The following is a 55826-nucleotide window of genomic DNA, read 5'->3' on the forward strand; positions in this document are numbered from 1 at the left end:
GAAATCCGACAACCAAACCGCCCGCATATCCCTTCAGAATATACTACAATGTCAAATAGCAAGAAGAAACAAAACAACCCGATCCGCGCCAATTCCTAGCGCCGAGCAAGCCACCAAGCTTCCAGATTTTCCACCCCGTTTCCAAGGCAGGAGACCTATCTAGTCAACGTGCGCGAGATCGTCAAGAGCAATCTTAACTTTTTTTCGCGACCCGGCTTCCAAGGCCACCGATCCGGCCCCGCCGTTTCGGTGAGGCGGTATCTAGGACCACAAAACGAAACCCGCAACAGCATTTGTCAGAAAAATGTCAGAAAAATCGTAGTTCTTTGATAATATGAGCAATTTTTATCCGCCAGATGCCGCTCAGCGGCCACTCTGTGCCCCGCGCCCTCGAATCGCGACGGTTCGATGACGGAATCGGGGGACGTGGATCACTTATGCCCAAGCGACGCGCACGGTCGGGTCGGGCTGTGGCTGCTGGCTGAACCGATGGGGGCAAACAGCGCTGTTCGGGGGCATGGCCCGACCGGGATGCAGGCGCCGGGACAGCATCGATAATCCCGGCGGTGTGGTTCGGGTTCGGATCAGGGCATTCCGTACCGCGCCGGCAGGGTTGTCCCACGCGGCAAAGATCGGAGCCGATGACCTACGCTTGGCGCCGGAAACGCGCCATCTTCACCCCCGGGCAACCGCTTTCACTGCTGCTCGACCGGGACGATCAGGACAGCAACTCGCGCTCGTTTTTCAGATGCCGCCCGGCAAGCGCCCGGCCCTCTCGGCCCGAAAGCATCCGGCGGGCGGGTTCGGCCCGCCGGTCGCGAATCGACGGGAAGATCGCCTCGAGCTCGCGTTGCGCCGCAGCATCGACCGATCGGAGCGCCATCGGCCCGGGATAAAAGGATTCCGCCGGCGCGCCCTCGGCATAAACGATCTCGTGTTGATCAAAGGCGAAATGCACATAGACCACTTCGTCCACGTCATCGGCGACCGCGATGCCGGGCAGAGCCAGCAGGTTCTTGGCGGCGACCAAAACCTCCTCGACGCAGAACATCCGCTGCGCGATGCGCGAATGCACCAACACACGATGTTGCGGCGATACCAGCATCTCGCGTTGCGGCAAACCGCGCCCCAGCGCACCGGCCGCGATGCGGATAGGCCGCAAATGCGGCGCTTCGGCCAGGGTTGCGGCATCCAGACGTCGCGAATCGAACCACTGCACGGGCTTCCTTCCGTGGTCCACCGTTTCAACGACGTCGCCGACACGCAGCGCGCCCGCCGGTCGCTCTCCGCCCGGGACGCGGATCGCCACATCCTCGGCAAAGCAGACGATGCTGGTGGTCGAGGGCAGCGATCGGTTGGCTCCGGTCCCGTAATACTGGCTATAAGCGTCAGTCGGGGTTCCATCAGCTTTCAATGGAAGCTTTCCCAGAGTAATCGAGGCAACCTTTTGCCCGGCGAGATAAGGCGCAGCCGTGTTCGAGAATATCGCGCCGTTCTCAAGCTGGACGAACGTCATGTTCTGCTGCGTGGTCGAGCCATCTTTCAGCGTGATGGTCACCGGCCAGATAAAGGTCGAATCTATTTTCGAGGTAATGTCGCCACCACCCAGATTGTAGGTGAAGCTGTCCGCAGCGATGGGGCCGCCCTGCGACGTGGGCCGGTTGGCGTAGTCGTTTTCTTCCAAACGATCGCTGACTCCCCCCCGCACCACATCGTTCTCGGTAACCTGAACGATACTCATATTGTTGTAGTCGAAGGTCGAGCCCTTATCCCAACCCGGCACTTTCGCGTTCTCGTTCTTCGTGTTGTTCAGGCTGCTGGCCGACGTCTCGACGGGATCGAGATCGGCGAACGTACCGAAGTAGAACTGCGTCACGTTATAGGTCGGCATCCGAACCCCCTCTTCGAAATGAATACAACCAAAAGCAGTGACTGATGAAATAAAAACAACTGTAGAACTACGCGATTCGACCCCACCCCGCAACGCAAAACGCGCCCCATGGGGGCGCGTCCGGGAACAGCGGCGCAGGTAAAAACCTGCGATGCCGGTTCAGCGTTTCGAGAACTGGAAGCTGCGGCGGGCCTTCGCCTTGCCGTATTTCTTGCGCTCGACCACGCGGCTGTCGCGGGTCAGGAAGCCGGCCGCTTTCAGCGCGGCGCGCAGGCTGGGCTCATAAAGCTGCAGCGCCTTCGAGATGCCGTGCTTGACCGCACCGGCCTGCCCCGACAGACCACCACCGGCGACGGTGGCATAGACGTCGAACTGGCCCTCGACCCCGGCCACCTGGAAAGGCTGGCGCAGGATCATCTGCAGAACCGGGCGGGCGAAATATTCGGCGATGTCCTTGCCATTCACCACGACCTTGCCCGAGCCGGGCTTCACCCAGACCCGCGCAACCGCATCCTTGCGCTTACCGGTCGCGTAAGAGCGGCCCAGATCGTCACGCTGCGCGACCCGCGGCGCTTCGTCGGAGGCCGGGACAGCGGCGGCGCCGGCGGCCGGATTGCCGGTAACGACGGACTTCAGATCGTCCAGAGTCTTGATTTCGTCAGCCATAATCATGCGCTCCGGGTGTTCTTGGCGTTCATGGATTTGACATCCAGAACTTCGGGTTGCTGTGCCTCATGCGGATGTTCGGCACCGGCATAGACGCGCAGATTGGTCATCTGCTGCTTGCCCAGCTTGTTGCGGCTGATCATGCGCTCGACGGCCTTGATCACCACACGCTCGGGGTGGGCGCCTTCCAGCACCTGACGCGCGGTGCGGAACTTGATCCCGCCCGGGTGGCCGGTGTGCCAGTAATAACGCTTGTCATCCCGCTTGGCGCCGGTCATCTGCACCTTGTCGGCGTTGATGACGATGACGTTGTCGCCCATGTCCATATGCGGGGTGAAGGTCGGTTTGTGCTTGCCGCGCAGGCGGCTGGCGACGATCGTTGCAAGACGGCCCAGAACGACGCCCTCGGCGTCGATCAGGATCCACTTCTTCTCGATCTCCGCCGGTTTTGCGGTATAGGTTTTCATCAGTCAGACCCTTCGGGTACGAATCCAAATTCGAGATGCCGGCTTATCCGCGATGGCAACGAGCCGGTCAAGACAGGAATGCGTCTAAATACTAATAGAAATCAATATATTACAATATTGGTAATATAATACCTTAGGATAGCCTCCGGTTTTGACGCCCTTTCACCGCCCGCTGGGCGGGATCGCATAGGTCATCGAGGCGCGGGCGACCGGCAGATCGCTGCCCTCGGACCGCACCAGCGCATCGCACACCGCAAGGCTGCGGCCCAGCTTCAGCAACCGCACGTCGGCCAGCAGATCGCGCGCGGACACTGGCCGGCGCATGAAGTCGATCGTCGCGTTCGTCGTGACCGCCAGCGCGACCGGCCCGATCCGCGACAGGATCATCAGATAGATCGCGACATCGACAAGGCTGAATATCGCCGGCCCCGCGACCGTCCCGCCGGGGCGCAGGTGCTTGTCCTTCACCATCAGCCGGACCGTGATCGCGTCCGTGCCAAGGCTTTCCACGGCGACCTCATCCGCCATCTGCGGAAACTCGTCCGCCATGAATGCGCCAAGTGCTTCACGGTCCATTTCAGGCGACATGCTTTCCCCCTGCCCTGTCAGTGGCTAAGGTTGGACGGTCAAGGCGTCGCTGGCAAGGGCGCGGGGATGGGCGGAGCTATCGGAGGAGCGTGAACATGTCCGACAATGAACTTATCCTGCGCAGCGATCACGACCATGTCGCGCGTCTGGTGCTGAACAGCCCGCAGAATTTCAACGCGCTGTCGCTTGAGATGATCGCCGCGCTGGCGACCGAGCTTGACCGTATCGCGCGGGACGATTCGATCCGGGCGGTCATTCTGGCGGCGACGGGTAAGGCTTTCAGCGCCGGCCACGATCTTCGCCAGATGCAGGCGGCGCGCGAAGATGTCGATGGCGGAAAGGCCGCGTTTCAGACCCTTTTCGACAATTGCGCCCTGATGATGCAGCAGATCGCCGCCCTGCCCCAGCCGGTTATCGCCGAGGTGCAGGGCATCGCGACCGCCGCCGGTTGCCAGCTTGTCGCCAGCTGCGATCTGGCGGTCGCGGCCGATGGCGTGCGCTTTGGCGTCAACGGCGTCAATATCGGATTGTTCTGCACGACGCCCATGGTCGCCCTGACCCGCGCCATCGCACCTCGCGCGGCATTCGAGTTGCTGGTGACGGGTGATTTCGTCGACGCGGCGCGGGCACGGGAACTGGGGCTGGTCAACCGGGTCGTTCCACCCGGCGATCTTGCGGAAACCACGATGGCGCTGGCCCGACAGATCGCCGCGAAACTGCCGCAGGCAGTGCGGCTGGGCAAACGCGCCTATCGCGACCAACTGGGCAAAAGCAGCGCCGACGCCTATGGAATCGCCGGCCCGACCATGTGCGAGAACCTGATGCTACCGGAAACCGCCGAGGGCATCGCCGCCTTTCTGGAAAAGCGGCCGCCCAACTGGTCCTAGCCGATGGTGGCCAGGAACGGGAACGCCTCGAGCAGCCAATAGGCCATGGCCGTGAACCCGCCGGTCAGCATCATCAGCCCGATGGTCCATAGCAAAAGCCCCATGATGCGTTCGATCTTGGCCATGTGGCGCTTCATGAAGCTCATCAGCCCCGACAGGCGCGGGAAGAACGCGGCAAGCAGAAGGAACGGCACCCCGAGCCCGATGGCGTAGACGCCCAAAAGTGCCGCGCCGCGCGAAAGCGAGGCATCACTGGCCGCCATGCTGAGGATCGCGGAAAGCTGCGGGCCCATGCAGGGCGTCCAGCCGAAGGCAAAGGCCAGTCCCAGAATATAGGCGCCGAAGGCCGAACCGCCCTTGTCGCCGGCATCGACGCGAATCTCTCGGTCCAGAAAGCCGATGCGGAATATGCCCAGAAAGTGCAGACCGAACACCATGACGGTGATCCCCGCAATGGTGATGAACCAGCCCTGATATTGCAGGATTGCGCGTCCGAAGGCCGAGGCCGCGATTCCCAAAAGCAGGAAGATCGTCGATAACCCGAGGACGAAGAAAATCGCGGGAAGCACCGGCAAACGCCGCCCCTCGCGCAACTCGCCCACGGTGATGCCGCCCATATAGGCCAGATAGGGCGGCACGATGGGCAGGACGCAGGGCGACAGGAATGACAAAAGCCCGGCCACCAGCGCAATCAGCGCGGCGGGCAGGAAAGCGACGGTGGCAAGATCAAATTCCAGCATGGTGGCGCCAACCTAACCGGTTATTCCGACAAGGAAAGCCATTCCCGGTCACGGTTTGGTGGGGTCGGCGGGGCAACCTTGCGCCCCGCCGCGAAATCACGGGCGCCTCAGCGGCCCAGCGACCACCAGCCGCGCCGTTTCGGCCGGGCTTCCGTCGCTGTTTGGTCAGCGGGCGATTCGTCGTCCGTCGCGGGGTCGGTCGCAGCGGCGGGATCGGTCCCGACCGACGCGTCTGCGGCGGCGCCATTCGCCAATGCGGCGTCATCCGCGGCCGGATCATCCTCGCCCTCGTCCGGGCCAGAGCCGGCCTGAACCCGATCCGAGGTGTCGGTGACGACATGATCCCGCAGATCGACCATTTCGGCCTCGGCCGACACGGTTTCCGGCTGAACGTCGCTTTCGGTGACCGCTTCGGGAACCGATGCGGAAATGACGATCGTCTCGGCCGCGCCCGCGCCGTCGATGACCTCGGGCTTCTTGCTGCGGCTGCGCGCGCGGGGCTTGCGCGGCTTCTTGACGGCCTCGTCCCCGGCGTCTGCGGCAGCCTCGGCCGCCACCGGCGCGCTGACAGAATCGTCGGCAACCTCCGGTGCGTCGGTTGCGACCGGCGCGTCATCATCATCGCCATCGGCCTGTGCGTCGCTGGCGCCATCGGCGGTCATGATCTCGTCCGAATGTTCGGCGCGATCATCGCCACCGCCACGCCGACGACGGCGACGGCGACGCTTTTTGCGACCGCCATTATCGCCATCCTCATCACGGTCTTCCCTGACCGCATCCCGGCCCCGCGCTTCCGCGCGTTCCGGCGCCGCAGCGGTTTCTTCCTCGTCCAGTTCCACGGTCTCTTCGACCGCGCCGTCCTCTTCATCAATCTGGGCCATCAGCCGGGCGTCAACCGATACCGGCACGCTGGCGATCTCGGGGACGTTCCGGGTCGCGGTCTTGAACTTTTCAAGCGCATAGTCGGGCGAGACCAGCGTCGGGTCGGCCTCGACCCGGACGGCCATGCCATAGCGCGCCTCGATCCCGGCGATATGCTCGCGCTTGACGTTCATCAGGAAATTCGCGACCGCGACCGGGGCCTTGACCAGAACCTCACGCGAACGCTTGCGAGTGCCCTCTTCCTCGACCCCGCGCAGGATCGTCAGCGCCAGGCTGTCGTCGCTGCGGATCAGGCCGGTGCCGTGGCAATGCGCGCAGGGCTGCGTGGTCGATTCCAGCATGCCGGGGCGCAGGCGCTGACGGCTCATCTCCATCAGACCGAAGCCCGAGATGCGACCGACCTGAATCCGCGCCCGGTCGGTTTTCAGCCGGTCCTTGAACCGCTTCTCGACCGCCGCGTTATTCTTGCGCTCTTCCATGTCGATGAAGTCGATCACGATCAGCCCGGCAAGGTCGCGCAGCCGCAACTGGCGGGCGATTTCATCCGCCGCCTCGCAGTTGGTCTTGAAGGCGGTGTCCTCGATCGAGCCTTCCTTGGTGGCGCGGCCCGAGTTCACGTCGATGGCGACCAAAGCCTCGGTCACGCCGATGACGATGTAACCGCCCGATTTCAGCTGCACGACCGGGTTGAACATGCCGCCGAGATAGCTTTCGACCTGATAGCGCGCAAAGATCGGCATCGGGTCGGTGTAATGTTTCACGTTCTTGGCGTGGGACGGCATGATCATCTTCATGAAGTCCTTGGCCGTGCGATAGCCCGCATCGCCCTCGACCAGAACCTCGTCGATGTCCTTGCTGTACAGATCGCGGATCGACCGCTTGATCAGGTCGCCTTCCTCATAGATCGGGGCCGGCGCGATGGATTTGAACGTCAGTTCGCGGATCTGTTCCCACAGCCGCATCAGATATTCATAGTCGCGCTTGATCTCGGTCCGGGTGCGCTGGCTGCCGGCGGTGCGGATGATCAGACCCGCGCCCTGCGGAACCTCCAGTTCCCCGGCGATGTCCTTCAGCTTCTTGCGGTCGGCGGCGTTGGTGATCTTGCGGCTGATCCCGCCACCGCGCGCGGTGTTCGGCATCAGGACGCAATAACGGCCCGCCAGCGACAGATAGGTGGTCAGCGCGGCGCCCTTGTTGCCACGCTCTTCCTTGACCACCTGCACCAGCATGATCTGGCGGACCTTGATCACTTCCTGGATCTTGTAGCGCCGGGCGCGCGGCTTGCGGGGCGCGCGGATTTCCTCTGAAACATCTTCTTCGGCGATCGATTCGATTTCGTCGTCCCGGTCGGAAGCGGATGCGACGGACTCATCCAGAACGGGTTCATCCAGATCGGTCGCGGCTTCGGATTCGATCTCGGCGTCGGCGGCAGCCACGTCGGTCACCACCCGGCCAGCCGAACCGCTGTCGTGTTCATGGTCGTGGTCGGGGCGAACGGCGTCGTCGTGGTCATTGGCCGGATCAATCACCGCCATGCCCGGAATATCGTCCGAGCCGGCCTCGGCCGCGATCACCACATCCTGCGCCCCTGCCGCCTCGGCTTTCGCGGACCCGCGACGCCGGTTGCCGCCGCTGCGGCGCGGACGGCCCGATTCCTCGGCCTGCTGCGCCTCGGCATAGGCAAGCTCTTCCTCCAGCAGGGCCTGACGGTCGGCTGCCGGAATCTGATAGTAATCGGGATGGATCTCGGCAAAGGCCAGAAACCCGTGGCGATTGCCGCCGTAATCCACGAATGCGGCCTGAAGCGAGGGTTCGACCCGCGTCACCTTGGCCAGATAGATATTGCCAGCAAGCTGGCGCTTGTTCAGGGTCTCGAAATCAAATTCTTCGACCTTGGTTCCGTCGGCCACGACCACCCGAGTTTCCTCGGCATGGGTGGCGTCGATCAGCATTTTCTTTGCCATTTATTGAACTTTCGCGCATCCGGTCAGGTCCGCACCATGGCGGACGCCTGATCGGGAAGCGGCATATGATTGACGCTGTAACGGCCGAAAACCAAGGACTCGCGGCGGCGAGGCTTGGCCCCGGCCCTTGCTGCGATCCGTGTTCCGATGCGCGTTTCATCGCGTCAGTTACCTATGTTGGTCCGCATCCTGCACTGCTGCAGAAGGTCGGACGGCGAATACCTTGCCCGATGCCCTTGCGGGATCAGACGTGGATTTTTCCGCGCGGTGTGCCGCCCGCCCCGTGGGGTTCTGGCTGGTAGCCGCGCTTGGAAACCTGCAAGGGGCGCAACTGTCAGTTGCAATTCCTGCCCCGTATTTCGGACCATAGCGGTGAAAGGCCTTCCGTTACAATCGCTTTTTCAACTGCTCCGTCGCCGGCCACAACCAAACGGCGGAGCGGCGCCGGACAAGGCGCAGCCCCGGCCCGGGTTGGCTACAGATAGTCACCGCGGCTCAGGCCATATTTGGCCATCTTCTCGTTCAGCGTCCGGCGCGGCAGACAAAGCTCCTCCATCACCGAACTGATCGAGCCCTTGTGCCGCCGCATCGTGTTGTCGATCAGCATCCGCTCGAAACTTTCGACATATTCCTTGAGCGGCTTGCCCTCGGTCGTCGTCGCCTCGGCCGTCTCCTCGCCATCGGCCATCAAAAGCGAGGTGATGCTGCCCGATCCGCGCCGGTTCTGCAGAACGGCGCGTTCCGCCACATTGATCAACTGCCGCACGTTGCCGGGCCATGGCGCCTGCAAAAGCTGGGCGGCTTCCTGGGCGGTCACCTGCGGCGGCTCACACCCGTATTCCTCGGAAAATTGCTCGGTCATGCGGGTGAACAGCGACAGAATATCCTCGCCCCGCTGGCGCAGCGGCGGAATGGTGATCTTGAGCGCCCCAAGCCGGAAGAACAGGTCCGGCCGCAGCGCATCCTCCAGCCGCCTGCCCTCGCCCCGCGCATTGGAAATCGCGATGATCCGGGTTTCCGCCGGGCTGCCCTGATCGGCGATGAAGGCAAGAAGCCGGGCCTGAAGCGGCTCGGACAGGGCTTCGATATCCTCAAGACATAACGTCCCGCCGCGAGCTTCCTCGACCGCCGGCAGGGCGCCACCGTCTTCGACCGGACCGAACAGGCGCGCCACGAGCGCGTCGGGCGCATAGGCCGCGCAACTGACCGGCACGAATTTACGCGAAGCGCGCGGCCCCACGGCATGCAGCGCATGCGCGACCAGCGTCTTGCCCGAGCCGGTTTCGCCGTCGATCAGCACATGGCCGTCGGCCTGCCCCAGATCAAGAATATCCTCGCGCAGGCGCTCCATCGCCGGGCTGGAGCCGACGAGTTTGGACATGACCTGCGCGCCTTCGGACAGATCCCGGCGCAGCGCGCGGTTGTCCAGTGTCATGCGGCGGGCGTTGGTCGCCTTCTTCGCCAATTCGGTCATCCGGTCGGGGTTGAACGGCTTTTCCATGAAATCCATGGCGCCCAGCCGCATCGCCTCGACCGCCATCGGCACGTCGCCGTGACCGGTGATCATGATGACCGGCAGCCCGCTGTCCTGCCCCATCAGGCGCTTCAGAAACGCCATCCCATCCATTCCCGGCATGCGGATGTCCGAAATGACCACACCCGGCCAATCCGGGCCGATGGTCTTCAACGCCTCTTCGGCGCTGGGAAACGTCTCGGTGTCGAAGCCGGACAGGGCCAGCCACTGGCTGATCGACTCGCGCATATCGGGTTCGTCGTCGACGATCGCCACTTTCAGCGTGCGGGTCATTGTTGTCCTCACTCTGCTGCCAGATCGGCTCGGGGGCGGCCGTCCGGCTGTTGATCGGTCAGAACAGGCGCGTAAAGCGGCAGTTGCATCTCAAACACCGCGCCTTTTCCTTCGGTATTATGGGCGGTCAGGCGACCCCCGAAATCAGAGACGATCCCGGAAGAGATCGCCAAACCAAGACCGGTGCCCTCGCCCGGTTTCTTCGTCGTCCAGAAAGGCTCAAACAGTTTTTCCATGTCGGTCAAACCCGGTCCGTTGTCGCGAACAGTCAACATCGCGTGAGAACCGGCCCGGACGGTCAGTTCGATCTCGGGGTCTTTCTGGTCCTTGGTCGCGTCAAAAGCGTTTCTTAGCAAGTTGATAATCACCTGCTCCAGCCGGATGCGATCGGCCATGACCATCACCGGCTCGCGCGGGACCATGCGGATGATGCGCACGGTGCGGGACTTGAGCTGCGGCTCCATCATTGTCAGCGCCCCGGACAAGGCGGCACGCAGATCGACCGGCTCGAACGCCTCGCCGCCCTTGCGGGCATAGGATTTCAACTGGCGGGTGATGGCGCCCATACGCTCGATCAGATCATCGACGCGCTGAAAGCTGGACAGGGCCTCTTCGTACCGGTCGCGTTGCAGCAAAAGCCGCGCGCCGGCCAGATAGGTCTTCATCGCGGCCAGCGGCTGGTTCAGTTCGTGGCTGACGCTTGCCGACATTTCGCCCAGGGCCGCCAGTTTCGAGCTTTGCTCGACCGTCTGTTCGGCCACGCGCAGTTCTTTCTGCATCCGCTCCCGCTCGGCGATTTCGCGCGACAGCCGCCGGTTCAGCGCCCGCAATTCATCGGATTCACGCTTGAAGGCGACCGACTGGACGCGCGCGCGCCGCGACAGGATATAGAAACTCAGCGCCAGAAGAATGGCGAAGCCCATGATCTCCATCGCAAGCGCGGCGTTAACCTTTTCCCGCACTGATTCGTAGGTGGTGAATGAGACCATGCGCCAGCCACGGAACGGCACCCGTGCCTCGGATTGCATGACGGCGCGGCCCTGAATCCATGCGTCGGGCTGCCGCGCGGTCAGATCCGTGGTGACCTGAAAGGCGCGCTGAATGGCGGTCGGCGCGGTGCGAAGCGCCAGCGCCTCTTGCAGGGTATGGCCGCGCCAGCGGGGTTCGGTCGTCAGAATGATCTTGCCGCTGCTGTCCAGCACCACCACGGCGTCCGAAATTCCGGCCCAGCTTCGTTCAAGCCGTTGCAACTCGGCCTCGACGACGATCACCCCCAAGGCACGGCCGTTCTGGACCACGGCCCGGGAATAGACGAATTCGTTCGCGCCGATTTCGTTGGTGTTGACGGTGAAAACGGTGTCGCGGCCCCGCATCGCCTCGACGAAGAACGGCTCGCGGACATAGTTCGTACCGATCAGGCGCCGTTCCGTCGCAGCCACCGTCCAGCCGGAAGCGTCGATCAGCCGGATCGAGGCCGCGCCGATTTCCTTCTGCGCGGCCATCAACCGCGCCGAGGTGGTCGAAAAATCGCTGCCGTTCAGCGCCCCCATCAACCCCGGATCGCGCGCCAGCAACAGTGGCACGACGGCGGTCCGCTGCAATTCGGACAGGATGTTGCCGGTATAAAGGGCCAGCCGCAGTTCCGCCCGGACCTTGGTCGTTTCGGAAAACCGCTCGGTCAGCCAGGCGTTGGTCATCCACATCAGACCGACGAAGGCAAGCAGCAGAAGCCCGGCGACAATGCGCATCCACCACGGCCGCATGAAACGCAAATCCGCGCTGCTTGCGGCGTCAGGCTGTTGCGACAGCGCGTCAGAGGTGCCTGTCTGGCTCATGCGAATGACGAATTAACCATGTCGGCCAAAATAGGCGCGAAACCGCCGCCTAACAAGCGCCGTCCCACCGGCGCCCGATAATGCGGCCTCAGGCGGCCGCGACCAGCCCCTGCACCAGTCCGGCGAACATGCGCGCGCCATGGTCATTGCCCAGCCGCTTTTCGACCGCGCGCTCGGGGTGCGGCATCATGCCCAGAACCCGCCGGTTCTCGCTCAGCACGCCGGCGATATCATCGACCGAGCCGTTCACCCCCCCGACATAGCGGAACGCGATGCGGTCCTGATCCTTAAGGCGCGTCAGGCCTTCGGCATCAATCTGATAATTGCCATCATGGTGCGCGACGGGCAGGATCAGCTCTTCCCCACGCTGCCAGCCATCGGTGAAAGCGCTGTCGGTGCTTTCAACCCGCAGCGCCGCATCCTTGCAGACAAAGCTGAGCCCGCCGTTGCGCATCAACGCCCCCGGCAACAGCCCGAGTTCGGTCAGAACCTGAAAGCCGTTGCAAATCCCCAGCACGTAACCACCCCGGGCGGCATGGGCGCTGACCGCCCGCGCGATCGGTGATTGCGCCGCAATAGCCCCGCAGCGCAGATAGTCGCCGAACGAAAACCCGCCCGGGACCGCGACAAGATCGGTGCCGGAGGGCAGGTGATCATCCTTGTGCCAGACCCGGCTGACCTGGGCGCCCGCGGCGGCAAGCGCCACCGCCAGATCACGGTCGCAGTTCGAGCCCGGAAAAGTAATGACGGCCGCCTTCATGTCACTCAAGCCTTTCTTCCTTGTCTAAATATCCCGGGGGCACGGGGGCAGCGCCCCCGTTCTCGAATTTCCCCTCTGTCCGCTATTCGATCTCGATCCGGTATTTCTCAATCACCGTATTCGCGAGCAGCTTTTCGCACATCCGGCGCACCTCATCCTCCGGCTGATCGACGCCGTCCAGGTCAAGCTCGATCACCTTGCCCTGGCGGACGCCGTTGACCCCGGCAAAGCCCAAGCCACTCAGCGCGTGACGCACCGCCTCGCCCTGCGGGTCAAGAACGCCGTCTTTCAGCATGATGGTGACGATCGCCTTCATTCGCGCGCCTTTCAGTTGATCAGGGTCGGTTTGGTCATCGGCGTGGCGTTCGAGGGCATCAGCCCCAGCCGGCGCGCGACTTCGGTATAAGCGTCGGTCAGGTTGCCGAGATCGCGGCGGAACACATCCTTGTCCAGATGCTCGCCGGTCTTGACGTCCCACAACCGGCAGGAATCGGGGCTGATTTCGTCGGCCACGATCAGTCGCATGAAATCCCCGTCCCAGATCCGGCCCACTTCGATCTTGAAATCGACCAGCTTGATTCCGACGCCGAAGAACACGCCCGACAGAAAATCGTTCACCCGCAATGCCAGCGAGACGATATCGTCAAGATCCTGCTGACTGGCCCAGCCGAAGGCGATGATATATTCCTCGCTGACCATCGGATCGCCCAGCTCGTCGTTCTTGAAGCTGTATTCGACGATCGGACGTGGCAAAGGGGTGCCCTCTTCCAGACCCAGACGCTTGCTGATCGAACCGGCCGCGAAATTCCGCACGATGACTTCCAGCGGAATGATCTCGACCTGCCGAATCAGCTGCTCGCGCATATTGATGCGGCGGATGAAATGGTTCGGAACGCCGATATTGGTCAGGCCGGCCATGAAAAACTCGGACAGGCGGTTGTTCAGAACCCCCTTGCCCTCGATCGTGGCCTTTTTCTGCGCGTTGAACGCCGTGGCATCATCCTTGAAATACTGGATCAAGGTTCCGGGTTCGGTGCCTTCGTAAAGGATCTTGGCTTTGCCTTCGTAGATTTTCTTGCGGCGGGGTGCCATCGCAGAGGTCCTTCCCATCATGCGGGTTCCTCCGCGCTATAGGCCACGGACCGGATTCGGGCAAGGCAAGGGTTGCGATATGTCCCGCCCGTGGGCATATGGACTGCACACCAACAGCCGGAGGCCGTAATGACCACCTTTGACGACCGTGAACGCTCCTACGAAGCCAAATTCGCCCATGACGCCGATCTGCGCTTCAAGGCCGAGGCTCGACGGAACCGCCTGTTGGGCGAATGGGCGGCACAAATGCTGGGGAAAGAGGGCGAAGAAGCCCGTACCTATGCGATGACCGTGGTCACGTCGGATTTCGAGGAACCGGGCGAGGGCGACGTTCTGCGCAAGGTCGTGTCCGATCTGGACGGCAAGTCGGATGAAACGGCCATTCGCGCGAAAATGGCCGAGTTGCTGGTCGAAGCCCGCCGTCAGATACTGGAAGAAAACTGACCTGCCTGATCCGGTCACCCGTCCGGCCCGAATCATCGGGTCGGATGGGTGGGCCGGTCGAGATTTTCGGACCGGCGGATTGTCGCAACATCTGTTTTCGCGCGACAAAAGGATAGAAGATGTCTGATCCCCTGTCCCGGTTGCTATCCCAGACCGGCTGGCTTCTGGCCGATGGCGCGACGGGGACGAACCTGTTCAACATGGGATTGGCGCCCGGAGAGGTTCCCGAGCTTTGGAACATCAGCCGCCCCGATGACGTCCGCCGGCTTTATCAGGATGCGGTTGATGCCGGTTCGGATCTGTTCCTGACCAACAGCTTCGGTGCGAACGCAAGCCGGCTTCGGCTGCATGATGCACAGGCAAAGGTCGTGGAGCTGAACCGCACCGCCGCGGCACTCGCACGCGAGGTGGCCGAAAGTGCCGGACGAACGGTCGTCGTCGCGGGCTCGATCGGCCCGACCGGCGAAATCATGTCGCCGATGGGCAATCTGAGCCGCGCCCGCGCCGTCGAGATTTTCTATGAGCAGGCCGAGGGTTTGCGTCAAGGCGGCGTCGATGTCCTGTGGGTCGAAACCTTCAGTTCACCCGACGAATATGCCGCCGCGGCCGAAGCCGCCCGGTTGGTTGACCTGCCATGGTGCGGTTCGATGAGCTTCGATACCGCTGGCCGAACCATGATGGGCATGACCGCCGCGCAAATGGCCGCGATGGTCGAGCGGCTTCCCCATCCTCCGCTCGCGTTCGGCGCTAACTGTGGGCTCGGCGCCGCGGATCTTCTTAGGACGGTGTCGGGCTTTGTCACTGCGGGCAGCGAACGGCCGATCATCGCCAAGGGCAATGCCGGCATCCCTCGCTATCACGACGGGCATATCCATTACGACGGCACACCGGAACTCATGGCTGAATATGCGGTTCTGGCGCGTGATCTTGGCGCGCGCATCATCGGGGGATGTTGTGGGACCATGCCGGAACATCTGGTCGCGATGCGCAAGGCATTGGAGGAACGGCCTGTCGGCCCCCGTCCAACGGTCGAGGATATAGCCGCAAAGCTCGGCGGCTTTACCGCGCCATGGGATAACGCAGCCGGAAGCCCGATTTTATCCGATCGCGGACGATCGCAGCAGCGGTAAAATCGGCAAACCGAAACTAGAACAGCGAAAGCTGATCCCCTGCCCTGGGCGGCGGCGCGAATTTGCTGCAATCCAGATTCTGCGAATCTGTCTTAAAACCAAGCCGCTTCAGGGCAAGCCGGAAACGCTGACGAAGCAGTTGGGCATGCACCCCCTCGCCACGCATGCGGCTTCCAAAACGTGGATCATTATCACGGCCGCCGCGCATCGCCTGAATCTGGTTCATGATGTGCTTGGCCTGCCCCGGAACATGACGTTCGAGCCAATCCCGAAACAGGGGCGCGACCTCCAAAGGCAATCTGATCGGCATCATGCTCGCCCTGGTCGCCCCGGCATCGCGGGTCGCCTGCAAAAGGGCTTCGAGATCGGCGTCGGTCAGAACGGGTATCACCGGCGCAATCATCGCACGAACCGGAATGCCCGCATTCGCCAGCTCCCGGATCATTCGCAATCTCACCACTGGCGGCGGTGCTCTGGGCTCAAGCTTTCGCGCGAGAGCGGCGTCAAGCGTCGTCACACTGACACCAACCGCCGTCTGACGCCGTTCCGCCATTGTCGAAAGTATATCCAAATCGCGAAGAATGGTGTGGCCGCGCGTCACGATACTGACCGGGTGGTTCCAGTCCCGCAGCACCTGCAAGATGGATCGCATGATCCGCATCTTTGCTTCAATTGGCTGATATGGATCAGTGTTCGTGCCGATCGCCAAGGGCCTGCAGGCATAGCTGCGACGCGATAGCTCTTTCACAAGAACATCAGCGGCATTGGGTTTGGCGATAATCTTCGACTCGAAATCCAAGCCCGGCGACAGGCCAAGATAGGCATGGCTTGGTCGCGCGAAGCAGTAAACACAGCCGTGCTCACATCCTCGGTAAGGATTGATCGAACGATCAAACGAAATGTCGGGCGACGTATTTCTGGCGATGACCGACCGAGGCGTTTCGCAAGTCACCTCGGTTTTAAGAACGAAGTCTTCATCCGGGATATCCCAGCCGTCGGCCTCTGAACTTCGTGTCAGACTGTCATAGCGGACCGCCGGCCGCGTTGCCGTCCCCCGCGCCTTGAGAATCTCATTGGGTTTTTGATTGCCCACCATGAGACAGAAATAGAACAAAGCAAGAACATTTACCAGTTCAAATTTAGGCTGCCTTCAGCCCTGCCGAGGCAGCTGCCCGATCTCGCAAACGGCTAACAACAACCCGGAACTACGGTGAATGACGCCTGTCAGCGCAGCGTGTGGTCCATCGAGATCGCCGGATCCCGACAACCGGCATCGCCCACGATCCTCGCCGGAACGCCCGCGACCGTCTTGCAGCTTGGCACATCCTCAAGAACGACCGAGCCTGCTGCGATCCGGCTGTTGTTGCCGACATGGATATTGCCTAGCACCTTTGCGCCGGCGCCGATCAAAACGCCGTTGCCGATTTTTGGGTGCCTGTCACCGTCTTCCTTACCGGTCCCGCCCAAGGTTACCGAATGCAGCATCGAGACATCGTCGCCGACAACTGCCGTTTCGCCAATTACGATGGAATGCGCATGGTCGATCATGATACCCCGACCAATGCGCGCCGCCGGGTGAATATCAACGCCAAAAACCTCAGAACAGCGCATCTGGACGAAGCGCGCCATGTTGTGACGTTCCACACGCCATAGCCAATGCGCAATCCGATAAGCTTGCAACGCCTGAAAGCCTTTGAAGAACAGCATCGGTTGCATCAGATAATGCGTGGCCGGATCGCGCTCATGCACCGCCCATAAATCGGCACGCGCCGCGTCGGTCAGGTCCGGATCAGCGGCATGGGCCTGATCGGCAAGTTCCCTCAAAATCTGCTCGCTCATTTCGTTGGAGGCGAGCTTCAGCGAAAAACGATAGGACAGCGCCGCCGCAAGCGTTGGATGGTGCAAAAGTCCCGCGTGAATCAGCGCGCCGAGCAGCGGTTCTTCCCGAACCGCATCCTGCGCTTCCGCCCGAATGCGTTCCCAAAGCAAATCCGGGCCCGTCTCCGCGCCGGCATTCACCGGCGATAGCTTCAGCGTGCTGTTCATCAGGATGCTCCCGGCTGGCTCGGCACATTCTGTTTACGCCGATCCGCCTATGATGAAAACCCGCCGCAAACGCAGATCAGCTTGGCAATGCAAGCTCAAGCCAGTGAATGGCCATCGCCACCTTCCCGGCGGCAAAGTCGCCGCCGGTTGCCGTCATGATCAATGGTGCGGCGTTCCAATACGTCATCGGTTGCGACAGCATGCCACGCGCCCACGACCCCGCCGCCAGACCAAGCCCCGATCCAAAGCGATTTACCCCGTCTGACGTACCCAATTGCCAGTTTGTCAGCGTGCCGGTAATGGCCACTTTGACCTTCGCTGTGGCGCCGATAACCATCGCACCCTGCGGAATGATCAGATCGGTCGTCACCTTGCCCCCGGCGGTGACGGTTACCAGCCCCTCCAATATGCCGACACGCATCCCGGCACCCAACGGGCCCGAGCTCAGCACCCCCGCGGACCAGCCGTTACCAAGGAATATGGCTTCCAGCCCTTCGTCCAGAATGGTCGCACGCATACCTTGGGAAGGAGCGGTAAATATCCATCCTCCATTCAAAGCAGTTGCGATCTTTCCAACCGCATTCATCCACGCATCGGTCGCCCCTGCGGGCACCGCCCAGCAGGCACCTTCCGGCGCGTTCTGCGGTGGAATGATGACACTCCGACTCTGCAGCGTCAGATTGGTCAGCGCGTCCAGCCGCTGCAACGCATCATTGACCGTAACATGCTTTTGAGCCTGCGCGGGCTGCAACAGCGGCAGGGCGTATCTTGCAGAAATTGTGTCAGTCATTGAAGATTCTCCGTGCAAAGGGACCTGGCCCGAATTCGTCAGACAATTGCGCCACTTCCAAAGTCACCGGCCCCGAAGAAACCTGCGCCCAATCCGACGCAGAGAGGGTCCATTCCGCAGATGGCAACTCGGCGTCGCGGATCAGCGTTGAGCCAGCGAGCAGCCGTGCGCGGTACCGTTCCCTGGCCTCGCCCAGTGGGACATCAGCGCCGTCCCAGCCGTCCCCATTGATGCGCGTCCTCCGGATCCAGGTAAACTTTACCGTGTTCGACAGCCTGAGCATGCCAAGATGGCAGGGCGACAGCGGACGCAAGCCGATCCCGAACAATGTTGTCGCCACCGAGCGATAACTGGGATCATCGGGCGAACGCAAAGCCGGCCCGATTCGCCAATACCTGACCTGTCCCCGCAGCGACGGGGGCAAATCAATCTGCTTAGGCGCGCCATCTATCAACACAACAAGGCTGCCCGCAGGCCAGATCGCCGGCATGATCGCATCCGTCCCGGCCTGACCACGCAGTCGTCGCCGTATTTCCCATTCGTTCTGGCCGACCAACTTCGCTTGCGAGAATTGAAACAATTCCCAGCCGTTGGGACTACCATTCCCGATCGCCATCACGTTGGCGCCGCCCAGAACGGCGGCGTCGCTCGCCGGGCGCAACTGACCACCTTTAAACTTTACCCGCAGCGCCGGCCCCATATCCCAGCATCCTGCGCGATTGCTGGGCAACGGCGTGATGGTGCGGCCGACTATCGCGCGGCGCGTGATAGTCTGGGTCAGCGCGTAGCCACCTTCTTCCTCGGCCGACGACAATACGGCGACCGAACCGGCCCATGGCGTCGACGTCACCGCCAGATGCGGCATATAAGGCAGTTCGTTCCCCCGCATGAGCGGCAGATCCAGAAATATCGGCATCGTCGGCACCGGCGCCGCATAGGCCCTCGGACGCCCGCCTTCCTGCAAGCTACCGTCCGAAGGCGTATAGACACTGCGCACGATCCGCGAGGCCTCGATCGTGATCGCACCGGCGCGTTCAACCCGATCAATGCGCCATTGCGCGGGTTTGGCCGCCCCGGCGATTTCGATCACATCCCCCGGCCCCAGCTCGCGCCACGACGGCGGCAATGCCAGCCGCAAGCGATCTTGCGCCGCCTCAGCCTCGACCAGCCAGCGTTCGGCGACGGCGTGACCCTCCGGTCGGGTCAGACAAAGCGAAAATTCGCTGTCCGACACTGCCGTATTATAATCGGCAGCCGTCGCCGCCTCGGCAGTCCGGATTTCATAATCGCTCCCGGCTTCGATGTGGCTCACGCGGACCTTACCGGACAGTTCGGCCTGGGGTGCCCGCGTTATTTCCACGTTTTCCAGATCATCCGCGATGGCAAGATCATCGGGGGTCAGCACGGCAGCCACGGGCCGATCTCGCATGACAAAACGCAACACCCCGGCATCTTCGACCGCATCGAATCCATATGCCAGCATCAGCGGCTGCAAAGCAGCGCGTCCGGTCTCGTCGCCTTCCAGCCGATATCCCCTGACAATACCGGAAAGGTTGGACGTATCGAATGATCTGACGCCGGTCTCGCGGCAGATTTGCGCGACAAGATCCTCCAATGGAACGGCACTGGCGCGACCATTCAGCCAATGGCCACGCTCCCACGCGGGTCCGTCGGACCATAGATCGGTGCGTTGAGGAAAAACCGGAAATGGCCGCGCGTCCCAGCACCAGACGTGCATGCGCGAGACATCCACCATCGAACCGCCATAGATCGTCGATGTCGGATTATTCGCCGCATCGCCCCAATAGCTGGCCATAGCACGCAAATAGGCGGCCTGGATCACATCGTCGCGGCGCCCATTCGAAAAATAGGGCAGCACCGATTCCGAACTCATTGCGTCCAGAAATTTGTTCGGCTGGTTGGTCGCCTTGTCCAGCGCGGCGCAGCCAAGCTCTGTAAACCATATCGGCTTCGAACGTGGCTTCCATGCCGTGGCTGAGGCAGAACGCACGCCCGACTGCGAGCGTTCGTGATGTGCCTGTCCCCACCAGTTTGCCAGATCCTTGCAGCGCCAAACCCACGGCTCGTTATATACGCCATCGGTAATAGGGGTACGGCTTTGGTTCTCACGGTCGAGATCGCTGGCGTAGAACCAGTCATACCCCTCTCCGCCCGTGACATTCGACTTGAGATAGGCGATGTTGTCGATCCGCTCCCACGCTGAATCCAGATGATCATATCCGTCGCGCCAGTCGGACAGCGGCATATAGTTATCAATACCGATAAAATCGATATTCTTATCCGCCCAGAGCGGATCCAGATGAAAACGCAACTCGCCGCCGCCGGGGTGATGGCCAAAATACTCGGACCAGTCGGCGGCATAGCTCAGTTTGACGTCCGGTCCCAGAATCGCACGTACGTCCGCCGCCAGCGCACGTAACGCCTGCACCGCAGGATAACCCCGGCCTGCCCCCCGCATCTGGGTCAAGCCAATCATTTCCGAACCGATCAGAAATGAATCCACGCCCCCCGCCGCGGCACAAAGCTGCGCATAGTGCAGAATGAACCGCCTGAATGACCATTCATCCGGCCCGTTATAGGAAATCGTATCGCCATCGACCGAAAAATCGCCGGCAGCGGCCGAGCCGAAAAACGCGGCGACCTCAAGGTCGACCGTCGCCGTGCAGTCCGTCGTCCCCTGACGACCCGCCGCAACTGCCGTCGTGATACGCCCCCGCCACGGCATGACCGGCTGATGGGCGGCCCCGCTCCAAGGATCGGTCTTACCGTTTCCGGAAAGTTGCTCCATCAGAATGAAAGGGTAAAAGACGGCTTTCCGCCCCGCAGCGTTGATTGACCGCAACGCCTGAATGACTGACCGGTCGGCGGGCGTTCCTCCGTAGATCGGTCGACCGTTAACCTTGGAAACCTCTTCGGCGCCGCTACGGTCGATCCCGCCCGATCGCCAGACCATGTTATCGCCTTCGCGCGATTTATCTTCGACCTTGGGCTTCAGTTTGCACGAGCCTGCCCGCAGGTCGTCGCCAAACCATGAAACCACCAGCGACACCGATTCAACCGAGGGCAACTCCCGGCACATCTGGCCCAGTGAGACCATGAAATCCGTTGCGCCCTGCGGCGTGCTGACGTTGCAAACGGCCGTTTCCCCGAGGTCCAGATCAAACCCGACCTGCTCGGTAGCCAGTGAATACTTGCCGGTCCCGGGTATCATCGCTACGGCGGTGACATCTTTCCATGGTCCCCGTCCGCCGCGTGCCGGGCGGATTACCTCAAAACTCAGTTGCGGAACCCGGTTCTGCCAGCGACCAAGGCCCAGATCTTCGATCACCACATAGGCAATGCCGCGATAGGCAGGCGCGTCATCGCCTTCATGCGCTGCGATACATGGGTCGGGCAGTTGATCCTCGCTGCCGTTATAAACCTTCATGTTCAGCTCTTGGGCCGAGATTTCCTCGCCATCCGCCCAGATGCGACCGACACCCAGAATTGCGCCAGTGCACAGCGCCAGCGCAAAGCTGCCGCGATAGCTGTATTCCTTGACACTCGGACCGGAACCCTTCCCTCCGCCATGGCTTTCCTGAACCTCGACCAAAGGCGCAGCCCAGATGACATGCCCCGGAACCCGGATCTGTCCCCAGACCTGCGCGATGGGCCGACCCTCGCCAGCAGACTGCAGCCGCAGCCGGTCGATGCGCCCGGTCTCAACCGCCCGCGAGCCGCCGCCAAGAAGCCGCCGATCAATCACCCGCCCCACGGTGGCGCCAACCGCACGACCGATGACGGCGCCGGAAAGCCCGAGAAGAGTTCCCCCAAACCCTCCGCCAACCGCTGCACCGGCCGCCGAAAGCAGAATAGTCGCCATGTCAGTTTCCTTCCAAAATTCGGGCCAAACGACGGGCTAAACACACGGAAAACGAAACCGCCCGACGATCCCGGCGATCCATGGTGCTGACAGGGGACTTTCAACCACGCCGTGCCGGTCATAGGCGTGCACGAAACTTGCATTCGGGACGGCCACGATACCCAGATGCTTGGCAATTGCCCCGCTTCGCATGCGAAACAGCAGCACTTCCCCCGGTTGCATCGGGACTTCCCGCGGCAACTCTCTTAGGTGCCGAAGCGCCCCGGCAAGCAGCAATTCGTGCCCCGAGATCTCGCCCCAATCAGGTGTGTAGGGCGGTGGCGTTTCGGGCTCGTCACCGAACAGTTCACGCCAGATGCCCCGAATCAGACCCAAACAATCGGCGCCGCTTCCACGGACCGAGGCCTGATGCACATAGGGTGTTCCGATCCAGCTCCGGGCCAGCGCGACGACCCGGGCGCTCATCGTTCAACCCTCGGCGCGACCAACCATTCCTCCGAGGGTAAATGCGGAAAGCCGCGAAAGTTCAGGTAGTTATCGAACTTGAGCCGACAGGTCGGTCCACGTTTATCACAACCCGCGATAAGCCGGACCGCATCACCTGTCTCCGGCATGGCGCCAAGCGGCAACCAAAGTTCGATCCTGCGCGCGCCCGAGGCGTCCAGCCGATCATTCTTTATCGTTCCGCTCAGCCCCTTCGCCGTGCCGCCTTCGACGCGAAGCACTCCGCGCTCAAACCAACGGTCGTCGAACGTATTCAGTGCCTTCCACGTGAAAACCCGACCTTCCTCGGCGATTTCCACTTTGGCATTCAGCCCAAAGCGGGGATCGTCCAGATCAATCCGGCATTGGGCATCCCCAAGCTGTGCGGAGCAGCGCGGATGATAAACCCGGCCCTGCGCCTTACCCAACGGCTCGGACAATCCCCGCAGATCGGCCTTGAACTGCGACCCTACGCGAGTGATCTCACCAAGCGAGCCCCGGAAGATAAGCCGCGCGCCTGCGCTCGGCTGTTGCCAGTTCAACTCCCACAGCATGACCTCGGCGCCATCCCATCGGCCTGCGATCAGATCGGGCTCGCTGATCGCGTCATGACTAAGAATACCCGCAGCCTCGGAGTTATCGACAGAAAGCCCCGCCCCTTGCACGATGGCGCGCGCGGACATTCCGCTGTCGGGCCTGAAGTCGATGCCATTGAAATGAAGCGGTTGATCGTGATCGGTCAGTCCGACGACCATGCCGTCAGCCCGGGTGACTGACCAGGCCCGCGCGATGGTTGTCGAGGTCATATCCGCACCTCGACGACCGGCACTTGCGGCAGATCACCCGCCTGAAAATTCGCCACGGACACGGCGATCCGGTCGGTGTCGAAACGCGCGGGCACGTCGAATTCGAAACCCGCCGTCACCGCTGCCCCCTGTCCGGGCGCATTCGAGAACGTGACGATGCCAGTCCGAAGATCGACCTCGTAATGCACGCCCTCCTGCATTGCGTCGCCGCCAATCCCGATCCGGACGCTTCCCCCGACCGGCTTCATGATTGGGCGTATATATTTCGCCGGCCCGGACTGATATGCTTTCACAAGCTGGAAATGCGTCGTTTCACCATCGCCCTCGCCCAGCACCTGATCTTCGAAGCCGGGGGCGCCGCTTGGCGCGCAGCTTTTATAGTCCGACCAGTCTTTCCACCGAAACCCGTGCAATTGCCCGGCGCGTGCCTCGAAAAAATCGATAAGCGCCGCGACATCATCAAGCGAACGCAACCCCATGCCCGCATCATAGCGTCGCCGCGAATGTGCCCAGGGCGTATTGCGCTCCTCATATCCGTTGGTCAGCGATACGATTTCGGTACGCCGCTCCGGTCCGCCAACCGACCCAAAGCTCAGGTTGGCGGGAAATCTGATCTCGTGAAACGCCATGTCTTTTCCTTAGTTGTTGCGGTCGCCGCGCGACAGCGCGCGCGCCATCTGTGCGGCGATCTGACCTTGGCTGCGCTGGAACCCCGCCACATCGGGCGAGGTCACATTGACGGTGATGTTGACCGGGCGCCCACCGCCCGCGGCGGCAACACCCAAACGCCCATCGGCCCCGCGGCGCAGGGGCATGATCGCCTCGGGGCCGGCCTCACCCATCAACCCGGTGCCGCTGCGCATCGGGAAGGTGACAGGCTGACTTACCACGCCACCTTTCGCGAAGGCCGTAACCCTGCCACCCTGAAACACCCCGCCCTGCGCGAAAGGCATCGCCCCCGAAAGCGCGCCGTTGACGCCGTTGGCTAGCGCGCCGGCCACCGCCTGCTGGATGGGCCGCAACGCGATGGCAAAAACGGTATCGGCCATGCTTTTCGCAATGCCTTTCAGCGCGTCGGACAGCTTCAGCCCGTCAAAAACCACGCCCTCAAAGGCGCGACGCAGCCCGCCGCCGATCCCGTTCGACAGTGTCGAAACTTCGCGCCCGGCCAGAACCATCGACTGCCGCAACCGCGAAAGCTCATCCTCAAACGCCGCGGTGACCTGACTGTTGCGACCGGCGTCGCTGGCGCCTGTTTCAAATCCGTTCTTGTCCATCCGGTGATCCCGCTTTCATCTCGTCGACATTTGCTGTTTCGTCACTTGCAGGGCCGCGCGCCGGCCGGTCGGGGAACCGCGCCGCCATTTCGGCCAGCCGGTCACGGGTCATCGCGCCTTGCCCCGGCTCTATCCCCAGCATCAGCGCCAACTCGCCCGGCGTTAGTGACCAGAAGTCCCGGGGATGCAGGCTCAGCCCCCGCATCCCCGCCCGCATCAGGCCCGGCCAGTCCATCACGCGGCCGAAGTCGGATTAGGCACGTGAAAGGCGCGGGCAAGCAATTCTGCCGCCACACGCGCCGCCTCAACCGGACCGCCACGGATCTCCGAGGTCAGCATGTCGGCCTCGTCCCCTTCCCAGCCGCCACCGCGCAAGCCCGCGATCACGACCGACAGAACGTCTCGCGTCGAGAAATCGCCGCTCTCGAACCGCTCGACCAGACCGATCATGGAATTGGCCCCAAGCCGGGCCTCCAATTCGGCCAACACACCCAAAGTCAGCTTGGCGCGCCAGCGGGTGTCATCGACCCAGATCGCGACTTCACCTGTCCACGGATTGGCCATTACAGCGCCACAAAGATCAGCGCGCCGGCCGAGGCGAGCGTAAGTTCATAGGTCGCCTCGCCGTTATGGCTGCCGGCATATTCCAGATTGGTCAGCTGAAAGGGGCCCTCGACGATGCCGAAATCCGGGATGATCACCTGGCACTGCGGCACTTCGCCGTCGAAAAACACCTGCCGCGCCCGGCCATCGGTATCAGCATCGCGGAACACGCCCGAGCCCGAGATCGAGGCACTGCGCACGCCCGCGCCGCCCAGCAACTCGCGCCAGCCGCCCTGACTTTCAAGGCTGGTCACGTCCACCGTCTCGGCGTTGAAGGCGATGCGCGTCGCCCGCAGACCGGCGATCGTCTCAAACTGGCCGTCGCCGGTCATGTCCATCTTGATAAGCAGGTCCCGGCCATTCTGAATCGTCATCTTTCTTTCTCCTGTTGATCAGCCAAGGTCGACAAGCGCGCGAAAGGTCAGATCGACGCGCCGCCCCGCACCGCCTTCGGCGCGCCGCGCCTTGGCGCGTAAAAACCACAAACCCGCCAAGATACCCTTCGCCAAAGGCATCGGCAGCGGCGCTTCTTCCAGCGCCTCGGTCACCGCCACCGCGGCCTCTTTCACGGCTTGAAAACCTTCACCCGCGTCGGCGCCGGACAACACGGAAACCACGAAATCATGCTGCGCCCCGCGCCCCGTCTGGTCCGAGGCATCGCGCGCCTCTTCCGGGCCAAGCGCCACATAGGTGCCGGTCGGCGGCTCGACCGGCATGGCGTCGAATACCGCGTCGCCAATCAGGTCGGCCAAGGCCTCATGATCCCGCAGACGCGCGTAAACCGCCGTTTGCAAGGCTGCCGCCGCGCGATAGCTCATGTCGCGGTCTCCTCTTTGGAAAAACAGGTCAGGTAAAATCCCGAAGGATCGGTTTCGGCGACTGCGGCGATGCGAAACACCCGATCCCCAAGGCGAAAACGTTGCTCGGGACACGGGCGGCGCGGATCTCCGGGCGGTGCGGCGCGGGTGATAATGCGCCATGCGACCACGCCGCGCGCACCGGCTTCGGCTTCCTGCTGGTTGCCGGTTCCGGCCTTCATTTCTGCCCAGACCGTGCCTAAGGTGCGCCAGTCGCGTCGAAACCCTCCCATGCCATCGGCGACCCGGGTCGGGTTTTCCAGAAGCAGCGGCGTCGACAATCGCGGCGCGTTCATGTCCGGCCACCCCGACCGGCCAGGGTCCGCACCGCGCGCCATTTCTCGATCAGCGTGCTGACCCCGAACGGCAGGCCCGCACGGCTGCCTGCATCGGCCTGACCACGATCCTCGTAAAAGCGCGCCGCAAGCATGACCGCCGCCTGCGCCAGATCGGGGGGCACCCCGGCCCAAGTCTGGCCAAAGCCGGCCCGGAACGTGATGACGACAAAGCCCAGCCGCGGCACAGAGGGAAGGATCGTCCCGCTCGGGATCAGCCACGGTCGCTGACTGTCGGGACGCAAGGCGTATTGATCTGCGGCGATCAGCCTGCGGTTTCCGGCACCGTCGTCGATCTCCAGCGCCTCGATGGCGGTGACCGGGGACAGCGGCAGCGGCTGACCCAACCGGTCGCGCCAGTCGTCCAGCTCCCAACGGAACCTGCGCGACAGAAGAACCTTGCCCGTCCGCGCCTCGATCGTGCTGATCGCGGCCCGCAGATATCCGACCAGCGCCGCCGTTTCGGCCGGATTTTCGGCCAGATCGAACCCCGACCCCAGCCGCAAATGTGCCCGCAGCTCTGCAATCGGCAGCGCCGATGCCTCAGGCGCCGTTTCTTCGACAATCCTCATGTTACTCTCCGTACGGGTCCGACAAGGCGGTGATGCGAAAATGGGGGCCGCTTCCGCCCGCCTGCCAAGCGCGCGCGGACAGTTGCGAAACTGGATGGCAAACGCCGTGCGCGGCCCCCGATCCCGGCGGGACTCAGGTCGCCGAGAATTTCAGCAGGCGGATGGCCCGTGCATCGGTCACACCGCCGCCCACACGCTTGCTGGCATAGAACAGCACATGCGGTTTGGCCGAGAAGGGATCACGCAGAATACGCAGGTCGGGACGCTCGACGATCGTGTAACCCGAGGTGAAGTCGCCAAAGGCGATCGAATAGGAACCCGCGGCGATATCAGGCATGTCCTCGGCGATCAGCACCGGATAGCCCATCAGGCGCGACGGCTCACCTTTCTGCATGCTGTCGGTCCACAGGAAACGGCCATCCGCGTCCTTCATCTTGCGCACCGCGCCCGCGGTTTTCGAGTTCATGACGAAGCTGGCGACCTGACGGTAATTCGCGGCCAGCGAATAGACCAGATCGACCAGCGCGTCCGCCGGGGCGCCGGCCTTGAAATCGCCGTCGGTGCCGGTCGGGATATAGCCGATCTTGGTGGTCCCGGCCGTGGCCACGGTGCCGATGGGATGCTTCAGGAAACCGCGCGGCTTGTCGACACCGTCGCCCTGAACAAAGGCATTCGCCTCGGCGCGGGCGAAACGGTCGGCGATCTTCGCGGCAAGCCATTCTTCGACGTCGAACGCCGCATCATCCAGCAGCCGCTGGCTGGCCTTGGGCATGGCGGACAGCTCGTACAGGTCGATCGTCACCTTGTCGACACGCGGCGTCGCCGCATCGGCCGGCGCCGTGCTTTCCCCGGCCCAGGCCGAACCGATCTCGCCCGTTTCAACCAGCAGCTCCAGCCGCGAGGCTTCGATCGCAACGACATTGGCCACCTGGCGCAGCGAGGCGCCAATGGCCAGCGCGCCCTGAATGCGGTCGGTCAGTTGCGGGTTCAGCAGGAAACCACCGTCCGACGCGACGGTCATGCCCTTGATCTCGGTGCCCAGCCCGCGCAGCCCGTTGTCATCGCCCGAGCGGATATAGGCCCCGATGGCCTTCTGATGCGGCGCCTCGACGGCGGCATCGGTCGAAAGGGGTGCGCGACCCCGAAGTGCGGTTTTGCGGTCCAGCATGGTCATGCGTTCTTCCTGCGATTGAAGTTGTTTCTGAATATTCGCGCGAAAATCCTTGAGTTCATTTACAAAACCAAGAATCGCGCCCTTTACGTCCTGTGGCTGACCGCCACCGGCCGGCGTTGCGTCGTCCATCACTTTCTCCTTTCAAAGAAAAGCGGCGCCGATCATCGCTGATCGGCGCCGGCTACACTCGGCTTCGCCCCGACGATCAGTTCGCCCGCAGCGCTCTGGTGGCAGCGGCGAAAACCGCCGCAAGCTCATGGTCATCGGCGGATTTTGCGCCGACCTTCGCGTCGGGCAGCATCGGAAAGGTCACCAGCGACACCTCCCACAGCTCGACTTCGGTCAGCAGCCGCCGGCCCTTGGCGTCACGCTCGGCCGAAACGGTGCGATAACCGATCGAAAGCCCGTCGATGGCGCCCGCCGCGATCAGCGCCGCGGCTTCGCGCGCTTGGGCCACATCGGGCAGCAGACGCCCCTTGACCCACAGTCCCCGGTCATCCTCGCGGATCTCGTCCCAGATGCCGATCGGCCGCGCGGGGTCGTGCTGCCACAGCATCCTGACCTTGCCACCTTTCTCGGCCAGTCGTTTCAGGCTGGCCCCGTAGGCGCCCGGCATCACCACATCGCCACCCTGATCGGTGATCCCGAAGACCGAGGCATAGCCCGCGACCTCGGTCTGGTCCGACAGGGTCACCGGTGCCCCTCCGGCGTATTTCAGTTCCAGTCCATAGCCGTTACTGCTCACTCTCAGCCCCCTTTCGGTGCATATTGGATAATCGACTGAACGGCCTGGGTCAGAATGACCGCCACCACCCCGTAGACCGTCATCCACAGCCGTTTCTCCAGCCCGATGACCGCCGCCTCGATCCGCTCCAGCCGGCGGTCCACCTGCCCGAATTGAAGCGACATGATGCGTTCCTGGGTTTCAAAGCGGTGATCGTTGACCTCGAACGGCTCCTTCAGATAGCGCGATCCGCCATCCATGGCCTCAACCCTCGGCCAGCGGCGGCAGGCCCAGCATGGCCCGCTTTTCCGCGTCGGTCAGAAAGGCCGCCTCGCTGACCCGGCGCCAATGCTGGTCGCGTTCCTCGGCCAGCGCCGGGATCTGATCCAGATCGGGTTTCAGGTCGATCTCCGCGCCCAGATGTTCGGACAGCCACCACGCGACCGCCGCCGACACGCGGCTGACCAGCGGCAGGACGGTCAGCCGGTAAAACGCCCGGTGTGCTTCCTGGTAATTGGCATAGGTCGCGTCGCCCGGAATACCCATCAGCATGGGCGGCACGCCAAAGGCGATGCTGATCTCGCGCGCGGCAGCCTGCTTGGTCTCGCGGAACTCCATATCGGCCGGCGAAAACCCCATCGGTTTCCAGTCGAGCCCGCCCTCAAGCAGCATCGGACGCCCGGCGTTGCGGGCGCCCTGATGATGGGTCTCCATCTCATCGACCAGACGTTCGTATTGCTCGGGCGACAGTAGGCCCTGCCCGTCCGCGCCCTTATAGACGATGGCGCCGCTGGGCCGGGCGGCGTTGTCCAACAGCCCCTTCGACCACTGGCTGGCCGCGTTATGCACATCGACCGCCACACCGGCCGCCTGAAGCGGCGACAGCCCGTAATGGTCGTCCATCGGATGAAAGCTGCGGATGTGACAGATCGGGTCCGGGCTGCCGGTCATGTCGAACCGGTGCTTGCGGCCGCCGACGCTGTATTCATAGGCGACCGGCCAGCCGTCATCCCCCGGCACGATCACCATACGGTCCGAGCGCAGCACGTGCAACTCACCCGGAAGCCCCTTCTGACCCTGCCCCACGGCCTCAAGATAGCCGTCGCCGGTCAGTAGGATCTGGCCATAAAGGGCCTCGAACAACTCGGCCTTGCCGACCATCACGTTCGGACGCCGCAGCAGCTCGATCACCGGATGGGTGTCAAAGCGCCGCGCGTGATCCTGACAGATGACCGGCACCGCCGCCGCCGCTTCGGCGATCAGCCGGACGGCGCGGAACCCGACCGGGTTGGCGATGAAACCGGCCCGTGTCAGGCTCGATACGTCGCGCGGCGACCACACCGCCCGGCCACTGCCATAGGCCAGCGCCGCCACGCGTCCGGCGGCGCTGGCCTTTTGTTCCGCGGGGGCCGGCACGGTTTGGCCCCGGCGCCCGAAAATCCTCAAACCCATCCGGCAACTCCTTGATGCAAGTAAAGAAAAGGGCCGGAGCGTTGTTTCGCCCGGCCCCGTTCTTGTTTTCGTTCAGTCCAGTCCGCTAAAGGCTGCGGACCTGCGGTCGGCGCCAGCCCGCGCCGGGCTCGATCATCAACTCATGTATCGCCCAGACCAGCGCGTCCAGCCGGTCGGGGCTGCCCTGCCCCTCATAACCCCGCACGGTCATGCGGCACATCTGGTCCTCCAGCCGGCCCAGCCCGCGCAGATGCCGGACCCGGCCCTGTTCATACAGCGCCGCGACCGGCTCGGCCCGCAGCCCCTTGCCGCGCCCGGCCCGCAATGCGCGGAACGGAACGATCGGATCGACCTGCCGGATCACGCTTTCGACCAGATCGCCGCCCTGGTTGACCTCGGCCACCAGACGTTCGGCGCCATGTCTTTCCATCGCGGCGATCGCGGCCCGCGCCCACTCGACGGGTGAGCCCTTGATGCTGGCATCCTCCAGCACATAAGCCCGCCAGTCCGAGGGCGGCCCCTCGCTGACCACGCCGGCGACGACGATGCCGCATTCGTCCGACGCCCGGCCGGACGATACCGCGGGGTCGACCGCCACGACCACGCGCGACAGTTCGGGCGGATGCTCGACCCGCGCGCCCTCCAGCATCGCCGTGCTCCAAAGCGCGCCCTCGACATCGTCCAGAAGCACGCCCTCAAGCTCCTGCCGGCCCAGCTGCGTACCTGCGTAACGGGTCTGGACTTCGGTCAGGAAACTTTCTGCAAGATATGCCCGGTTGGCGTCGGTCGGGGCGTGGGTGGTCACCGTCGACGGGTTGCCAAGCACCGCCTTCAGCACCGCCACATTGCGCGGCGTGGTGGTGACCACCTGCTGCGGGTTCCGGCCCAGCCGCAGCGCGAACTGCAGCATGTCCCAGGTTTCTTCGGCCTTTTTCCACTTGGCCAACTCGTCGACCCAGGCCGCGTCGAATTGCGGCCCGCGCAGCGCCTCGGGATCATTGGCCGAGAACACCTGCGCCGTCGCCCCGTTCGGCCAGACCAGCCGCCGCCGCGTCGCTTCCCAGACGGGGCGGCGATCGGGGGGCGAACAGGCTAGAATGCCGCTGTCGCCAAAGATCATGACCTCGCGGGCCTGATCATAGGTTTCCGCGACCAGCGCCAACCGGCTCGCCCGACCCGGTGCGGGTGCGGTCGCCCCCTCAACCATCGACCGCACCCATTCGGACCCGGCGCGCGTTTTGCCCGCGCCGCGTCCACCCATGATGACCCATGTCTTCCAGTCGCCGTCCGGCGGCAACTGATGCGGCAGGGCCCAGAACTCGAACAACCACGGTAAACTGACCAAAGCGTTGTCGGACAGCCCGCCCAGAAAGGCGTCAAGCTGTTCCGGCTCGGCGGAGGCAAGCCAGGCGGCGCCCGATCTCGTCTCGTGCCGCGTCAAGGTCGAGTGCGCCTGCACCGATTTCTCCGGCGACATTCTTGCGAAGTTTGTCAACCTTGTTCCTTTCCTCAAGCACAAGCTGGGTCGCGGCCCGAAGGTCGCGGACCAGCTGTCTTGATTCTTTCAACTCGTCGGTTTCTCCGGCCTGAATCCGCAGCCGCAGGCGTTCCAGATCCTCGGCGTAGGATTTCAGCAATCCGCCGGCGATATCCAGAATATCGCCGGAAGTCTGTCCCTCGGTCGCGCCATGCGGACCGGCCTGGGTCAAATCCCCCAGGGTCACGTTTATGCTCATATGTCGGTAAACCTGTCTCGTGTGCCTGTCCGCACGAGCCAGAAACGGAAAAAGCGGCAGGGTGCTACCCGACCGCCTCGCCCACTTCTCCCAGCATGGGTGTTTTCTACCTTAGGGCGTTCGGTGAGTCAATCGTGAAACCCCAGGTTGCCACCCATACCGAAAATTAACCCTGCTTATTCAGAGCCTTACGAAATGCAACAGGGGCAGCGCGCATAACGCAACACTGCCCCGGATCGGTGATTAAGCTCAACCTTAACGGGTGTGAGAGCCCCGATTCTGTCGCCGTCAGGCTTTTTTCGAGTCGGCCTTTGCCCGCGCCTCGGCGGCCGCGGCAACGGCCTTGCTGGCCTCTTCCTGCGCCTGCTGGGCATAGGCCACCATATTGGCGGCATAGGCTTCGGACCAGTCGGCCACGTCTTCTTCGTGCATGTCCTTGGCGGCGACGCGCATTTCTTCGGCCTTGGCCTTGATGCGGTCAACGTCCTTGTCCCAGTCGGCCTTGGACTTTGCCCACTGCGCCTTCACCTGCTCGCTGGCATCGTCGAAATAGCCTTTGATCTGCTGATCCAGATCCTTCTGCCGCTGCTCGGCCGATTCGCGCCATTGCTTGGCGCTGGCCATCAACTCATCGCTGCGGTCGCTCAGATCTTCCTGCCATTGCGCGACCTTCTTTTCAAAGCTCTGCGCGTTGCGGGCCAGGCTTGCGAACATATCGGACAACTTCATCGACATTCCCCCAGTAAAGACACCAACTTCAAAGACACCAGCTTCCGGTCGGCGGCTGACGTTGATTAACATTCGATCACCGGAATGGGTTCCAGTAAACCCAATGATTTCACATCAATGGCCGGTTGAAGCCGGTGCCGCGACCCTCAGCCGCCGGTCTGGACGCCCTGAACCCCGTTCCGTTGATTGTTCTGCCGCTCGGTCTCGCGCCAGCGGGCGACATTGGCGTTATGCTCCTCCAGCGTGGTGGCGAAAGCATGGCCGCCCGAGCCGTCGGCGACGAAGAACAGATATTCGGTGGTGTCGGGATGCATGGTCGCGTCGATCGCTTCGCGGCCGGGGTTAGCGATCGGGGTCGGCGGCAGACCCTCGATGACATAGGTGTTGTAGGGCGTGCGGGTGCGCAGTTCCGACGCCCGCAACCCACGGTCCAGAACCCCCTGCCCCTTGGTCACGCCGTAAATCACCGTCGGGTCGGTTTGCAGCTTCATCCCCTGCTCCAGCCGGTTCACGAAAACGCTGGCCACCCGGCGGCGTTCGTCGGGGATGCCGGTTTCCTTCTCGACGATCGAGGCCATGATCAGCGCCTCTTGGGGCGAAGCATAGGGCAGCCCCTCGGCGCGGCCTTCCCACGCGGCGTTCAGGATATCGGTCTGGCGGCTGGCCATGGTGCCAAGGATCGCGCTGCGTTCCTGATCCCGCGTCAGGTCATAGGTGTCGGGCGCAAGCGCGCCTTCCGGCGGCAATTTGCCCGGATCGCCTTTCAGGAACGGAATGTTGCGCAGCACCTGCGCGACCTGCCACACCGTCGTACCCTCGGCCACGGTCAGTCGCAGCCGCGTGTCCGGCCCTTCCAGCGCGGCCTGAATCCGCTCGGGCTGGGCCTCGGTCTGCGGGTTATAGCGGGCGACATCCTCGTAATGCGCGTTGTCCGGGTTGATCTCGCGCAGGGCGACCGCGTTTTCACGCACGCCGACGCGATAAACCACCTCGGTCCCGCAGGTCGAGTTGCCGCCCTTGGTGATCGCGGCGACGATATCGGACATGCTGGCCTGCGGCGGAACCAGGAACGAGCCGTATTTCAACTGCCCGGATTTGCCCTCGTAATCGGCGCCGGCCCGGAAGATATAGGGCGAGCTGATCACCCCCTGTTCGCCCAACTGCTTCGACACATCGCTCAGCCGTCCGTTTTGCGGCACCCGTACGCATTCGGCCCGAGTGCTGGGTCCGGGCGCCACATATTGGTGCCGCGCCCAGGCGATCGTGCCCGCCACGACGATCAGGATCACGATCAGCAGGGTCAGAAAATTCGATGCGATATGGCGCCAGATCATGCGCGCACCTTACCCAGAACCAGCGAGGCGTTGGTGCCGCCAAAACCGAAGCTGTTCGACAGCGCGACGTCGATCTTGCGCCTCACGGCGGCATTCGCGGCCAGATCGACCGGCGTTTTCACCGCCGGGTTGTCAAGATTGATGGTTGGCGGCGCGATCTGGTCGCGGATGGCCAGGATCGAGAAGATCGCCTCGATCGCCCCGGCCGCGCCCAAAAGATGCCCCGTGGCCGATTTGGTCGAGGACATGGTCACATTCTTCGCATCCGCGCCCAGCAGACGTTCGACCGCACCCAGTTCGATGGTGTCGGCCATGGTGCTGGTGCCATGGGCGTTGATGTAATCGACGTCCCCCGGTTGCAGCCCCGCCCGGTTCAGCGCGTTGCACATGGCCCGGAAGCCGCCGTCGCCGTCCTCGCTTGGCGCGGTGATGTGATAGGCGTCGCCCGACATGCCATAGCCCAGCACCTCGGCATAGATCTTTGCGCCCCGCGCCTTGGCGTGTTCATATTCCTCCAGCACGACGACGCCGGCGCCCTCGCCCATGACAAAACCGTCGCGATCCTCGTCCCATGGCCGGCTGGCGGCGGTCGGATCATCCTCGCGCTTGGTCGACAGCGCCTTGCAGGCGTTGAAGCCGGCGATGCCGATTTCGCTGATCGGCGCCTCGGCGCCGCCGGCAACCATCACATCGGCGTCGCCCAGCGCGATCATCCGCGCGGCGTCTCCGATCGCATGGGCTCCGGTCGAACATGCCGTGACGACCGCATGGTTCGGCCCCTTGAAACCAAAGCGGATGCTGACCTGACCCGAGATCAGGTTGATCAGCGCGCCGGGGATGAAGAAGGGCGACACCCGGCGCGGGCCGCGTTCCTTGATCAGCACGGCGGTGTCGGCGATGCTGGTCAGCCCGCCGATGCCGGATCCGATCATGACCCCGGTCCGCTCGTGATCCTCTTCGGTTTTCGGCTCCCAGCCGCTGTCCCGCACCGCCTGCACGGCGGCCGCCATACCATAAAGGATGAAATCATCGACCTTGCGCCGGTCCTTTGGTTCCATCCAGTCGTCAGGGTTAAAGGTGCCGTCGCTGCCGTCGCCGAAAGGGATCTCGCAGGCGTATTTCGTCACCACGTTTTCCGGGTCGAAGCGGGTGATCCGCCCGGCGCCGGATTTGCCTTCAAGCAGGCGCGACCAGGTTTCCTCGACCCCGCAAGCCAGCGGCGTGACCATTCCCAGCCCGGTAACTACTACTCTGCGCATCGCGGCCCTTTCCCATTACATAGGCCGATCTGATACACGCGCCCAGCGCCCCGTGCAACGCCACGCCGCCCGGGGGGCGCGCCGCGCTGACGGCCGGATGCGGGGGGTATCAAGGCGATGTCACGTTCCCGCGACAGCCGGGCCCGGGTTTCAGCATTTCCGCCAACCCCTGATCCAGCGCCACGCCGGGCTTGAAGCCCAGAAGGGCCTGCATCTTTGCCGGGTCGCCGGCCGAATAATGGATATCGCCCTTGCGCGCCGGCTGGAAATCCAGCGGTTGCGGCACCGCGCCGATCACCCGGTCGACCGCCGCCGCAAGCTCGATCAGCGAGGTCGGAATGCCGGTGCAGACGTTGCAAAAGCCGCCCAGCCACGCTTCGGGCGTCTGGCGGCCCTGCATGCGCTCCATCCCTGTGATCATGGCAGTGACGATATCGTCGACATGCACAAAATCGCGCGATTGCTGACCGTCGCCGAAAACCGTGTGGGGCCGTCCGGCGCGGGCGTTGTCGACAAAGCGCGGGATGACGCCCGCATAGGCCGAATCCGGCCGCTGCCCGCTGCCATAGACGTTGAAGAACCGCAGCCCCAGCGTCGGCAAGCCGTGAATCAGCCCGAATGCATGGGCATGATGCTCGACCGCCAGCTTGTCGGCGCCATAGGGCGAGATCGGCCGCTCCTGCATGGTCTCGGTCGAGGCGTGCGGCCCGGTATCGCCATAGACCGCCGCCGATGAGGCGTAGACGACCGGCAGCCGCCCCGCCGCGACCGCGGCCTGCAGGACATTCAGCGACCCGATCACGTTATCGGCATGCCCCGCCATCAGATTGGCGATGCAATCCTGGACCGAGACCCGCGCCGCCAGATGATAGATGCCGGCCGCATCGGCGACCAGTTCGGCAAGGATCGCGGGGTCGCCGATACTGCCCCGCACCAGCCGATGCGGGATGCCGTTCAGGTTTTCCGCGCGGCCTTGGGCAAGATTGTCCAGCACCACGACATCGTGCCCCAGCGCCGCCAGCCGCCGGGCAAGATGGCTGCCGATAAACCCCGCGCCGCCGGTGATAAGCCAATGCGCCATCGGCGCCCCTTGTATTGCCGGGCCCTTGTTCCGAGCCCCCGTTTTCGGCCTTGTAACACGCCGTTCCGGGATTTCCAGCGCCGAGACCGGCCCGGCGCCCCCCATCCGGTTGCATCCGGTTGCACGGGCCCCGTCAAACCGGCCGCTTTTCCCGCGCCGGCGCCGGCGGCGGTTGCCCGCTCAGGCCTTTTTCTCCCAGCGCCCGTCCGCCTCGGACCAGTATTCCGCCGCCACGCCCGCCCCGGTCAGCGCCCGCCACTGGCCGCGCGCGTGTTCGACCGCCGAGGGATCGTTGCCGTCGAAAAGAATGCAGATCCGCTCCAACCCCGATGCCTCGGACGGCGTGACACCCGCACCGTCCAGCGTGATCAGGCATTGCGGCTGATTGGCGGCGGTGGTTACCCGCTCAGGGCTTTTTCTGCCAGCGCCCGTCCGCCTCGGACCAGTATTCCGCCGCCACGCCCGCCCCGGTCAGCGCCCGCCACTGGCCGCGCGCATGCTCGACCGCGGCGGGATCGTTGCCGTCGAAAAGAATGCAGATCCGCTCCAACCCCGCTGCCTCGGACGGGGCGATGCCCGCGCCGTCCAGCGTGATCAGGCATTGCGGCTGATTGGCGGCAGCAGCGCCTGCCCCGTCATCGGCGCCGGTCCCCGCCGTCGTCAGCAGGACCGGCTGCATCGCGTCATGCGGGCCGCCCGACAGCCCGTGCGGCAGGAACTCGGCCGCGGTCCAAAGGCGCTGGTCAAGCGTCTCGGCACGCGGCCGGTCGGGGCTGCGCAATTCCACCCGCCAACCCGCGTCGCGCGATTTCCCGATAAGCTGCAACAGCAATTGTTCGGGGGCCGAGCGGGTCAGGTGATAAAAAAGCGCCGCGCCCATGTCAGCCTTTCTCGAACCGGTCGCGGATCAGCCGGTCAAGCGTCATCACCCCCCAGCCGCTCGCGCCTCTGGGCGCCAGCGTGGTTTCACCGGGCGGCAGCGCCACGCCGGCGATGTCGATATGCACCCACGGCTGATCCTTGCGGATGAAACGTTGCAGGAACTGCGCCGCGGTGATCGAGCCCGCGGGCCTGCCGCCGGTGTTCTTCACATCGGCAAGGCGGCAGTTGATCAACTCGTCATAGGCCGGGCCCAGCGGCAGCCGCCACGCGCCTTCGCCTTCGGCCTCGGCCGCTTTCAGCAGCCCGTTCGCCAAGGCGTCGTCGTTCGAAAACACCCCCGCATTCTCGTGGCCGAGCGCAATGATCACCGCGCCGGTCAGGGTCGCAAGGTCGATGATCGCCGTCGGATCATAGGTCTGTTGCGCGTACCAAAGCACATCGGCCAGCACCAGCCGCCCCTCGGCGTCGGTGTTGACCACCTCAATCGTGTCGCCCTTCATCGAGCGCACGATGTCGCCCGGGCGTTGGGCACGGCCGTCGGGCATGTTCTCAACCAGCCCGACCAGCCCCACTACATTGGCCGGCGCACGGCGCAGCGCCAGCGTGCGCATGACCCCCGCAACAACGCCCGCGCCGCCCATGTCCATGGTCATTTCCTCCATGCCGGCGGCCGGCTTGATCGAAATCCCGCCGGTGTCGAACACCACGCCCTTGCCGACCAACGCAAGCGGCCGGCCGCCCTTTTCGCCGCCGTTCCAGCGCATCACCACCACTTTCGAGGGGCTTTCGCTGCCCTGTCCGACGCCCAGAAGCGCCAGCATTCCCAGTTTGGCAAGCGCGTCCTCTTCCAGAACCTCGACCTCCAGCCCCAGCGTCTCCATCGCCTTCAGCCGGTCGGCGAAATCGCTGGTGGTCAGGACGTTCGCCGGCTCGTTGACCAGATCGCGGGTGAAAAAGACGCCTTCGGCAAGGGCGGCATTGCTGGCGACGGATTTCGCGAGCTTCTCGGGGTCGTCGACCATAAGCGTCAGGCGCGCGCGCCCCGCCGCGGCCTTTTCCGCATCCACATCGGTATCCGCCACATCGGTATCCGCCGCGTCGGGTTCCGGCGCCGAGGTCGCGGCGCCATCGCTCAGCCGGGCATCGGCCCCGGCGCCGGTGCGGGACACGCCGCGCGGCGCGCGGGCCGCAACCGCGTCACCCGCCGCATCGCCCGCCGCCGCGCCATCCTGATCGGTCCCGGCCTCGCCTTTGGATTTGGTCTTGTAGGCGTCGAAGGCATAGGCGCGCAGCGCGATGCCCAGCGCCATCTCATCGGCGCGGGCATGGCTTCCCGCCAGCACCAGCGTATCGACCCCGCCCAGCCGGGCGCCTATCGCGGCGCCGGCCTTGCGCGCCTCGGCCACCGTCGCGCGCCGGGGCAGCGCGACCAGCAGCAGCGAATCCGCCGCGATTCCGCCCGGGAATGCGATCTCGATCACGCCGCCCGGCTTGATGGATTTCCACTTGTCCGAGGCCCGCGCCCGCGCAACGATCTGCCGCACCCCGCGCCCCAACCCCTTGACCGGCAACGCCCCGCCGCCACCCGGCGGCATCACGATCGCGATCCTGCCCTTGCGGGTCGAAAGCCCCTCGGTCCGGGTCTGGGCAAGGTGGATTTGCGGGATTTCGGTCATCGGCATGTCCTTGAGGCTGATTGTTCTGTTGCCAAAATCTATCCCCCATCCCGGGCAAGCACCACTCCCCCCTTTCTTCCCTTTCTTCGGGGGTCCGGTCGGGCTAATCATGCACCACTCGGAACAAGGAATGCACCCGACCGTGCTGCGCATAGACCGATACATCTTGTCGCTGCTGATGAACCTGTTCGGGTTTTTCGCGCTGGTGCTGGTCGCGGTCTATTGGATCAATCAGGCCGTGCGCCTGTTCGAACAGCTTTTGTCGGACGGCCAGACCGCGCTGGTGGTGCTGGAATTCACCCTGCTTACCCTGCCCTATGTGATCGCCATCGTGCTGCCGGTGGCGGCTTTCGCGGCCTCGGCCTATGGCACCAACCGGCTGTCCGGCGAATCCGAGCTGACGGCGATGCAGGCGGCGGGGCTGTCGCCGTGGCGGCTGGCGCGGCCGGTGCTGGTGTTCGGGCTGATCGTCTCGGTCATGGTGGCGGTTCTGCTGAACGGGCTGGTGCCGATGGCGCGGGCGCGCCTTGCCGACCGTCAGGCCGAGGTTGCCGAAAACGTGACCGCCCGCTTCCTCCGCGGCGGCGTGTTCCAATATCCCGCGCCGGGCGTCACGCTGTTCATCCGCCAGATCGCCGATACGGGTGAATTGAACGACGTCTTTCTGGAAGAAGCCCGCGACCCCGGCGTCGAGATCACCTATACCGCCCGGCGCGCGCTGATCGTCCGGGCCGATGCCGGGCCGAAGCTGATCATGATCGACGGCATGCGCCAAGAGATGGTCACCGATGCGAACGGGCCGCGCCTGTCGGTGACCCGGTTCGAGGATCTGACCTATGACATCGCCTCGATGATCGGCTCAAGCGGGCGCAAGGGGCGCGATCTGCGCGAATACGGCACGCCTGCGCTGCTGCGGGGCGATCCGCAGATGCTGGAGGCCACCGGCGCCACCGCCCCGCAGGCCATGGCCGAGGCGCATGCGCGTCTGTCCCAGCCGCTGCTGGCGCCGGTCGGGGCGATGCTGGGCTTTGCGATGCTGTTGATCGGCGGCTACAGCCGGTTCGGCGTCTGGCGTCAGGTGGCGGCGGCGATCGTGGCGCTGATCGCGGTGCAACTGATGTCGAACGCCGCCGCCCAACAGGTCGCCGCCGCGCCGGGGCGCTGGCCGCTTTTGTATATCGCGCCGCTTTCGGGGGCGGTGATCGCGGCGCTGGCGCTGTGGTGGGCGGCACGCGGCCCGGGGCGCAGGAAGAAGGACAGACAGGCGCCGTCCGGCCCTGACCGGCAGGGGGCGACGGCATGATCCTGTCGCGTTACGTCGCACGCCGCTTTCTGCGCATGTTCCTGCTGATCGCGGGGGTGTTTCTGGCGATCCTTTTCCTGATCGACATGGTCGAGGAGATCCGCCGCTTCGGCGGCCGCGGCGTCGGTCTTGGCGGCGCCGCGCGGCTGGCCGCCCTGACCATCGCCGGCAGTTTTTACGAGATTCTGCCGCTGGTCACGCTTCTGTCGGGGGTGGCGCTGTTTCTGGCGCTGGCGCGCAGTTCCGAACTGGTCGCGATCCGCGCCTCGGGCCGCTCGGCGCTGCGGGCGCTGGCGGCGCCGGCGGTCACCGCCTTTCTGCTGGGCGTGATCGCGGTCGCGGTGCTGAACCCCTTTGTCGCCGCGACCATCCGCCATCGCGACGCGGTGGTGACCGCGATCAGCCAGGGCGGGACGCAAACCGTCTCGGTCGGCGACGAGGCGGTCTGGCTGCGCCAAAGCCTCGCCCAGCCGGTAACGGTCCCGGCCGGCGGATCCAGCACCGCCAGCGCTGCGGCTGCGGCGACCGCCGCCGCGCAGACCGCGGCGCAGGCGACCAGCGGCGAAACCGGGCAGGTGGTGATCCGCGCCGGCCGCGCCAGCACCGACGCGACCACGCTTTACGACGCCAGCTTCACGATCTTTTCACCCGGCGTCGGCCCCACCCGCCGGATCGAGGCCGCCGAAGCCCGGCTGACGCCCAACGCCTGGCAACTGACCGATACGAAGGAATGGCGTCTGGACGCCGCCAACCCCGAGGCGACCGCAACGACGCGGGGCGAGCTGTCCCTGCCGACCGACCTGACCGCCGAGCGGATCCGCGACGGGTTCGGTCAGCCCGATTCGGTCCAGATCTGGCAATTGCCCGCCTTTATCCGGGGGCTGGAAAGCGCCGGTTTCTCGGCCCAGCGTCATCGGGTCTGGTTCCAGATGGAACTGGCGCGCCCGCTTCTGATGGCGGCCATGGTGGTGATCGCCGCCGCCTTCACCATGCGCCATTCACGCGGCCGCCGGACCGGGCTTCTGGTGCTGGGCGCGCTTGCCGCCGGCGTGGCGCTTTTCTTTTTGCGCAATCTCGCGCAGGTTCTGGGCAACAACGCCCAGGTCCCCGCCCTATTGGCCGCCTGGGCGCCGCCTTTGGCCGCATTGCTGTTCGCGTTGGGGGCGATCCTGACGCTGGAGGATGGATGAACCGGACGCCTTTTTCCATAAGCCTCGCGGCTTTGCTTATGGCGCTGTCGACGGGCGCGGTCGCCACGATGCCCGGGGCCGCGGCGGCGCAGAACGCCGCCGACGGCCCGGCGCTGGCGCCGACGGAATCCCCCGATGACACCAGCACGCCGGTTTCCGACGGAACCAGCACCATATCGGTGCCCAGCATCACCCGCAGCGCGCCCCCGGTCCGGCGCGCGCCGCAGCCCCCCGTCGACACCACCCAGGCCGCCACCCTGCTGGCCGATAACGTCGAGGTCTATGGCGACAACCAGCTTCGCGCATCGGGCGGGGTCGTGGTCTGGCATCAGGGCGTGCGGCTGGTCGCCTCGGCCATCACCTATGACGGCACGACCGACCGGCTGACCATCGAGGGGCCGATCCATCTGACCCAGCCGGCCCGCGCCGGCACCCCCGAGGAAACCATCCTGATCGCCGACAGCGCCCAGCTTGAATCCGAGCTGACCGACGGCATCCTGAAAGGCGCGCGTCTGGTTCTGGGCCGCGAGATGCAGGTCGCGGCGGAACAGGCGACCCGGTCCGAAGGCGGCCGGATCACGACGCTGCGCCGTGTCGTCGCCTCAAGCTGTCAGGTCTGCGCCAGCAATCCGGTGCCGCTGTGGGAAATCCGTGCCCGCCAGATCACCCATGACGCCGATACCGACCGGCTGATGTTCGATCAGCCCCAGTTCCGGGTCATGGGCCAGACGGTTTTCGCGCTGCCCTACCTGTCCGCACCCGGCCCCTCGGTCGATCGCGCGACCGGCTTTCTGCGCCCGCAGTTCCGCACCACCTCGGGTCTGGGCGCGGGGGTCAAGCTGCCCTATTTCATCACCCTTGGCGATCATGCCGACCTGACGCTGACGCCCTATCTGGCCTTCAACCGCACCGCGACGCTGGCGGCACGCTATCGTCAGGCGTTCTGGAACGGCGCGATGGAGTGGCAGGGCGCGGTCAGCCGCGACGACATCCGCCCCGACGCCACCCGCGGCTATCTGTTCGGCGCCGGCAAGTTCCTGCTGCCGGGCGATTTCAACTTTGGCTTTCAGGTCCAGACTACCAGCGACCGGGGCTATCTGCTGGATTACGACGTGACCGACGCCGACCGGCTGTGGTCGGGCGTCACCATCGAGCGGGTGCGCCGCGACGAATGGATCGTCGGCCGGGCCGGCATCTATCGCACCCTGCGCGAGGATGAGACCGACAGCACCCAACCCGGTCAGGTCGCCGAAGCCATGTGGCAGCGCCGGTTTCGACCCGCGTGGATCGGGGGCGAGGGCGGCGTGACATTCGAAACCCACGGCCACCGCCGCCCCTCGGGGCAGAACGAAATCGGCCGCGATGTGTTTCGCAACTCGGTCACGCTGGACTGGCGCCGGTCCGAGATCCTGCCGGGCGGGCTGGTCGGCGCGGTCCAGACCGAACTCGGCGCCGATCTTTACAGCATCGGGCAGGACGACGCCTATGACCCCTGGGTCAGCCGGCTTGATCCGGTGGTCGCCGCCGAACTGCGCTGGCCGCTGGTCAAATCCGCCGGCAGCGCCACCCATGTGATCGAGCCGGTGATGCAGGTGGTCTGGTCGCCCGAACACAACAGCAGCAAACTGCCGAACGAGGACAGCACGCTTCTGGAATTCGACGAGGGCAATCTGTTCAGCCTGTCCCGTTTCCCCGGCCGCGACCGGCGCGAGGGCGGGTTGCGGGCGAATGTCGGCGTCACCTGGACCCGGCTGGACCCGACCGGCTGGTCGCTTGGCGTGACTGCGGGCCGGGTGTTCCGCGAAGAGGTCGCCGACGGTTTCGCGCCCGGAACGCCGCTGGGCGGGAGGCGCTCGGACTGGTTGCTGGCGACGCATTTCCAGAACAACGACGGGCTCAGCATCTCGAATCGCGCGCTGCTGGACGATGCGCTGAACCTGCGCCGCAACGAATTGCGGCTGGGCTGGCTGAAGCCGGGGTTGCAGGTCTCGGCCGGCTATCTTTGGATCGACTCGTCCAGCGACATCTCGCGCCAGGTTGACGTGTCCGAACTGACCATCGATTCCGGCTGGCAGGTCAAGGACGGCTGGTGGGCGACGGCCTCGACCCGCTATGACTTCACCGCCGACCGGGCGCAGCGCGCCGCGCTTGGCGTGCAATACAGCAACGAATGTGTGACGATGGACATGGCGGTGTCGCGCCGCTTCACATCCTCGGACAGCGTGCGGCCGGAAACCAATTTCGGGCTTTCGGTGCAATTGAACGGCTTCGGGCGCCAGCCCTCGCGTTCGGGAAAGGTGGCGCGGCGTACATGTGTCAGGTAAGGTCAGCTCAAACGCGCGATGCGGATCGGAAGAACAGGACGGGCAGGACGATGCGGCAATTGGTTTTCACGACGGCACTGGCCTGTGCCGGGGTTTTGGCGGGCGGCGCTGCGCTGACCTTCGGCGGTCTGGCGGTCGGGGTGTTTCCGGCCCCCGCGCTGGCCCAGTCGAACCAGTTCCAGCCCGTGGTATACGTGAACAACTCTGCCGTCACCCGGTTCGAGTTGGATCAGCGCCTGCGCTTCATGCAGCTTTTGCGCGCCCCCGACGCCAGCGCAGAATCGGCCGAAAAGGCGCTGATCGACGACCGGCTGAAGGCCGAGGCCGCCAAGCAGGCCGGCGTCACCGTCACCGACGAACAGCTTCAGGCCGGGCTCGAGGAATTCGCCGGCCGCGCCAATCTCAGTTCAGACCAATTCGTTCAGGAACTTGAGCGCGCCGGGGTGGCGCGCGAATCCTATCGCGATTTCGTCCGTTCCGGCGTGCTTTGGCGCGAGGTCGTGCGGGCCCGTTTCGTCGGCGCCGTGGACGTCAGCGACGAGGAAGTGGCACGCGAGATGAAAAAGATCGTCGCGGCCCCAAAGACCGAGCGGGTGCTTTTGTCGGAAATCGTGTTGCCGGTGCCGCCCGGACAGGAACAGCAGATGATGGACCGCGCCATCGGTCTGGCATCGCGCCTGAACAGCTCGGTTCAGTTCTCGCAGGCGGCGCGCCAGTTCTCGGCCTCGCGGTCGGCGGCAAGCGGCGGGCAACTGCCGTGGATGGACATTGGCCGGCTGCCCCCGTCGCTGCGCCCGATCATCACCGCGCTTCGGCCGGGACAGGTCACCCAGCCCCTGCCGGTCCCCAATGCGATCATCCTGTTCTTCCTGCGCGACGTGCAGGAAGGCCGCCGCCCCGGCGCGAATTCCGAGGTGCTGGATTATCTGCGCATCACGGTCGGCCCCGCCGGCTCGGCCGACGCCCAGACCGTCGCGTCGCGGGTTTTCAACGAGGCGACATCGTGCAACGGCGCCTATCCGATGCTGAACGGCTTGCCCGGAAATCAGGTGGTGCGTGACCGCGCGCCGCAATCGGCCATTCCGGCCGACATCGCCGCGACCTTGGCCGGGCTTGACGACAACGAGGTCAGCGCGCCGATGAACCGGGGCGGCAATCTGGAACTGGTGATGCTGTGCAGCCGCGTGCCGGCGCTGGTCGCGGATGAATTCCCGGCCGAGCCGCCGGTGCCCGGGTCCGCCGCGATCCCGTCGCCCTCGGCCACGCCTCCGGCGGATCCCAACGCACCTGCGCAGGCGGCAGCGGGCGGCGAAGGCCAAACCGCCGAGGGCCAAACCGCCGAGGGACAGCCGGCCGAGGCCGTCGTCGAAGAGGATCCCCTGCCCCAGCGCCGCGCCGTGCGGGATGCGCTTTTGAACCGCAAGATCGGCCGGCTCGCCGACGGGTATCTGGCCGAATTGCGCGCCAATGCCATCATCCGGCGCCCCTGAGCCGCCTTGCCGGAAGGAGCGACCGCCGCATGACCCAGCCGATCCTTCTGACCTGCGGCGATCCCGCCGGGGTCGGGCCGGAACTGGCGCTGACGGCGCGCAGATCGGTCGGGGCGGCGGTTCCGGTCGTCTGGCTGGGCGATCCGCGCCACCTGCCCCCGGGCACGCCGTGGATCCAGATCGACGCCCCCGAGGCCGCCGCCGGGGTTCCGGCCGACCGGCTGGCCGTCCTGCGGCACGATTTCCCCGCGCCCGCCGTGGCCGGCCGTCCCGATCCGGCCAATGCCCCCGGCGTGGTCGCGGTGATCCGGCGCGCGGTCGACCTTGCGCAGGCGGGACGGATCGCGGCGATCACCACCGCGCCGATCAGCAAGGAAATCCTGAAACAGGGCGCGAATTTCGCCTTTCCCGGCCATACCGAATATCTCGCCCATCTGGCCGGGGTCGGCGAGGTGGCGATGATGCTGGCCTCGACCACGGTGACGCCGCCGCTGCGCTCGGTTCCCGCAACCATCCATATCGCGCTGGACGAGGTGCCGGGCAGTTTCACCCCCGAGGTGCTGGAATCCGCCATCCGCCTGACCCATGCCGCGCTGATCCGCGATTTCGGCATCGCCACCCCGCGCATCGCCATCGCCGGGCTGAACCCCCATGCCGGCGAGAACGGCGTGATGGGCTTTGACGAACAGCGCTGGATCGCGCCGCTGGTCGCGCGGCTGGCCGCGGCGGGACTGGGCTGTTTTGGCCCCCTGCCCGCCGACACTATGTTCCATGCCCCGGCCCGCGCGCGCTATGACGCGGCGGTCTGCGCCTATCACGATCAGGCGCTGATCCCGATCAAGACGCTGGATTTCGCGGGCGGGGTCAATGTGACGCTGGGCCTGCCGTTTATCCGCACCTCGCCCGATCACGGCACCGCCTTCGACATCGCCGGGCGCGGGGTGGCCGATCCGGACAGCACCATCGCCGCGCTGCGCATGGCCGCCGGGATGGTCAAGGCCCGCGCGGGATGAGCGCGATCGACGGCCTGCCACCGCTGCGCGAGGTGATCGCGCGGCATGACCTGCGGGCGAAAAAGCAGCTTGGGCAGAATTTCCTGCTGGACCTGAACCTGACCGCGCGGATCGCGCGGGCGGCGGGCAGTCTTGCCGATCATGACGTGCTGGAGATCGGCCCCGGTCCCGGCGGCCTGACCCGGGGCCTGCTGGCCGAAGGCGCGCGGCATGTGCTCGCCATCGAAAAGGACGCCCGCGCCCTGCCGGCGCTGGCCGAGATCGCGGCGGCCTATCCGGGCCGGCTGACGGTGCTGAACGGCGATGCGCTGGAAATCGACCCGCTGGCGCATCTGACCCCGCCGATCCGGGTGGCCGCGAACCTGCCCTATAATGTCGGCACCGAGCTTTTGATCCGCTGGCTGACGCCGCCCGAATGGCCGCCGTTCTGGGACAGCCTGACGCTCATGTTCCAGAAAGAGGTGGCCGAGCGTATCGTCGCCCGCCCCGGCACCGGCGCCTATGGCCGGCTGGCGATACTGGCGCAGTGGCGCACGGATGCGCGGATCGTGCTGACCCTGCCGCCCGATGCTTTCGTGCCGCCGCCCAAGGTCCATTCGTCGGTCGTTCACCTGACCGCATTGCCGGAACCGCGCTTTCCGGCCCGCGCCGAAACCCTGTCCCGGGTCGTCGCGGCGGGCTTCAACCAGCGCCGCAAGATGCTGCGTTCCGCGTTGAAGGGTCTTGGCCCCGATATCGAGGATCTGCTACTGCGCGCGGGCATTCCCCCCACCGCCCGGGCCGAGGAAATCGAGCTGGAGCGGTTCTGCGCGCTGGCCCGGGAACTGGACGCGAGCGAGGCGGGTTCTGGATCCAAGTTTGTTTAGGAGAGTTATGATGAAATCCACGTTAGCCATTGCCGCGCTGTCCATGCTTCTGGCCCAGCCGGTCCTTGCCCAAAGCGCCGGCCAGGAACTGCCGGCCGACCTGCTCAAGGCGATCAAGGGCCAGATCGACCAGTGCCGCTATGCCGGCGGCAACCCGCTGCCGCATCCGGGGTTCGTGACCACGGGCGACATCAACGGCGATGGCCGCACCGATTACCTGACCGACAGCGCCCGCTTTGAATGCCAGGGCTACCCGGGATATTTCTGCCAGCAGGGCGGTTGCGACGTGGCGCTGTATCTGACCGGGCCCGAGGGGCTGAAGCGCGCTTGGCAAGGCAAGGGCACTCAGCCCAGGTTCGAGGGCAACAGCTTCAGCTATCGCGATCCGTCGGGCGCGACCAAGCGCCTGAACATGCGTTAAGCGCCGACCGGCCCCACGGGGCGAAAAGTGGTGAACCACGGTGAAACGCCGTGATCATCCGACCCGATCGGCAACTGGGTCGATAACCGCCGGGTCGGGTGCGATCCGGCGGTTTCGGTTTATCCACCCCCGAAAGACAACGCCCGCCGGTCAAAGGGCAGACGCGGGGATCGGTGAAGTTGCCCCCGTTCGCCGCCCGTTTCCGGTGGCGGAAATGAAAAAGGGCGCCCCCGGTCCCGGGGGCGCCCTTTCGATTGACTGCGATGGCGTGGTTCAGCCGCCCGGCGCCGTGTCCGGTTTGGCGGTCTCGGCCGCTGCGGCATCGGATGATTTTCTGGACGATCTTCTGGGCGGTTTTTCAGCCGATGCTTCGCCGGCCGCCTCGGTTTTCGGCTTCGGCGGACGGCCACGGCGGCGGGGCGCCGGTGCGGCGTCGGACGGCGCGGCGGTTTCCGGCGTCGCGATCGGCCCGGTCTCGCCGGCGTCATCGTTCACCGCCAAAGGCAGCGGATCGGCGGCGGCCGGCGTCGGCTGAGCCGAGGCGGGTTGCGCAAAGGTGGGTTGTGCGAAGGCCGGCAATCCCAGACCGGGCTGCGACGCCCCTTCCTCGGCCGCCTGTCCGCGCCAGTCCTGCCGGGGCTGCTGGTCGCCCCGCGCGCTGTCAACCCGTGCGCTGTCACCGCGCGGATAGTCGCCACGCGAACTGTCCGGGCGTGCATTATCGGGGCGTGCATTATCCGACCGTGCATTCTCCGAACGGTTCCCGTCATGGCGCGCATATTCGCCGCGATTGCCGTCGGCGCGCGAATCCTCGCCGCGCGCGCGCTGATTGCCGCGATTGTCGCGTTCCTGCCGAGGCGCGTTGTTGTTGCCGTTCTGGCCGTCGCGCATGTCGCGATATTGCGGATGCTGGTTCTGCTGGCCACGGTCGTCGCCACCGCCCGGCTGCTGGTCGTCGCCTTCGCCGGTTCGCCAGTCGTTGCGGTTCTGGCGCTCGGCCTGCTCACGGGCCTGCTCGCGCTGCGCCTCGCCCAGCATGCGGGTGTAGTGTTCGGCATGTTGCAGAAAGTTCTGCTCGGCCACGCGGTCGTTCGAAAGCTGGGCGTCACGCGCCAGCGTAAGGTATTTTTCGATGATCTGCTGCGGAGTGCCGCGCACCTTGCCCTCGGGACCCGAGGAATCGAAGACGCGATTGACCACATTGCCCAGCGAACGTTGGCGGTTCTGCTTAGAGCGCGAACGGGATTTGGATGATCTCATTAGAATGTCTGCATTCGTCCCGTGTTGGGATGTTGGCTTGGTCCGGCCTTGCGCATGATATGCGCTATATCCCGGTACCGGCGGGCTGTCGCCCCGTCACTGATAACCGCGATCTTTCGGCTGAACCGCGCAGGCGACTTTTTCGAGGCACCCGTCACGAGGGTTGAGATAACCATGGTTTTGAAATCTGACAAGCCAAAATATGCGTGAAAACCGCCAAAACGGCGTTTTATGCCCGATTCAGCCGCCAAACCGGCCCAAAACAACGCGATCCCGCCCATCCAGATCGGCGATGACCCGCAGCGCGCCGAAGCCGGCATCGCCGAAGAACGCCGTCACCGCGGCCGCCTGCGTCGGACCTGTTTCGACCGCAAGATGGCCGCCCGGGGTCAGATGCGCCGCCGCCCCCGCCACGATGGCGCGATAGGCGCCCAGCCCGTCGCCGCCGTCAGTCAGCGCCGCCGCCGGTTCCCAGTCGCGCACCTCGGGCGCCAGCCCGGCCATTTCCCCGGCCGCGATATAGGGCGGGTTCGAGACGATCAGATCGAACCGTTCCGCCACGCCCGCGAACCAGTCGCCGACAATGACCCGTGCCTCGACCCCGATCCGGGCGGCGTTTTCCCGCGCCACCGCGGCGGCGGCCGGGGAAATGTCAATGCCGAGCCCCCGCGCATCCGGCCGCTCGGCAAGAAGCGAGATCAGGATCGCGCCGGTGCCGGTGCCAAGGTCCAGCACGGTCTGCCAAGGCAAATCCAGCGCCGCCTGCACCAGGGTTTCGGTCTCGGGGCGCGGATCCAGCGTGTCGCGGGTGACGCGGAACCGGTGCTTCCAGAAATCGCGGCCGCCGATGATCTGGCTGACCGGCTGGCGCGCCGCGCGGGCGGTCAGCGCCGCCTGCCACGCGGCATCATCGGCCGCATGTTCCGCCAGGCGGCGGGCGTCGCCCAGCGGATCGGCGACGGCCGCCGCGCGCAAGCTTGCCGCGGCCAGCCGCAGCGCCTGCGGGTCGGGACGAAAACCGCCGCTCATGCCGCCACCTTCATGCCGCCACCTTCATGTCACCGCCCTCATGCCGCCACCTTCATGCGCCCGCCCTCATCCAACCGTGCCCATGCGCGCGCCGCCATGCGGCCACGCCCATGGCGAAATGCCCATGCCGGGCCGCTCAACCCTCAGCCTCGGCCAGCCGCGCGGCCTGATCATGGGCGGTCAGCGCGTCGATGATCTCGGTCAGATCGCCCGCCATCACCCGGTCCAGCGCATAAAGCGTCAGGTTGATGCGATGATCGGTCATCCGCCCCTGCGGGAAGTTATAGGTCCGTATCCGTTCACTGCGATCGCCGCTGCCGACCTGCGACCGGCGGTCGGCGGCGCGCGCGGCATCGGCGCGGCCGCGTTCCAGATCGTAAAGCCGCGCCCGCAGCACGGCCATGGCGTTGGCGCGGTTCTGATGCTGCGATTTCTCGGACGAGGTGACCACGATCCCGGTCGGAAGGTGGGTGATCCGCACCGCCGAGTCGGTGGTGTTCACATGCTGCCCCCCCGCCCCCGACGAACGCATGGTGTCGATGCGGATGTCGCTGGCGGGAATGTCGATGTCGACATCCTCGGCCTCGGGCAGGACGGCGACGGTGGCGGCGCTGGTGTGGATGCGGCCGCCCGATTCGGTTTCCGGCACGCGCTGAACGCGGTGGACGCCGGATTCGTATTTCAGCCGCGCGAACACCCCCTCGCCCTCGATCCGGGCGACGGCCTCCTTGACGCCGCCAAGCTCGGTCTCGGACAGCTCCAGCATCTGGAACCGCCAGCCCTGCGCCTCGGCATAGCGGCGGTACATGGCCAGCAGATCGCCGGCGAAAAGCGCCGCCTCCTCGCCCCCCGTACCCGGGCGGATCTCGAGGATGGCGGGGCGGGCGTCGGCCGCATCGCGGGGCAAAAGCGCCAGCCGCAGGGCCTGCTCCAGATCCGGCATGGCGAGTTTGAGCCGGTTGAGTTCCTCTTCGGCCAAATCGCGCATTTCCGGATCGGCCAGCATCGCCTGCGCCTCGGCCATGCCGCTGCGGGCGGCGCGCCATTCGGCGATCTGCGCGACGACGGGCTTCAGCTCGGCATATTCGCGGCTGACGGCGGCGATTTCGTCGGGGTTCGCGGCGCCGGCGTTCAGCCGCGCTTCGAGATATTCGAAACGCTGGACGATCTGGATCAGGCGTTCTTCTGGCAACATGGCTAGGGATGTGCCCCGGCTGGGGCGGGCGGTCAATAGGCAGGCGTCCGCCCCCGGCGCCAGGCGCGATTTCGCCCGGCCTTTTCGCCGCCCGCCGGTTCCGCTAGCCAGCGGATATGCGCGAATCGACCACATCCGCCCCGGGGGTCCCGGGCCAGTCCAACCCGAGTCAGGCTGACCCAAGGCTGGCTGACCCAAGACTGGCCGACCCCAGACTCGTCCGGCGCGGATTGGTGCTGGTCTTCGTCATCCTGTTTCTGGACGTCATCGGAATCGCCATCATCATGCCGGTGCTGCCGGCGCTGCTGCGCGATCTGACCGGCGACGACATCAGCGCGGCCGCCGTGGATGGCGGCTGGCTGCTGCTGATCTACGCGGCGATGCAATTCCTGTTCGCACCGGTCATCGGCAATCTCAGCGACCGCTTCGGCCGCCGTCCGATCCTGCTGATCTCGATCCTGACCTTCGCCATCGACAACCTGATCTGCGCCGCCGCGACGACGCTTTGGATGCTGTACGCGGGCCGCGCGCTGGCGGGGATTTCGGGCGGCAGCTATGCGACCTGTTCGGCCTATATCGCCGACATCAGCGACGACACCAACCGCGCCCGCAATTTCGGCCTGATCGGGGTGGCGTTCGGCGTCGGCTTCACCGTCGGCCCGGTCATCGGCGGTTTGCTGGGCGAGTTCGGCCCCCGCGTTCCGTTTCTGGGTGCGGGCCTGTTGTCGCTGGCGAATTTCATCGCCTCGTGGTTCCTGCTGCCGGAAACGCTTGCGCCCCATAACCGCCGCCGGTTCGAATGGCGGCGCGCCAATCCCTTGGGCGCATTGCGCCAGATGCGCCACTATGCCGGCATCGGCTGGATCATGGCGGTCCTGTCGATGTACTGGCTGGCGCATGCGGTCTATCCCTCGGTCTGGTCCTTCGTCACCGCCTATCGCTATCGGTGGAGCGAGGCGCAGATCGGCCTTTCGCTGGGGGTCTACGGCATCTGTGCGGCGCTGGTCATGCTGCTGATCCTGCCGCGCATCATCCCGGTGCTGGGCGAATGGCGCGCGGCGCTGCTGGGCATGCTCAGTTCGGCCGCCGGGCTGTTCGCGCTTGGCCTCGCGTGGGAGGGGTGGTTGATCTATGCCATCATCATGGCCTCGGCGCTGGAATCGATCGCCGATCCGCCGCTGCGCAGCCTTGCCTCGGCCCGCGTCCCGCCCTCGGCGCAGGGCGAGTTGCAGGGCGCCATGACCAGCCTGTCCAGCCTGACCACGATCATCGGCCCCTTGCTGTTCACGCAGGCGTTCTTCCGCTTCTCGGGACCCGAGGCCGTGGCCGAGTTTCCCGGCGCGCCATTCGTTCTGGCGGCGCTGTTCATGCTGATCGCGATCGTGATCTTCGCGCGCCGGGTGCGCTAGCTAGCGCCGGGTCCAGCCGTAAAGGCAGATCAGTTCCATGGCGACATGGGCGCCGGCGATCGCCGTGGCGCCGGTGGTGTCATAGGGGGGCGAGACCTCGACCACATCGCCGCCGATCAGGTTGATCCCGGCCAGCCCGCGCAGGATCGCCGCCGCCTGCCAGCTTGCCAGCCCGCCCCAGACCGGGGTGCCGGTGCCGGGCGCGAAAGCCGGGTCCAGACAGTCGATGTCGAAGGTGACATAGCAGGGCCGGTCCCCGACGACCGCGCGGATCCGCGCGACCGTCGCATCGACCCCGTCGCGGTGCACCGACGGCGCGTCCAGTATCGTCACCCCCAGCGTGTCCGGGTTGTCGGTCCGGATCCCGACCGAGACGACCTGATCCGCCTTGACAACACCTTGCCGTATCGCCTTGTAAAGAAAAGTCCCGTGGTCGATGCGGCTGTCATCGTCATCGGCCCATGTGTCGCTGTGGGCGTCGAACTGGATCAGCGCCACGGGGCCATGTTTTTCGGTCACCGCGCGCAGGATCGGCAGGGTGATGAAATGATCGCCGCCCAGTGTCACCACGCCGGTCCCGCCGGCGATGATCCCGGCGATATGCTGGCGGATGCGTTCCGGGACGCCGGCGACATTGGCATAGTCAAAGGCCATGTCGCCGTAATCGACGATGGCCAATTGCTCCAGCGGGTTGAAGCCCCAGCCATAGGGCGCGTCAAAGGGTTGCAGCGCCGAGGCCTCGCGGATCGCCCGGGGCCCGAAGCGGGTGCCGGGCCGATGGGTCACGGCCTGATCGAAGGGAATGCCGGTGATCGCCAGATCGACCCCGGCCAGATCCTTGGCATAGCGCCGCCGCAGAAAGCTGGTCGCCCCGCCAAAGGCGTTCTCATAGCTCAGCCCGCGCAGATCGCTGCGGGTAAATGCCTGATCCACCTGTTTGCTTGCATCCTCAAGCGCCATGCCATGCCTCATATTCCCCTGATCGGGTGCAGAATGCCCCCGCCGCGCCACGCCGACAACCGCAACTTCGCGAAACGGCGCATCGGAAGCCCGGCGCGCAAAACCGGCGATGGCACCCGCCGCCTTTTGCCGGAATGAACGCGATCGCAAGGGGACGCCGCCGCCACAGGCGAGTTCCAAGCGACGCGGGCGCATGTTCCGGCCGCGATTCGCCTTGCAATCGCGGCAATTGCCGTTATAAGGCCGCATCCTTCCGCAATCATGCGAAACTGGCGCGGCCTCTCGTGGCGGGGCGCGGAAGGTTTTACCCGCCTATGAAGCGCGCCCGAGACGAAAGGAATGCCCATGCCGCTTTACGAGCATGTGCTGATCGCCCGTCAGGACCTGTCGAATGCGCAGGCCGAAGGGCTGGTCGAACAGTTTTCCAACGTGCTGAAGGAAAACGGCGGTTCGATCAAGGACAGCGAATACTGGGGCGTGCGCACGCTCGCCTACAAGATCAACAAGAACCGCAAGGGCCATTATGCGCTGGTGCGTTCGGACGCGCCCTCGGCCGCCGTGCAGGAGATGGAGCGTCTGGCCCGTCTGCATGACGACGTGATGCGGGTTCTGTCGATCAAGGTCGACGAGCACAAGGAAGGCCCGTCGGTCCAGATGCAGAAACGCGACGAGCGTGAGCGTGGCGACCGCGGCGAACGTTCGGATCGTGGTGACCGGGGCGATCGCGGCGACCGTGGTGATCGTGGCGAACGCCGCGAACGTCGCGACGACCGCTGAGACAGGAAAGGACATCCATCATGGCAAACAAACCGTTCTTCCGCCGTCGCAAGGTCGATCCGTTCGGTGGCGACAATGCCCCGGCGATCGACTATAAGGATACCCGCCTGCTGCAGCGCTATATCAGCGAACGCGGCAAGATCGTGCCGTCGCGGATCACCGCCGTTTCGGCCAAGAACCAGCGCAAGCTGGCTCAGGCGATCAAGCGTGCCCGCTTCCTGGCACTCTTGCCCTATGCGGTGAAGTGAGGATCTGACCAATGCAAGTCATTCTTCTGGAACGTGTGGCCAAGCTGGGCCAGATGGGCGAAGTGGTGAAGGTCAAAGAGGGCTTCGCCCGCAACTTCCTGCTGCCCCAGGGCAAGGCGCTGCGCGCCAACGATGCCAACATCAAGGCGTTCGAGGCGCAAAAAGCGCAGCTCGAGGCCCGCAACCTTGAAAGCCGCGGCGAAGCGCAAAAGCTGGCCGACAAGCTGGACGGCCAGGTTTTCGTGGTCATCCGCTCGGCCTCGGACAGCGGTGCGCTTTACGGTTCGGTCACGCCGCGCGATGCGGCCGAAGCCGCGACCGCCGACGGTTTCACCGTCGACAAGCGCCAGATCATTCTGAACGCGCCGATCAAGGAACTGGGCCTGCACATGCTGCGCGTCCACCTGCACCCCGAGGTTGAGGCCGAAATCACGCTGAACGTCGCCCGTTCGGCCGAAGAGGCCGAGCTTCAGGCGTCGGGCAAGTCGATTCAGGAACTCGCCGCCGAGGCCGATGCCGAAGCCGAATTCGAGATTGCCGGCCTGTTCGACGACATCGGCGCCGCCGGCCGCGACGAAGACGGCGCCCCGATTCAGGACGATCGGGAATAAGCGCCGCCGGGGTTTTCCCGGTCACGCAGAAACGAAAGGCCGCGCTGGTGTCAGCGCGGCCTTTTTCATTGGCTCCGGTTTCATTGGCTCCGGGGTGGCGCGGGGCGGTTTTATCGGTCGATTTTCGTCGGGGGCTGGCGAGCCGCATGGCGCGGGGCGCGGCCGCCGCGCGGCTAAAGGTGCCGCAGGACAAAATCGGCCCGCGCCGCGATCGGCGCCCGGGGCAGTTCGACGATCTGATAGCCAAGCCGCGCATAGGTGTCGCGCATGACCTTTTCGGTCGCCACGGCCTCGGCCCGGTTCTGCTTACGCTCGGCATCGGTCGCGAAAATGGCATCCCAGTGGGGGGCAAGAAAGACGCGGCGGTTATAGGCGCAGCCTTCCGCCGCCGCCCGGACATGCGCCGGAACCGACAGGCCGCACAGCGTCAGATAACCGACAATATCGGGAATGCCGCGATCCATCAGGACCGGCCCCGCCAGCGCCCCGGCCGCGCGGTGCGACCGCATGTCCCATGCCAGCATCAATTCCGCGAACAGCGCCCGATCCGCCCATGGCAGGGCGTGGCCGCCGATCCTGACCTGATCCTGAATGATCGCCCGCCCGGCCTCGGGCATGGCGGACAGGCCCTGCCGCGACAACGCATTGATCAGGCTGGTTTTACCCGCACCGGGGGCGCCGGTGACGACGAACAAACGGTCACTCATGTGACATCCTTGCGGTGATCTGACTGGGAAATCGGCGCCCCGCCCGCCCGGCGGATTTGCGGGCGTTGGCTGGCGCCCGTAAACGCTATCCGCTGCCGGGCGGGATCGCAAGCGGCCCGGCGCGGCTTGTGGCCCGGTCGGGCGTCAATTGTTATCCGCCCGCGTCGGAAC

General features: G+C 64.9%; 56 protein-coding genes and 1 pseudogene. 14 read left to right on the plus strand and 43 right to left on the minus strand.

What is annotated here, in order from left to right:
- Positions 1-718: 718 nt before the first annotated feature.
- The 4 genes from ACFSCT_RS11515 to ACFSCT_RS11530 all read right to left on the minus strand — a co-directional run bounded on the left by ACFSCT_RS11515 (position 719) and on the right by ACFSCT_RS11530 (position 3612).
- Positions 719-1891, minus strand: a complete 1173-nt coding sequence (locus tag ACFSCT_RS11515) for a Hint domain-containing protein (RefSeq protein WP_379142899.1) — start codon at positions 1889-1891, stop codon at positions 719-721.
- 159 nt (positions 1892-2050) lie between these two features.
- A complete protein-coding gene (gene rpsI / locus ACFSCT_RS11520) occupies positions 2051-2557 on the minus strand; it encodes a 30S ribosomal protein S9 (protein WP_379142901.1) in 507 nt (168 codons plus the stop codon).
- 2 nt (positions 2558-2559) lie between these two features.
- On the minus strand, positions 2560-3024 hold the full coding sequence (rplM, locus tag ACFSCT_RS11525; protein WP_379142903.1) for a 50S ribosomal protein L13: 465 nt from the start codon (positions 3022-3024) through the stop codon (positions 2560-2562).
- Between the two features lie 162 nt (positions 3025-3186).
- Positions 3187-3612, minus strand: a complete 426-nt coding sequence (locus ACFSCT_RS11530) for a PaaI family thioesterase (RefSeq protein ID WP_379142905.1) — start codon at positions 3610-3612, stop codon at positions 3187-3189.
- A gap of 95 nt (positions 3613-3707) precedes the next feature.
- On the opposite strand from ACFSCT_RS11530, the gene ACFSCT_RS11535 reads away from it, so the two are divergent.
- The gene (locus ACFSCT_RS11535) at positions 3708-4499 is read left to right on the plus strand and encodes an enoyl-CoA hydratase (protein ID WP_379142907.1); all 792 of its coding nucleotides are present in this window, start codon (positions 3708-3710) and stop codon (positions 4497-4499) included.
- On the opposite strand, the gene ACFSCT_RS11540 is transcribed toward ACFSCT_RS11535, so the two are convergent.
- From ACFSCT_RS11540 to purC, 7 genes are all read right to left on the minus strand, one after another.
- Complete coding sequence (locus ACFSCT_RS11540; protein ID WP_379142909.1) at positions 4496-5239, minus strand: cytochrome c biogenesis CcdA family protein; 744 nt, start codon at positions 5237-5239, stop codon at positions 4496-4498. The genes ACFSCT_RS11535 and ACFSCT_RS11540 overlap by 4 nt on opposite strands.
- A 107-nt stretch (positions 5240-5346) precedes the next feature.
- Complete coding sequence (locus ACFSCT_RS11545) at positions 5347-8085, minus strand: Rne/Rng family ribonuclease (protein ID WP_379142911.1); 2739 nt, start codon at positions 8083-8085, stop codon at positions 5347-5349.
- A 475-nt stretch (positions 8086-8560) separates the two neighbouring features.
- Positions 8561-9892, minus strand: a complete 1332-nt coding sequence (locus ACFSCT_RS11550; RefSeq protein WP_379142912.1) for a sigma-54-dependent transcriptional regulator — start codon at positions 9890-9892, stop codon at positions 8561-8563.
- A gap of 8 nt (positions 9893-9900) precedes the next feature.
- Complete coding sequence (locus ACFSCT_RS11555; RefSeq protein WP_379143005.1) at positions 9901-11655, minus strand: sensor histidine kinase; 1755 nt, start codon at positions 11653-11655, stop codon at positions 9901-9903.
- 160 nt (positions 11656-11815) lie between these two features.
- Positions 11816-12487 carry a phosphoribosylformylglycinamidine synthase subunit PurQ gene (purQ, locus tag ACFSCT_RS11560; RefSeq protein ID WP_379143007.1) on the minus strand — a complete coding sequence of 224 codons (672 nt, stop codon included), beginning with the start codon at positions 12485-12487 and terminating at the stop codon, positions 11816-11818.
- 82 nt (positions 12488-12569) lie between these two features.
- Entirely contained in the window at positions 12570-12803 is a 234-nt protein-coding gene (gene purS / locus ACFSCT_RS11565) for a phosphoribosylformylglycinamidine synthase subunit PurS (RefSeq protein ID WP_379142914.1), read from the minus strand.
- Positions 12804-12814: 11 nt separating this feature from the next.
- Positions 12815-13579 carry a phosphoribosylaminoimidazolesuccinocarboxamide synthase gene (gene purC / locus ACFSCT_RS11570; protein ID WP_379142916.1) on the minus strand — a complete coding sequence of 255 codons (765 nt, stop codon included), beginning with the start codon at positions 13577-13579 and terminating at the stop codon, positions 12815-12817.
- 129 nt (positions 13580-13708) lie between these two features.
- Here purC and ACFSCT_RS11575 point away from each other — a divergent pair, with 129 nt between their 5' ends.
- On the plus strand, positions 13709-14023 hold the full coding sequence (locus tag ACFSCT_RS11575) for a DUF1476 domain-containing protein (protein ID WP_379142918.1): 315 nt from the start codon (positions 13709-13711) through the stop codon (positions 14021-14023).
- 119 nt (positions 14024-14142) lie between these two features.
- Positions 14143-15153, plus strand: a complete 1011-nt coding sequence (gene bmt / locus ACFSCT_RS11580) for a betaine--homocysteine S-methyltransferase (RefSeq protein WP_379142919.1) — start codon at positions 14143-14145, stop codon at positions 15151-15153.
- 16 nt (positions 15154-15169) lie between these two features.
- On the opposite strand, the gene ACFSCT_RS11585 is transcribed toward bmt, so the two are convergent.
- The 27 genes and pseudogenes from ACFSCT_RS11585 to ACFSCT_RS11715 all read right to left on the minus strand — a co-directional run bounded on the left by ACFSCT_RS11585 (position 15170) and on the right by ACFSCT_RS11715 (position 38852).
- Positions 15170-16267, minus strand: coding sequence for a PA0069 family radical SAM protein (locus tag ACFSCT_RS11585; protein ID WP_379142921.1), 1098 nt, complete (start codon positions 16265-16267; stop codon positions 15170-15172).
- Between the two features lie 110 nt (positions 16268-16377).
- Positions 16378-17199 carry a serine O-acetyltransferase gene (cysE, locus tag ACFSCT_RS11590; RefSeq protein ID WP_379142922.1) on the minus strand — a complete coding sequence of 274 codons (822 nt, stop codon included), beginning with the start codon at positions 17197-17199 and terminating at the stop codon, positions 16378-16380.
- A gap of 76 nt (positions 17200-17275) precedes the next feature.
- Positions 17276-17989, minus strand: a complete 714-nt coding sequence (locus ACFSCT_RS11595; RefSeq protein ID WP_379142924.1) for a DUF2793 domain-containing protein — start codon at positions 17987-17989, stop codon at positions 17276-17278.
- Entirely contained in the window at positions 17982-21872 is a 3891-nt protein-coding gene (locus tag ACFSCT_RS11600; RefSeq protein ID WP_379142926.1) for a baseplate multidomain protein megatron, read from the minus strand. Before ACFSCT_RS11600 ends, ACFSCT_RS11595 begins: the two co-directional genes overlap by 8 nt.
- A gap of 36 nt (positions 21873-21908) precedes the next feature.
- Complete coding sequence (locus tag ACFSCT_RS11605; protein ID WP_379142927.1) at positions 21909-22337, minus strand: C40 family peptidase; 429 nt, start codon at positions 22335-22337, stop codon at positions 21909-21911.
- The gene (locus ACFSCT_RS11610) at positions 22334-23161 is read right to left on the minus strand and encodes a DUF2163 domain-containing protein (RefSeq protein WP_379142929.1); all 828 of its coding nucleotides are present in this window, start codon (positions 23159-23161) and stop codon (positions 22334-22336) included. The genes ACFSCT_RS11605 and ACFSCT_RS11610 overlap by 4 nt, the downstream gene beginning before the upstream one ends.
- Positions 23158-23790: a phage distal tail protein, Rcc01695 family gene (locus ACFSCT_RS11615; protein WP_379142930.1), complete on the minus strand. Its 633-nt coding sequence runs from the start codon at positions 23788-23790 to the stop codon at positions 23158-23160. The genes ACFSCT_RS11610 and ACFSCT_RS11615 overlap by 4 nt, the downstream gene beginning before the upstream one ends.
- Positions 23791-23799: 9 nt before the next feature.
- Entirely contained in the window at positions 23800-24438 is a 639-nt protein-coding gene (locus ACFSCT_RS11620; RefSeq protein WP_379142932.1) for a phage tail tape measure protein, read from the minus strand.
- Positions 24419-24673 (minus strand): phage tail assembly chaperone, encoded by a 255-nt coding sequence (locus ACFSCT_RS11625; RefSeq protein WP_379142934.1) that lies wholly within the window; start codon positions 24671-24673, stop codon positions 24419-24421. The genes ACFSCT_RS11620 and ACFSCT_RS11625 overlap by 20 nt, the downstream gene beginning before the upstream one ends.
- Positions 24673-25002 (minus strand): gene transfer agent family protein, encoded by a 330-nt coding sequence (locus ACFSCT_RS11630; RefSeq protein ID WP_379142936.1) that lies wholly within the window; start codon positions 25000-25002, stop codon positions 24673-24675. Before ACFSCT_RS11630 ends, ACFSCT_RS11625 begins: the two co-directional genes overlap by 1 nt.
- On the minus strand, positions 25002-25415 hold the full coding sequence (locus ACFSCT_RS11635) for a phage major tail protein, TP901-1 family (protein ID WP_379142937.1): 414 nt from the start codon (positions 25413-25415) through the stop codon (positions 25002-25004). The genes ACFSCT_RS11630 and ACFSCT_RS11635 overlap by 1 nt, the downstream gene beginning before the upstream one ends.
- An 18-nt stretch (positions 25416-25433) precedes the next feature.
- Positions 25434-25859 carry a DUF3168 domain-containing protein gene (locus ACFSCT_RS11640; RefSeq protein WP_379142938.1) on the minus strand — a complete coding sequence of 142 codons (426 nt, stop codon included), beginning with the start codon at positions 25857-25859 and terminating at the stop codon, positions 25434-25436.
- Positions 25856-26194, minus strand: a complete 339-nt coding sequence (locus ACFSCT_RS11645; RefSeq protein ID WP_379142940.1) for a head-tail adaptor protein — start codon at positions 26192-26194, stop codon at positions 25856-25858. The genes ACFSCT_RS11640 and ACFSCT_RS11645 overlap by 4 nt, the downstream gene beginning before the upstream one ends.
- The gene (locus tag ACFSCT_RS11650) at positions 26191-26805 is read right to left on the minus strand and encodes a head-tail connector protein (RefSeq protein ID WP_379142942.1); all 615 of its coding nucleotides are present in this window, start codon (positions 26803-26805) and stop codon (positions 26191-26193) included. The genes ACFSCT_RS11645 and ACFSCT_RS11650 overlap by 4 nt, the downstream gene beginning before the upstream one ends.
- A gap of 133 nt (positions 26806-26938) precedes the next feature.
- Positions 26939-28108, minus strand: coding sequence for a phage major capsid protein (locus ACFSCT_RS11655; RefSeq protein ID WP_379142944.1), 1170 nt, complete (start codon positions 28106-28108; stop codon positions 26939-26941).
- Positions 28109-28184: 76 nt separating this feature from the next.
- Positions 28185-28724: an HK97 family phage prohead protease gene (locus tag ACFSCT_RS11660; RefSeq protein WP_379142946.1), complete on the minus strand. Its 540-nt coding sequence runs from the start codon at positions 28722-28724 to the stop codon at positions 28185-28187.
- Positions 28725-28726: 2 nt separating this feature from the next.
- On the minus strand, positions 28727-28963 hold the full coding sequence (locus tag ACFSCT_RS11665; RefSeq protein ID WP_379142948.1) for a GTA head formation protein, RCAP_rcc01685 family: 237 nt from the start codon (positions 28961-28963) through the stop codon (positions 28727-28729).
- A 4-nt stretch (positions 28964-28967) separates the two neighbouring features.
- Positions 28968-30155, minus strand: coding sequence for a phage portal protein (locus ACFSCT_RS11670; protein ID WP_379142950.1), 1188 nt, complete (start codon positions 30153-30155; stop codon positions 28968-28970).
- An 85-nt stretch (positions 30156-30240) separates the two neighbouring features.
- Entirely contained in the window at positions 30241-31632 is a 1392-nt protein-coding gene (locus ACFSCT_RS11675) for a DNA-packaging protein (RefSeq protein WP_379143009.1), read from the minus strand.
- Positions 31532-31891 carry a permease gene (locus tag ACFSCT_RS11680; protein WP_379142952.1) on the minus strand — a complete coding sequence of 120 codons (360 nt, stop codon included), beginning with the start codon at positions 31889-31891 and terminating at the stop codon, positions 31532-31534. Before ACFSCT_RS11680 ends, ACFSCT_RS11675 begins: the two co-directional genes overlap by 101 nt.
- A 288-nt stretch (positions 31892-32179) precedes the next feature.
- Positions 32180-32692 carry a hypothetical protein gene (locus ACFSCT_RS11685; protein WP_379142954.1) on the minus strand — a complete coding sequence of 171 codons (513 nt, stop codon included), beginning with the start codon at positions 32690-32692 and terminating at the stop codon, positions 32180-32182.
- Positions 32693-32766: 74 nt separating this feature from the next.
- Positions 32767-33954 (minus strand): endolytic transglycosylase MltG, encoded by a 1188-nt coding sequence (gene mltG / locus ACFSCT_RS11690; protein WP_379142956.1) that lies wholly within the window; start codon positions 33952-33954, stop codon positions 32767-32769.
- Positions 33951-35213: a beta-ketoacyl-ACP synthase II gene (gene fabF / locus ACFSCT_RS11695; protein ID WP_379142957.1), complete on the minus strand. Its 1263-nt coding sequence runs from the start codon at positions 35211-35213 to the stop codon at positions 33951-33953. Before fabF ends, mltG begins: the two co-directional genes overlap by 4 nt.
- Positions 35214-35322: 109 nt before the next feature.
- Positions 35323-36294 (minus strand): NAD-dependent epimerase/dehydratase family protein, encoded by a 972-nt coding sequence (locus tag ACFSCT_RS11700; protein WP_379142959.1) that lies wholly within the window; start codon positions 36292-36294, stop codon positions 35323-35325.
- Between the two features lie 180 nt (positions 36295-36474).
- A pseudogene (locus ACFSCT_RS11705) lies at positions 36475-36687 on the minus strand (DNA polymerase III subunit chi); the annotation flags it as partial.
- A gap of 13 nt (positions 36688-36700) precedes the next feature.
- Positions 36701-37174 (minus strand): DNA polymerase III subunit chi, encoded by a 474-nt coding sequence (locus ACFSCT_RS11710; RefSeq protein ID WP_379142961.1) that lies wholly within the window; start codon positions 37172-37174, stop codon positions 36701-36703.
- A gap of 1 nt (position 37175) precedes the next feature.
- Positions 37176-38852 (minus strand): leucyl aminopeptidase, encoded by a 1677-nt coding sequence (locus ACFSCT_RS11715; protein WP_379142963.1) that lies wholly within the window; start codon positions 38850-38852, stop codon positions 37176-37178.
- Positions 38853-38994: 142 nt separating this feature from the next.
- On the opposite strand from ACFSCT_RS11715, the gene lptF reads away from it, so the two are divergent.
- From lptF to ACFSCT_RS11750, 7 genes are read left to right on the plus strand one after another with little or no spacing between them, the layout of a single operon-like run.
- Positions 38995-40155 (plus strand): LPS export ABC transporter permease LptF, encoded by a 1161-nt coding sequence (lptF, locus tag ACFSCT_RS11720; protein WP_379143011.1) that lies wholly within the window; start codon positions 38995-38997, stop codon positions 40153-40155.
- Positions 40152-41345: an LPS export ABC transporter permease LptG gene (gene lptG, locus ACFSCT_RS11725; protein WP_379142964.1), complete on the plus strand. Its 1194-nt coding sequence runs from the start codon at positions 40152-40154 to the stop codon at positions 41343-41345. The genes lptF and lptG overlap by 4 nt, the downstream gene beginning before the upstream one ends.
- Positions 41342-43669, plus strand: a complete 2328-nt coding sequence (locus tag ACFSCT_RS11730) for an LPS-assembly protein LptD (RefSeq protein WP_379142966.1) — start codon at positions 41342-41344, stop codon at positions 43667-43669. Before lptG ends, ACFSCT_RS11730 begins: the two co-directional genes overlap by 4 nt.
- A gap of 50 nt (positions 43670-43719) precedes the next feature.
- On the plus strand, positions 43720-45159 hold the full coding sequence (locus ACFSCT_RS11735; RefSeq protein WP_379142968.1) for a peptidylprolyl isomerase: 1440 nt from the start codon (positions 43720-43722) through the stop codon (positions 45157-45159).
- 29 nt (positions 45160-45188) lie between these two features.
- Complete coding sequence (gene pdxA / locus ACFSCT_RS11740; protein WP_379142970.1) at positions 45189-46172, plus strand: 4-hydroxythreonine-4-phosphate dehydrogenase PdxA; 984 nt, start codon at positions 45189-45191, stop codon at positions 46170-46172.
- The gene (gene rsmA, locus ACFSCT_RS11745; RefSeq protein ID WP_379142971.1) at positions 46169-47038 is read left to right on the plus strand and encodes a 16S rRNA (adenine(1518)-N(6)/adenine(1519)-N(6))-dimethyltransferase RsmA; all 870 of its coding nucleotides are present in this window, start codon (positions 46169-46171) and stop codon (positions 47036-47038) included. The genes pdxA and rsmA overlap by 4 nt, the downstream gene beginning before the upstream one ends.
- Before the next feature lie 10 nt (positions 47039-47048).
- Entirely contained in the window at positions 47049-47459 is a 411-nt protein-coding gene (locus tag ACFSCT_RS11750; protein ID WP_379142973.1) for a hypothetical protein, read from the plus strand.
- 273 nt (positions 47460-47732) lie between these two features.
- Here the strand turns inward: ACFSCT_RS11750 and ACFSCT_RS11755 are convergent, their stop codons facing one another.
- From ACFSCT_RS11755 to prfA, 3 genes are all read right to left on the minus strand, one after another.
- Positions 47733-48719 carry a DUF4167 domain-containing protein gene (locus tag ACFSCT_RS11755; RefSeq protein ID WP_379142974.1) on the minus strand — a complete coding sequence of 329 codons (987 nt, stop codon included), beginning with the start codon at positions 48717-48719 and terminating at the stop codon, positions 47733-47735.
- A gap of 240 nt (positions 48720-48959) precedes the next feature.
- Positions 48960-49748, minus strand: a complete 789-nt coding sequence (gene prmC / locus ACFSCT_RS11760; RefSeq protein ID WP_379142976.1) for a peptide chain release factor N(5)-glutamine methyltransferase — start codon at positions 49746-49748, stop codon at positions 48960-48962.
- Between the two features lie 136 nt (positions 49749-49884).
- Positions 49885-50943, minus strand: coding sequence for a peptide chain release factor 1 (gene prfA / locus ACFSCT_RS11765; protein WP_379142978.1), 1059 nt, complete (start codon positions 50941-50943; stop codon positions 49885-49887).
- Positions 50944-51059: 116 nt separating this feature from the next.
- Between prfA and ACFSCT_RS11770 the strand changes: the two genes are divergently transcribed.
- Complete coding sequence (locus tag ACFSCT_RS11770) at positions 51060-52352, plus strand: TCR/Tet family MFS transporter (RefSeq protein WP_379142980.1); 1293 nt, start codon at positions 51060-51062, stop codon at positions 52350-52352.
- On the opposite strand, the gene speB is transcribed toward ACFSCT_RS11770, so the two are convergent.
- The gene (speB, locus tag ACFSCT_RS11775) at positions 52353-53312 is read right to left on the minus strand and encodes an agmatinase (RefSeq protein ID WP_379142982.1); all 960 of its coding nucleotides are present in this window, start codon (positions 53310-53312) and stop codon (positions 52353-52355) included.
- A gap of 345 nt (positions 53313-53657) precedes the next feature.
- Between speB and rpsF the strand changes: the two genes are divergently transcribed.
- Genes rpsF through rplI form a run of 3 tightly spaced genes read left to right on the plus strand, consistent with a single transcriptional unit; the run spans position 53658 to position 54948 of the window.
- Positions 53658-54089: a 30S ribosomal protein S6 gene (rpsF, locus tag ACFSCT_RS11780; protein WP_379142983.1), complete on the plus strand. Its 432-nt coding sequence runs from the start codon at positions 53658-53660 to the stop codon at positions 54087-54089.
- A gap of 20 nt (positions 54090-54109) precedes the next feature.
- Positions 54110-54337, plus strand: a complete 228-nt coding sequence (rpsR, locus tag ACFSCT_RS11785; RefSeq protein ID WP_379142985.1) for a 30S ribosomal protein S18 — start codon at positions 54110-54112, stop codon at positions 54335-54337.
- A gap of 11 nt (positions 54338-54348) precedes the next feature.
- On the plus strand, positions 54349-54948 hold the full coding sequence (rplI, locus tag ACFSCT_RS11790) for a 50S ribosomal protein L9 (protein ID WP_379142987.1): 600 nt from the start codon (positions 54349-54351) through the stop codon (positions 54946-54948).
- Positions 54949-55121: 173 nt separating this feature from the next.
- Here rplI and ACFSCT_RS11795 read toward each other — a convergent pair whose 3' ends face one another.
- Positions 55122-55655, minus strand: coding sequence for an AAA family ATPase (locus tag ACFSCT_RS11795; protein ID WP_379142989.1), 534 nt, complete (start codon positions 55653-55655; stop codon positions 55122-55124).
- Positions 55656-55826 lie beyond the last annotated feature (171 nt).

The sequence above is a fragment of the Paracoccus pacificus genome, assembly GCF_042680785.1.
In the GTDB taxonomy this organism is placed as follows: Bacteria; Pseudomonadota; Alphaproteobacteria; order Rhodobacterales; family Rhodobacteraceae; genus Paracoccus; species Paracoccus pacificus.

Bases quoted from the DNA above. Each gene is read 5' to 3' on its own strand.
- ACFSCT_RS11515 (WP_379142899.1), bottom strand. From the start codon at position 1,891: ATGCCGACCTATAACGTGACGCAGTTCTACTTCGGTACGTTCGCCGAT.
- rpsI (WP_379142901.1), bottom strand. From the start codon at position 2,557: ATGGCTGACGAAATCAAGACTCTGGACGATCTGAAGTCCGTCGTTACC.
- rplM (WP_379142903.1), bottom strand. From the start codon at position 3,024: ATGAAAACCTATACCGCAAAACCGGCGGAGATCGAGAAGAAGTGGATC.
- ACFSCT_RS11530 (WP_379142905.1), bottom strand. From the start codon at position 3,612: ATGTCGCCTGAAATGGACCGTGAAGCACTTGGCGCATTCATGGCGGAC.
- ACFSCT_RS11535 (WP_379142907.1), top strand. From the start codon at position 3,708: ATGTCCGACAATGAACTTATCCTGCGCAGCGATCACGACCATGTCGCG.
- ACFSCT_RS11540 (WP_379142909.1), bottom strand. From the start codon at position 5,239: ATGCTGGAATTTGATCTTGCCACCGTCGCTTTCCTGCCCGCCGCGCTG.
- ACFSCT_RS11545 (WP_379142911.1), bottom strand. From the start codon at position 8,085: ATGGCAAAGAAAATGCTGATCGACGCCACCCATGCCGAGGAAACTCGG.
- ACFSCT_RS11550 (WP_379142912.1), bottom strand. From the start codon at position 9,892: ATGACCCGCACGCTGAAAGTGGCGATCGTCGACGACGAACCCGATATG.
- ACFSCT_RS11555 (WP_379143005.1), bottom strand. From the start codon at position 11,655: ATGCGGCCGTGGTGGATGCGCATTGTCGCCGGGCTTCTGCTGCTTGCC.
- purQ (WP_379143007.1), bottom strand. From the start codon at position 12,487: ATGAAGGCGGCCGTCATTACTTTTCCGGGCTCGAACTGCGACCGTGAT.
- purS (WP_379142914.1), bottom strand. From the start codon at position 12,803: ATGAAGGCGATCGTCACCATCATGCTGAAAGACGGCGTTCTTGACCCG.
- purC (WP_379142916.1), bottom strand. From the start codon at position 13,579: ATGGCACCCCGCCGCAAGAAAATCTACGAAGGCAAAGCCAAGATCCTT.
- ACFSCT_RS11575 (WP_379142918.1), top strand. From the start codon at position 13,709: ATGACCACCTTTGACGACCGTGAACGCTCCTACGAAGCCAAATTCGCC.
- bmt (WP_379142919.1), top strand. From the start codon at position 14,143: ATGTCTGATCCCCTGTCCCGGTTGCTATCCCAGACCGGCTGGCTTCTG.
- cysE (WP_379142922.1), bottom strand. From the start codon at position 17,199: ATGAACAGCACGCTGAAGCTATCGCCGGTGAATGCCGGCGCGGAGACG.
- ACFSCT_RS11595 (WP_379142924.1), bottom strand. From the start codon at position 17,989: ATGACTGACACAATTTCTGCAAGATACGCCCTGCCGCTGTTGCAGCCC.
- ACFSCT_RS11600 (WP_379142926.1), bottom strand. From the start codon at position 21,872: ATGGCGACTATTCTGCTTTCGGCGGCCGGTGCAGCGGTTGGCGGAGGG.
- ACFSCT_RS11605 (WP_379142927.1), bottom strand. From the start codon at position 22,337: ATGAGCGCCCGGGTCGTCGCGCTGGCCCGGAGCTGGATCGGAACACCC.
- ACFSCT_RS11610 (WP_379142929.1), bottom strand. From the start codon at position 23,161: ATGACCTCGACAACCATCGCGCGGGCCTGGTCAGTCACCCGGGCTGAC.
- ACFSCT_RS11615 (WP_379142930.1), bottom strand. From the start codon at position 23,790: ATGGCGTTTCACGAGATCAGATTTCCCGCCAACCTGAGCTTTGGGTCG.
- ACFSCT_RS11620 (WP_379142932.1), bottom strand. From the start codon at position 24,438: ATGGACAAGAACGGATTTGAAACAGGCGCCAGCGACGCCGGTCGCAAC.
- ACFSCT_RS11625 (WP_379142934.1), bottom strand. From the start codon at position 24,673: ATGGACTGGCCGGGCCTGATGCGGGCGGGGATGCGGGGGCTGAGCCTG.
- ACFSCT_RS11630 (WP_379142936.1), bottom strand. From the start codon at position 25,002: ATGGCCAATCCGTGGACAGGTGAAGTCGCGATCTGGGTCGATGACACC.
- ACFSCT_RS11635 (WP_379142937.1), bottom strand. From the start codon at position 25,415: ATGACGATTCAGAATGGCCGGGACCTGCTTATCAAGATGGACATGACC.
- ACFSCT_RS11640 (WP_379142938.1), bottom strand. From the start codon at position 25,859: ATGAGCTATCGCGCGGCGGCAGCCTTGCAAACGGCGGTTTACGCGCGT.
- ACFSCT_RS11645 (WP_379142940.1), bottom strand. From the start codon at position 26,194: ATGAACGCGCCGCGATTGTCGACGCCGCTGCTTCTGGAAAACCCGACC.
- ACFSCT_RS11650 (WP_379142942.1), bottom strand. From the start codon at position 26,805: ATGAGGATTGTCGAAGAAACGGCGCCTGAGGCATCGGCGCTGCCGATT.
- ACFSCT_RS11655 (WP_379142944.1), bottom strand. From the start codon at position 28,108: ATGGACGACGCAACGCCGGCCGGTGGCGGTCAGCCACAGGACGTAAAG.
- ACFSCT_RS11665 (WP_379142948.1), bottom strand. From the start codon at position 28,963: ATGGATGGCGGATCGCGCTATCTGAAGGAGCCGTTCGAGGTCAACGAT.
- ACFSCT_RS11670 (WP_379142950.1), bottom strand. From the start codon at position 30,155: ATGGGTTTGAGGATTTTCGGGCGCCGGGGCCAAACCGTGCCGGCCCCC.
- ACFSCT_RS11675 (WP_379143009.1), bottom strand. From the start codon at position 31,632: ATGTCGCCGGAGAAATCGGTGCAGGCGCACTCGACCTTGACGCGGCAC.
- ACFSCT_RS11680 (WP_379142952.1), bottom strand. From the start codon at position 31,891: ATGAGCATAAACGTGACCCTGGGGGATTTGACCCAGGCCGGTCCGCAT.
- ACFSCT_RS11685 (WP_379142954.1), bottom strand. From the start codon at position 32,692: ATGTTAATCAACGTCAGCCGCCGACCGGAAGCTGGTGTCTTTGAAGTT.
- mltG (WP_379142956.1), bottom strand. From the start codon at position 33,954: ATGATCTGGCGCCATATCGCATCGAATTTTCTGACCCTGCTGATCGTG.
- fabF (WP_379142957.1), bottom strand. From the start codon at position 35,213: ATGCGCAGAGTAGTAGTTACCGGGCTGGGAATGGTCACGCCGCTGGCT.
- ACFSCT_RS11700 (WP_379142959.1), bottom strand. From the start codon at position 36,294: ATGGCGCATTGGCTTATCACCGGCGGCGCGGGGTTTATCGGCAGCCAT.
- ACFSCT_RS11710 (WP_379142961.1), bottom strand. From the start codon at position 37,174: ATGGGCGCGGCGCTTTTTTATCACCTGACCCGCTCGGCCCCCGAACAA.
- ACFSCT_RS11715 (WP_379142963.1), bottom strand. From the start codon at position 38,852: ATGACCGAAATCCCGCAAATCCACCTTGCCCAGACCCGGACCGAGGGG.
- lptG (WP_379142964.1), top strand. From the start codon at position 40,152: ATGATCCTGTCGCGTTACGTCGCACGCCGCTTTCTGCGCATGTTCCTG.
- ACFSCT_RS11730 (WP_379142966.1), top strand. From the start codon at position 41,342: ATGAACCGGACGCCTTTTTCCATAAGCCTCGCGGCTTTGCTTATGGCG.
- ACFSCT_RS11735 (WP_379142968.1), top strand. From the start codon at position 43,720: ATGCGGCAATTGGTTTTCACGACGGCACTGGCCTGTGCCGGGGTTTTG.
- pdxA (WP_379142970.1), top strand. From the start codon at position 45,189: ATGACCCAGCCGATCCTTCTGACCTGCGGCGATCCCGCCGGGGTCGGG.
- rsmA (WP_379142971.1), top strand. From the start codon at position 46,169: ATGAGCGCGATCGACGGCCTGCCACCGCTGCGCGAGGTGATCGCGCGG.
- ACFSCT_RS11750 (WP_379142973.1), top strand. From the start codon at position 47,049: ATGAAATCCACGTTAGCCATTGCCGCGCTGTCCATGCTTCTGGCCCAG.
- ACFSCT_RS11755 (WP_379142974.1), bottom strand. From the start codon at position 48,719: ATGAGATCATCCAAATCCCGTTCGCGCTCTAAGCAGAACCGCCAACGT.
- prmC (WP_379142976.1), bottom strand. From the start codon at position 49,748: ATGAGCGGCGGTTTTCGTCCCGACCCGCAGGCGCTGCGGCTGGCCGCG.
- prfA (WP_379142978.1), bottom strand. From the start codon at position 50,943: ATGTTGCCAGAAGAACGCCTGATCCAGATCGTCCAGCGTTTCGAATAT.
- ACFSCT_RS11770 (WP_379142980.1), top strand. From the start codon at position 51,060: ATGCGCGAATCGACCACATCCGCCCCGGGGGTCCCGGGCCAGTCCAAC.
- speB (WP_379142982.1), bottom strand. From the start codon at position 53,312: ATGGCGCTTGAGGATGCAAGCAAACAGGTGGATCAGGCATTTACCCGC.
- rpsF (WP_379142983.1), top strand. From the start codon at position 53,658: ATGCCGCTTTACGAGCATGTGCTGATCGCCCGTCAGGACCTGTCGAAT.
- rpsR (WP_379142985.1), top strand. From the start codon at position 54,110: ATGGCAAACAAACCGTTCTTCCGCCGTCGCAAGGTCGATCCGTTCGGT.
- rplI (WP_379142987.1), top strand. From the start codon at position 54,349: ATGCAAGTCATTCTTCTGGAACGTGTGGCCAAGCTGGGCCAGATGGGC.
- ACFSCT_RS11795 (WP_379142989.1), bottom strand. From the start codon at position 55,655: ATGAGTGACCGTTTGTTCGTCGTCACCGGCGCCCCCGGTGCGGGTAAA.